The 49982-nt window shown below is 45.0% G+C and carries 47 protein-coding genes and 1 pseudogene; 12 read left to right on the top strand and 36 right to left on the bottom strand.

Going from position 1 to position 49982, the window contains the following annotated elements:
• The 4 genes from AC6I5A_RS08115 to AC6I5A_RS08130 all read left to right on the top strand — a co-directional run.
• Positions 1-374: DUF5673 domain-containing protein (locus AC6I5A_RS08115; RefSeq protein WP_034614249.1), on the top strand; the 374-nt coding region annotated here is incomplete at its 5' end.
• 132 nt (positions 375-506) lie between these two features.
• Positions 507-746 (top strand): DUF6199 family natural product biosynthesis protein, encoded by a 240-nt coding sequence (locus tag AC6I5A_RS08120; protein WP_052167971.1) that lies wholly within the window; start codon positions 507-509, stop codon positions 744-746.
• Positions 747-935: 189 nt separating this feature from the next.
• Entirely contained in the window at positions 936-1601 is a 666-nt protein-coding gene (locus AC6I5A_RS08125; protein ID WP_034614253.1) for a hypothetical protein, read from the top strand.
• A gap of 276 nt (positions 1602-1877) precedes the next feature.
• Entirely contained in the window at positions 1878-2648 is a 771-nt protein-coding gene (locus AC6I5A_RS08130) for a VanW family protein (RefSeq protein WP_052167974.1), read from the top strand.
• 263 nt (positions 2649-2911) lie between these two features.
• Here AC6I5A_RS08130 and smc read toward each other — a convergent pair whose 3' ends face one another.
• The 12 genes and pseudogenes from smc to rpmF all read right to left on the bottom strand — a co-directional run bounded on the left by smc (position 2912) and on the right by rpmF (position 15951).
• The gene (gene smc, locus AC6I5A_RS08135) at positions 2912-6505 is read right to left on the bottom strand and encodes a chromosome segregation protein SMC (protein WP_034614257.1); all 3594 of its coding nucleotides are present in this window, start codon (positions 6503-6505) and stop codon (positions 2912-2914) included.
• Positions 6498-7283 (bottom strand): ribonuclease III, encoded by a 786-nt coding sequence (gene rnc, locus AC6I5A_RS08140; protein ID WP_034614260.1) that lies wholly within the window; start codon positions 7281-7283, stop codon positions 6498-6500. Before rnc ends, smc begins: the two co-directional genes overlap by 8 nt.
• Positions 7284-7363: 80 nt before the next feature.
• Positions 7364-8605, bottom strand: a complete 1242-nt coding sequence (fabF, locus tag AC6I5A_RS08145) for a beta-ketoacyl-ACP synthase II (protein ID WP_034614262.1) — start codon at positions 8603-8605, stop codon at positions 7364-7366.
• Positions 8599-9558: an NAD(P)H-dependent flavin oxidoreductase gene (locus tag AC6I5A_RS08150; protein ID WP_034614265.1), complete on the bottom strand. Its 960-nt coding sequence runs from the start codon at positions 9556-9558 to the stop codon at positions 8599-8601. Before AC6I5A_RS08150 ends, fabF begins: the two co-directional genes overlap by 7 nt.
• 194 nt (positions 9559-9752) lie before the next feature.
• Entirely contained in the window at positions 9753-9980 is a 228-nt protein-coding gene (gene acpP / locus AC6I5A_RS08155) for an acyl carrier protein (protein WP_034614267.1), read from the bottom strand.
• Between the two features lie 36 nt (positions 9981-10016).
• Positions 10017-10757, bottom strand: a complete 741-nt coding sequence (gene fabG, locus AC6I5A_RS08160; RefSeq protein ID WP_034614270.1) for a 3-oxoacyl-[acyl-carrier-protein] reductase — start codon at positions 10755-10757, stop codon at positions 10017-10019.
• Between the two features lies 1 nt (position 10758).
• The gene (gene fabD, locus AC6I5A_RS08165) at positions 10759-11694 is read right to left on the bottom strand and encodes an ACP S-malonyltransferase (protein ID WP_034614272.1); all 936 of its coding nucleotides are present in this window, start codon (positions 11692-11694) and stop codon (positions 10759-10761) included.
• Between the two features lie 3 nt (positions 11695-11697).
• On the bottom strand, positions 11698-12654 hold the full coding sequence (fabK, locus tag AC6I5A_RS08170; RefSeq protein WP_034614275.1) for an enoyl-[acyl-carrier-protein] reductase FabK: 957 nt from the start codon (positions 12652-12654) through the stop codon (positions 11698-11700).
• Entirely contained in the window at positions 12647-13651 is a 1005-nt protein-coding gene (locus AC6I5A_RS08175; protein ID WP_034614277.1) for a beta-ketoacyl-ACP synthase III, read from the bottom strand. Before AC6I5A_RS08175 ends, fabK begins: the two co-directional genes overlap by 8 nt.
• A 164-nt stretch (positions 13652-13815) precedes the next feature.
• Positions 13816-14799, bottom strand: a complete 984-nt coding sequence (gene plsX / locus AC6I5A_RS08180) for a phosphate acyltransferase PlsX (RefSeq protein WP_034614279.1) — start codon at positions 14797-14799, stop codon at positions 13816-13818.
• Positions 14800-15384, bottom strand: a pseudogene (gene fapR, locus AC6I5A_RS08185) (transcription factor FapR).
• Positions 15385-15771: 387 nt separating this feature from the next.
• The gene (gene rpmF, locus AC6I5A_RS08190) at positions 15772-15951 is read right to left on the bottom strand and encodes a 50S ribosomal protein L32 (RefSeq protein WP_497900604.1); all 180 of its coding nucleotides are present in this window, start codon (positions 15949-15951) and stop codon (positions 15772-15774) included.
• 127 nt (positions 15952-16078) lie between these two features.
• Between rpmF and ylbJ the strand changes: the two genes are divergently transcribed.
• A complete protein-coding gene (ylbJ, locus tag AC6I5A_RS08195) occupies positions 16079-17233 on the top strand; it encodes a sporulation integral membrane protein YlbJ (protein ID WP_034614281.1) in 1155 nt (384 codons plus the stop codon).
• A gap of 64 nt (positions 17234-17297) precedes the next feature.
• Here ylbJ and AC6I5A_RS08200 read toward each other — a convergent pair whose 3' ends face one another.
• Positions 17298-17798, bottom strand: a complete 501-nt coding sequence (locus AC6I5A_RS08200; protein WP_034614283.1) for a hypothetical protein — start codon at positions 17796-17798, stop codon at positions 17298-17300.
• Positions 17799-17815: 17 nt separating this feature from the next.
• Positions 17816-18367, bottom strand: a complete 552-nt coding sequence (rsmD, locus tag AC6I5A_RS08205; RefSeq protein WP_034614285.1) for a 16S rRNA (guanine(966)-N(2))-methyltransferase RsmD — start codon at positions 18365-18367, stop codon at positions 17816-17818.
• Between the two features lie 290 nt (positions 18368-18657).
• Here rsmD and gpr point away from each other — a divergent pair, with 290 nt between their 5' ends.
• A complete protein-coding gene (gene gpr / locus AC6I5A_RS08210) occupies positions 18658-19644 on the top strand; it encodes a GPR endopeptidase (protein ID WP_034614287.1) in 987 nt (328 codons plus the stop codon).
• 403 nt (positions 19645-20047) lie between these two features.
• On the opposite strand, the gene AC6I5A_RS08215 is transcribed toward gpr, so the two are convergent.
• Positions 20048-20176, bottom strand: coding sequence for a small, acid-soluble spore protein, alpha/beta type (locus AC6I5A_RS08215; RefSeq protein ID WP_034614289.1), 129 nt, complete (start codon positions 20174-20176; stop codon positions 20048-20050).
• A gap of 210 nt (positions 20177-20386) precedes the next feature.
• Positions 20387-20974, bottom strand: a complete 588-nt coding sequence (locus AC6I5A_RS08220) for a Uma2 family endonuclease (protein ID WP_034614290.1) — start codon at positions 20972-20974, stop codon at positions 20387-20389.
• 191 nt (positions 20975-21165) lie between these two features.
• Here AC6I5A_RS08220 and AC6I5A_RS08225 point away from each other — a divergent pair, with 191 nt between their 5' ends.
• The gene (locus AC6I5A_RS08225) at positions 21166-22419 is read left to right on the top strand and encodes a DNA polymerase IV (protein ID WP_034614294.1); all 1254 of its coding nucleotides are present in this window, start codon (positions 21166-21168) and stop codon (positions 22417-22419) included.
• A 33-nt stretch (positions 22420-22452) separates the two neighbouring features.
• Here the strand turns inward: AC6I5A_RS08225 and AC6I5A_RS08230 are convergent, their stop codons facing one another.
• On the bottom strand, positions 22453-23163 hold the full coding sequence (locus AC6I5A_RS08230; RefSeq protein WP_052167972.1) for a YEATS-associated helix-containing protein: 711 nt from the start codon (positions 23161-23163) through the stop codon (positions 22453-22455).
• Between the two features lie 441 nt (positions 23164-23604).
• On the opposite strand from AC6I5A_RS08230, the gene AC6I5A_RS08235 reads away from it, so the two are divergent.
• Positions 23605-24846: an MFS transporter gene (locus AC6I5A_RS08235; protein ID WP_052167973.1), complete on the top strand. Its 1242-nt coding sequence runs from the start codon at positions 23605-23607 to the stop codon at positions 24844-24846.
• A 94-nt stretch (positions 24847-24940) separates the two neighbouring features.
• Positions 24941-25936, top strand: a complete 996-nt coding sequence (locus AC6I5A_RS08240; protein ID WP_034614300.1) for a polyprenyl synthetase family protein — start codon at positions 24941-24943, stop codon at positions 25934-25936.
• Here the strand turns inward: AC6I5A_RS08240 and AC6I5A_RS08245 are convergent.
• The gene (locus tag AC6I5A_RS08245) at positions 25933-27003 is read right to left on the bottom strand and encodes a tetraprenyl-beta-curcumene synthase family protein (protein ID WP_034614303.1); all 1071 of its coding nucleotides are present in this window, start codon (positions 27001-27003) and stop codon (positions 25933-25935) included. The two genes, AC6I5A_RS08240 and AC6I5A_RS08245, sit on opposite strands and share 4 nt — an antisense overlap.
• A 328-nt stretch (positions 27004-27331) precedes the next feature.
• Here AC6I5A_RS08245 and AC6I5A_RS08250 point away from each other — a divergent pair, with 328 nt between their 5' ends.
• On the top strand, positions 27332-27538 hold the full coding sequence (locus AC6I5A_RS08250; protein WP_034614306.1) for a hypothetical protein: 207 nt from the start codon (positions 27332-27334) through the stop codon (positions 27536-27538).
• Positions 27539-27561: 23 nt separating this feature from the next.
• The gene (locus tag AC6I5A_RS08255) at positions 27562-27831 is read left to right on the top strand and encodes a spore coat protein (RefSeq protein ID WP_497900605.1); all 270 of its coding nucleotides are present in this window, start codon (positions 27562-27564) and stop codon (positions 27829-27831) included.
• A gap of 262 nt (positions 27832-28093) precedes the next feature.
• Here the strand turns inward: AC6I5A_RS08255 and AC6I5A_RS08260 are convergent, their stop codons facing one another.
• The 17 genes from AC6I5A_RS08260 to AC6I5A_RS08340 form a co-directional block, all read right to left on the bottom strand.
• Complete coding sequence (locus AC6I5A_RS08260; protein WP_034614311.1) at positions 28094-29017, bottom strand: ketopantoate reductase family protein; 924 nt, start codon at positions 29015-29017, stop codon at positions 28094-28096.
• Between the two features lie 337 nt (positions 29018-29354).
• On the bottom strand, positions 29355-29546 hold the full coding sequence (gene tatA / locus AC6I5A_RS08265; RefSeq protein WP_034614314.1) for a twin-arginine translocase TatA/TatE family subunit: 192 nt from the start codon (positions 29544-29546) through the stop codon (positions 29355-29357).
• Positions 29547-29903: 357 nt separating this feature from the next.
• Positions 29904-30680 (bottom strand): SDH family Clp fold serine proteinase, encoded by a 777-nt coding sequence (locus AC6I5A_RS08270; protein ID WP_034614316.1) that lies wholly within the window; start codon positions 30678-30680, stop codon positions 29904-29906.
• A 231-nt stretch (positions 30681-30911) separates the two neighbouring features.
• On the bottom strand, positions 30912-32201 hold the full coding sequence (hemL, locus tag AC6I5A_RS08275; protein WP_034614319.1) for a glutamate-1-semialdehyde 2,1-aminomutase: 1290 nt from the start codon (positions 32199-32201) through the stop codon (positions 30912-30914).
• 15 nt (positions 32202-32216) lie between these two features.
• Entirely contained in the window at positions 32217-33254 is a 1038-nt protein-coding gene (ahbB, locus tag AC6I5A_RS08280) for a siroheme decarboxylase subunit beta (protein WP_034614321.1), read from the bottom strand.
• Between the two features lies 1 nt (position 33255).
• The gene (nirJ2, locus tag AC6I5A_RS08285) at positions 33256-34251 is read right to left on the bottom strand and encodes a putative heme d1 biosynthesis radical SAM protein NirJ2 (protein WP_034614326.1); all 996 of its coding nucleotides are present in this window, start codon (positions 34249-34251) and stop codon (positions 33256-33258) included.
• Positions 34248-35231: a porphobilinogen synthase gene (gene hemB / locus AC6I5A_RS08290; protein ID WP_034614329.1), complete on the bottom strand. Its 984-nt coding sequence runs from the start codon at positions 35229-35231 to the stop codon at positions 34248-34250. The genes nirJ2 and hemB overlap by 4 nt, the downstream gene beginning before the upstream one ends.
• A gap of 216 nt (positions 35232-35447) precedes the next feature.
• Positions 35448-36626 carry a putative heme d1 biosynthesis radical SAM protein NirJ1 gene (gene nirJ1 / locus AC6I5A_RS08295; RefSeq protein ID WP_034614331.1) on the bottom strand — a complete coding sequence of 393 codons (1179 nt, stop codon included), beginning with the start codon at positions 36624-36626 and terminating at the stop codon, positions 35448-35450.
• Positions 36619-38136: a uroporphyrinogen-III C-methyltransferase gene (cobA, locus tag AC6I5A_RS08300; RefSeq protein ID WP_034614332.1), complete on the bottom strand. Its 1518-nt coding sequence runs from the start codon at positions 38134-38136 to the stop codon at positions 36619-36621. The genes nirJ1 and cobA overlap by 8 nt, the downstream gene beginning before the upstream one ends.
• Positions 38137-38154: 18 nt before the next feature.
• A complete protein-coding gene (gene hemC / locus AC6I5A_RS08305) occupies positions 38155-39066 on the bottom strand; it encodes a hydroxymethylbilane synthase (protein WP_034614333.1) in 912 nt (303 codons plus the stop codon).
• A 6-nt stretch (positions 39067-39072) separates the two neighbouring features.
• Positions 39073-40407 (bottom strand): glutamyl-tRNA reductase, encoded by a 1335-nt coding sequence (gene hemA, locus AC6I5A_RS08310; protein ID WP_034614334.1) that lies wholly within the window; start codon positions 40405-40407, stop codon positions 39073-39075.
• Positions 40383-41021: a precorrin-2 dehydrogenase/sirohydrochlorin ferrochelatase family protein gene (locus AC6I5A_RS08315; protein WP_034614335.1), complete on the bottom strand. Its 639-nt coding sequence runs from the start codon at positions 41019-41021 to the stop codon at positions 40383-40385. Before AC6I5A_RS08315 ends, hemA begins: the two co-directional genes overlap by 25 nt.
• A gap of 253 nt (positions 41022-41274) precedes the next feature.
• Complete coding sequence (locus tag AC6I5A_RS08320) at positions 41275-43278, bottom strand: YgiQ family radical SAM protein (RefSeq protein ID WP_034614361.1); 2004 nt, start codon at positions 43276-43278, stop codon at positions 41275-41277.
• 144 nt (positions 43279-43422) lie between these two features.
• Entirely contained in the window at positions 43423-43914 is a 492-nt protein-coding gene (locus AC6I5A_RS08325) for a YajQ family cyclic di-GMP-binding protein (RefSeq protein WP_034614337.1), read from the bottom strand.
• Positions 43915-43938: 24 nt separating this feature from the next.
• Positions 43939-44697 carry a helix-turn-helix domain-containing protein gene (locus AC6I5A_RS08330; protein ID WP_034614338.1) on the bottom strand — a complete coding sequence of 253 codons (759 nt, stop codon included), beginning with the start codon at positions 44695-44697 and terminating at the stop codon, positions 43939-43941.
• Between the two features lie 24 nt (positions 44698-44721).
• Positions 44722-45774, bottom strand: a complete 1053-nt coding sequence (gene mnmH / locus AC6I5A_RS08335) for a tRNA 2-selenouridine(34) synthase MnmH (protein WP_034614340.1) — start codon at positions 45772-45774, stop codon at positions 44722-44724.
• A gap of 69 nt (positions 45775-45843) precedes the next feature.
• Positions 45844-48204 (bottom strand): DNA translocase FtsK, encoded by a 2361-nt coding sequence (locus tag AC6I5A_RS08340; RefSeq protein WP_497900606.1) that lies wholly within the window; start codon positions 48202-48204, stop codon positions 45844-45846.
• Positions 48205-48484: 280 nt separating this feature from the next.
• Between AC6I5A_RS08340 and AC6I5A_RS08345 the strand changes: the two genes are divergently transcribed.
• Positions 48485-48790 carry a hypothetical protein gene (locus tag AC6I5A_RS08345; RefSeq protein ID WP_034614342.1) on the top strand — a complete coding sequence of 102 codons (306 nt, stop codon included), beginning with the start codon at positions 48485-48487 and terminating at the stop codon, positions 48788-48790.
• A gap of 309 nt (positions 48791-49099) precedes the next feature.
• Here AC6I5A_RS08345 and AC6I5A_RS08350 read toward each other — a convergent pair whose 3' ends face one another.
• Positions 49100-49801 (bottom strand): ClpP family protease, encoded by a 702-nt coding sequence (locus AC6I5A_RS08350; protein WP_034614346.1) that lies wholly within the window; start codon positions 49799-49801, stop codon positions 49100-49102.
• Positions 49802-49982 lie beyond the last annotated feature (181 nt).

Below are 49982 nucleotides of genomic sequence, written 5' to 3' on the forward strand. Positions count from 1 at the left end.
GGGTAGCTGTAGGTTCATTATCCATATTTAACGTAATTAGATTTAAAAGCATAACAGCTATTGATGGTTCTTGGTTAATTGAGTTAGTGTTTTGGATATTAGCAGTAAGTATTGTTATATTTATTTCTTTACAAAGAAATAAAATAACTGAAGGTGGGATTCAATACAAAAATTACTTTTGGGTATGGGAAAAAATAGTATCGTACGAATGGACTAGCAAATATACACTTAAACTAAATGTGAAACCTCTATTATTTTTAATCAAACCAATAATAGTTATAGATTTATGGAAAAAGAAAGAACAAAAGGACATAGTAGAACAATTTATTCAAGAACATATTTCGGCTAACCTTAAAAACAATAATTATCTATAAGACTTAAGTATTTCCGTCCGCTACTTCGTCTAACCGGGTGTTACCGTAACTTTGCCAATATGGAAGTAGTATGACGCTACGGTAACACCCAAACGTTATCTAATCTGCTGGAGATAGAGGGGAGGAAAATCTATGAATCCTGTGAATGTTAGTCCGTTTAACGTAATCAATATATTTACAACACTATTCTTTTTGGTCTGGATTGCTATTGCCATGAGTAATGCAATCAATCCTAGGTTCATGTGGAAAATCACTGATAGTTGGAAGGCGACAAAAGAACCGCAAGATTCTTATTTTTTGATTAGACGAGTTGGCGGAGTCATCTTTTCGATAATAGGAATCGCCTTCTTTCTTTTTGTTTTCACCCGTTAACTATGAGCGTGTCTTATTTTGTTCGATGACATATGAAAAAGAAGTAAGTATTAGATGGGGAATAAATTATAGCGATTAGTAAAGCGGTGGAAATCATTTCTGCCTTAGCTAATGGAATCGATCCATATAACGGTTTAAGTTTTTGGAAAGATCCAGTATTTTCAAAAGTATTATTATCAGGAGAGATTGATGGACATACCAAAAAAGCTGATTATTGATATTGAAGACAAGGATAATGCAATAGGATATTTTTACACATCAGAAGATGGGGAAAAATCAGAAGCTGTATTAGCTGGAAAAAGAGTAATTCCAGTTCCTGAAAATGAACGTTCATGCGAAATTTACAAGCTACTGGGAGAGAACTGTGATGTAATCTTTTGCACTACACAAATACGGGACGATTTCCGGTTTTACCCTGTCCCTCAATTTTCAATTTTTGCAGTTGATACTAAAGGAAACTGCTTCGGAACGATTGGCGGCATTGGTGATATTAAAGATGATAATTACCCAGTTGGGTATGTTAACCGCAACGGAATGTTTGGCAAAATAACAGATAGTTTTAAAGAATTTTTAGAACTTGTGGCCTATTATCCGCATTGGCAAGAAGTCATTAGGTGTGAGCAAATGGGAGAATCCTATGATTTAAAAGCTATGGAAATAGGGGAAAGAGAGAATAATTCACAATACTTAGCACGCCAGCGTGAGATTCAAGAAATACTTAAGGTTTCAAAGAACCCAAAATCAATAGAATTACTTATAGCTAATATTCAAGGTAAAAAGGAATTTTTGGTGTATTCTTCAAAGGAAGAGGCTCAAAAGACAAATACATTTTTGGATATCTGTAGTTTTGATTAAATGAGAAGATTGTACAGAGCTATTTAATTTTCGGATATATGTTTACGGGGAGTTGAATGGATGCAGGACATCGAGCAGCTCTATAAAGAGTATGCCAAACAAGTATATAAATATTTGTTCAGTCTTTGTCAAAGCGAGCAAATGGCTGAAGAAAATTTGTAAATGGTCAATTTTTAGCAATCTATTTTCAGGGATAGAAAATATGGGGTGTGAAAAGTTTTGGGATTAAAATCCTTTTATCGATCAGAAAGGCCCGTGAACCGTTCTGAGCTTCGGATGTTTCTAGGAAGGCATTATTTTACATGGCGTCGTTACCTCCAATGGATTTTTGTCAGGTCAACACGCTATGCGGGAAATTTACAGACGTCACAACTCCCTTACAATGTGGCGGAGCATAGGACCCCACTCTATCGTCGCCTCCGAAACGTTGATATGTGGCTGCAGAAAAACAAAGTAACCAACTTGAAGTTGGCTACGGCAAAGATAAATGGCCTCGTTCTGGAACCAGGCGAGACATTTTCTTTTTGGCGTTTGGTAGGGAAGCCTACTAAAGCAAAAGGTTTCTCTGAAGGGATTATCCTAACCAATGGATCGTTTGTTCCCGGAGTCGGAGGAGGCTTATGCCAACTTTCAAATCTGATTTATTGGATGGCCTTACATACTCCATTAAAGGTTACAGAACGGTGGCGGCACACGCATGACGTATTTCCTGATGCCAACCGGACCCAACCATTCGGAAGTGGGGCCACAGTGGTTCACAATTATATAGATCTCCAAATCAAGAATGAGACTCCATATCGGTATCAACTTCTCGTAAGTGTAGGAGATTCGGACTTGGAAGGGGAATGGAGATGTGAACAACCTTCGCCTCAAAAATATGAGGTTTACGAAAGTGAACATTTAATTACACAGGAGTGGTGGGGAGGTTACATGCGCCATAACATAATAAGGCGAAAAGTGTTCGACCCCGGTAACAACCAAATAGGCGATGACTTCATTACAGAGAATCATGCAATTATGATGTACGAACCGATGCTGACTGAATAAACATAGCGGGACACTCTCCGTTCTCCGTTCATCGTTCCAAGCCCGGGACGCAGTGTGACACGAGCGCGGGGTCTTTTCGTAAGCAGAAAAGCGAACTCCGTGAAAGCTACCGACCCCAGATACGGGGCAGTGCACAAGGATGTGCACTGCTGCCATTGCGCCAAGGATGGCTCATTTGGCAGGCACCCCCTCCCCAGAGTAGGAGTTTGAACGGTTAGTTTGCTCTGCGTCGTAAGTACCAAGCGTTGTGTCACACAAATCCCTCACGCAAGTCTCTCATCCAATCGTTCGTCGAACTTGACGGAAAGCAGCTTGGATACACCGCTCTCCTCCATGGCAATGCCATACAAAACATCAGCCGATTCCATGGTTCCTTTGCGATGAGAAATAACAACGAACTGGGTTGAATCCGATAGACGTTGAATATATTGGGCAAATCTCCGGACATTAGAATCGTCCAAAGATGCTTCGATCTCATCCAGGATACAAAACGGACTCGGTTTAACCCGCAGCAGGGCGAACAAAATAGTTATGGCCGTTAAAGCCCGTTCTCCGCCGGACAAGAGGGAAAGGAGCTGAGGTTTTTTACCTGGGGGCTGAGCAATAATCTCGACACCTGTTTCTAATAAATGTTCGGGGTCTACTAAATGAAGTTCCGCGTTTCCGCCACAAAAGAGCTCTCGAAAGACTTCCTGAAAAGCCCCATTCACTGCATGAAAGCTTTCTATAAACCGTTCACTCATGGTCTTATCCAGTTCGGAAATCACTTGGCGCAAGGTCTGATTTGCTTCGACCAAATCATCCCGCTGGGCTAACATAAAAACCTGCCTGGTTTGCATTTTAGGATATTCTTCGATAGCTGCTTGGTTGATGGGGCCTAAATCTTCAATTTGTTGTTTAAGCGCTTGCACCCTTCGCCACAGGACTGTCCTTCCCTCCTCGGTCTGATAAGGCAGGGCCTCTTCCCAGGTTAGAGAAAACTCCTCAACTAAACGGGTTTCCCCTGCTTGACACTCCGTCTCGAAGCGGACAACGCGAAGTTCATTGGCATGGAGGCGCTGTTCCAGCGCATGCTCTAACTGACGCTGGGCATGTATCTCCTGTTCCAGTTCAAGTATACCGGCCGATAAAACCTCTCTCTCTTGTCCGCGTTGCCTTAAGGCGCAGCGCTGGGCCTCTTGGGCAAGTGAATGTTTCTCCAATTGCCGGTTCAACGCCCCTTGCTCCGCTTCAACCACCTGGCAGTTTTCTTGGAAACCAACCCGGTTCTGTTTTTTAAATTGAAGCGTTGCTTCATTTTCGCGATAGTTCTTTTGTTCCTGACCAAGTTGCTCCGTGCATTGATTTAATTCTTGTTCCAACTTGGCTAAGCGGATTTTCTCCTGGGTCAGTTGCTCCCGATACGATTCTTCCTCACTTATCGCGGCTTTTGCTTCAATCTCTCGCCGATTGTACTCTTCACGTAAATTGACCGATATTTTTTCTGCCATTTCCAAACGTTCGGTTAAACTTTTTATATAAAGGCAAAGTTCGTTTTTTTGGGCACTGTTTCCCTGGTTCCGAAGATCTAACCCCAATAAATCACTCTCTAGCCGCCCCAACTGACTCAACACATTCCCGTGCGCCGCCCTAAGCATGACCTGATGTTCGTTATCTTCCCGTTGTCTAAGAGTTAAATTATCCATACTTTCCTTAATTTCCCTCAGACGAAGATCAAGCTCGAAGTATTCCCGTTCTTCTTCAAGTAAATCTTTTTCTAACCGTACTAACGCGACTCGCAAGGAATCGATTTCACGGGAACGGGCAAGCAAATTTCCTCCTTTGAGCTGAACGCTCCCTCCACTCAGAGAACCTCCGGGATGGACTTGATCCCCCTCTAAAGTCACAATGCGCTGCCTATACCCGGATGCTTTAGCGATCCGGGTCGCAGCACTCATATCCTTGACTACGACAATGCGCCCCAGGAGAAACGCCATCGCCGGTTTGTATAACAAATCATAAGAAATAAGATCGACTGCAATCCCGATATAGCCGGAATCCCTCTCAACTACCTGGCTCACAGATATCCGTTTCCCCTGAATTATATCAAGCGGCAGGAAGGTTACCCGTCCGAATTGATGAACCTTTAAATAAGCAATGGCCTCTTTTGCAGCCTTCTCATTCTCCGCCACAACATTCTGCAAGCCCGCTCCCAGTGCGGTCTCCAAAGCCAGTTCATATTCTTCCTGCACGGCGATCAGATCAGCCACCGTCCCGCAGAGACCCATGCAATCCTTGATCCCCTTTTTTCTGGCCAGCATCACCTCGCGTACCCCACGTTGATACCCTTCAAAGGAATCTTCTAACGACAACAAAGCGTGCCTGCGCGCTCTGGCTTGATCTGTAAGGGCCTTATGCTTCTGAAGTTCGACCTTTTTTTCTTCGCGCAACGATTTTAGCCGATCCCACTCTGTCCTGAGCCTGAACATTTCTCCGTCTCCAGCCAGGATTTGTCGTTCCAGCTCAGCCAGTTCTTTTTCCTGCGCTTTACAAGTTTCACCCAAGGATTGACGTTCTTTTGTTTTTAGCCCTTGCTCCTGCACTATCTGAAGAACTTGTTGTTCAAGCGATACCAGAGTATGTTGAGCCCCGGTCAATTCATTGGCACAATTGGCTTGGTCTGACAGGGCTTGAAAAAGATCGGTCTTAATTCGGTCAATATCTTCTGCCAGTTTACTTTCTCGAACACACTTCAGTTTCTGTTCTCGGTCTGAGACCTTGCTTTGTGCTTCTTCAACCGTATACTTTAAAACCGCTAGCTTTGCCGCAAGGGTGCTCATCCGTTGATTCAAATTTTCAATTTTTCCCTCATCTGCCTGGATCTCATCGGTCAACCTGGCGATTTGCTCCGTAAAATATTTAAAACGCTCACCGCGAATGCTTAACTCATGTTTTAAAGCTTCGCTTGCCTGCCCCGCCTGAAACCCCTCTCCCTGCATCCGTTGCGAGTCATCCTCTATTTCTTTGAGCAGAACTTTATCTTTTAAATTTTTACTTTCTCTTAACCTCAATATTACTTGAGCCTCTATTAAACTGGCTTGCAGGGTTTCTGAATCCTTTAAAGCTAAAGCCAACTTATGCTTCCCTTCTGAGATGTCGAGAACAGTCAATTGGATTTCCAGGCGTCTAAGTTCGCCGGAGAGCGCAAGGCTTTGTTCGGCCACTTGAGCTTGGGCAGCCAGAGGAGTCAGTTGTCCCTCAATTTCTCGTACTAGATCCTCAAGACGTTGGAGATTCAAGATTGTTGCATCAAGACGCTTTAAGGCTTCGCGCTTTCTGAAACGAAACTTGGTAATTCCAGCCGCCTCTTCGATCAGCGAGCGACGTTCTTCCGATTTTAGGTTTAAGATTTCCTCAACCCGCCCCTGCTCAATGATCGAGAATCCTTCTTTGCCTGCTCCCGTATCCATAAATAGTTCCTGAATATCTTTGAGCCGGCAAGCTGCATTATTAATCAAATATTGCCCCTCACCATCACGATAGACCCGTCGGGTAATCGTGATTTCTCTAAAATCCAACGGTAAAATTCCTGTTAAGTTATCAAAAATCAGGGACACTTCCGCCATGCCGACAGGGCGACGCTGTGTGCTTCCGGCAAAAACCACATCTTCCATTTTAGCCCCGCGCAAGCTCTTGGCACTTTGTTCTCCCAGTACCCAGCGAACTGCATCGGCGACATTGCTTTTTCCACTCCCATTCGGACCAACAATTACAGTTAATCCATGGCCTAATTCCAATTTGACACGATCGGCGAACGACTTAAATCCCTGAATATGAATTCCCTTTAAGAACACCGGGAAATTCTCAGGTTTAGCCATCGTTCTCCCTCCCCCAATGTTCCAGCACCTGCCTTGCAGCATGTTGCTCCGCTTCTTTTTTGGTGCGGCCCACACCTTTGCCCATTAAGTTTCCTTGCAGAAAAACACCCGCCGTAAAGGATTTATTGTGATCAGGTCCTTCTTCCGCCAGGATCTGATAGTTTACTTCTATTTCTTCCCGTTGTGCTTTTTCCTGTAACACAGTTTTATAGTCCCCGTAATTCCCTTCGGCGACTTCGTAAATGGACGGTTTGAGCATCTCCAAAATAACCCGGCGGGCTTCTTGCAATCCATATTGCAAGTAAATCGCTCCAATAACTGATTCCCAGGCATCCGCCAAGATGGAGGGCCGTTCCCGTCCGCCGGATACCTGTTCGCCTTTACCCAACAAAAGCTCTTGCCCCAACCCGATTTCCTGCGCTTTGTGAGCCAGAGTCGTTTCATTCACGACAGCAGCCCGCATTTTTGTGAGTTCTCCTTCCGGCCGCTCAGGATAACTTAGATAAAGATACTCCGCAATCACAAAGTCCAAAATTGCATCACCCAAAAACTCAAGCCGTTGGTTTGTTTCTTTGCCAAACTGCGGATTTTCAAAGACATATGAAGGATGGGTCAAGGCCGTGCTAAACAGGCGATTCGGCGGAGTCTGAAGTCCCAATCGCTTTGCTAATTCAAGTCCCAGTTCTTGTTTCAGAGAAGTCACGACATATTTCTTTCGCCCTGATCTTCCCTCCGTCTTTATGAAATTCGGAGTCGCATTACGGCTCTTTTCAACCATTTAGTTTAGATCTCCTTACCTTAGGCACATTCAAGAAAATAACCGGTCAATCTTTGACTTGTTATTTTCTTTCATATGCCTTATGCAAATTTTTTTAAGACGATGGCGGCATTATGCCCGCCGAAACCTAAGGAATTGGACATTACCACCCTCACTTCTTGTTTGCGCGCTATATTAGGGACATAATCAAGATCACATTCCGGGTCCGGCTCTCCATAATTCGCCGTTGGCGGGATCGCTCCCCGTTTAATACTCAGCGCACAAATAATCGCCTCGATGGCTCCCGCAGCCCCCATCAAATGCCCGGTCATTGATTTGGTCGAACTAATCGCTAACTTCGACGCATAACTGCCAAACAAAGTTTTAATAGCGGAGGTTTCCACCGAATCGTTAGGCCCTGTGCTGGTTCCATGCGCATTGATATAGTCAACCTCTTCGACACTTAACCCCGCATCCTTTATGGCAAGCCGCATCGCTTGGACTGCACCGGCTCCGCCGGGCACCGGGCTCGTAATATGATAGGCATCTGATGTGCTTCCATAGCCGGCCAGTTCGGCATAAATGTGAGCACCCCGAGCCTCTGCATGTTCCAAGGATTCCAGGACCAAGACCCCTGCTCCTTCGCCCATAACAAAACCGCTCCGCCGCTTATCAAAGGGTCGCGACGCTTGTTCCGGGTTTTCCTTTTCAGTGGACATCGCCTTCGCAGCGCAAAAGCCGACAAAAGCCAACTTCGTAAGCGGCGCCTCGGTTCCTCCACTAAGCACGACATCGGCCTCCCCGCGTTGGATAATCCGTAACGCTTCTCCAATGGCGTTAGTGGCCGAAGCACAGGCTGTAACAACCGTCAGACTGGATCCCTTTAAACCAAACTCGATGGATAAATGTCCGGCTGCCATGTTGCCAATCAGCATTGGAACAAAAAACGGGGTAATCCGACCGCTCCCCTTACTCATGAGCACCTCTTTTTGTTCTTCAAACGTTATTACACCACCGATCCCACAACCCATAACGGTACCGGCACGTGCTTTGTCTACTTTCTCAAAATCAAGTCCCGAATCTTGCACCGCCAACTTGGCAGCTGCGATGGCAAATTGAACAAAGCGGTCCATGTGGCGACTTTCCTTTTTGTTAATCCATTCCGTCGGCTCGAAGTTTTTGACCTCAGCCGCAACCTTAGTCGGCAAATCGGCAGTATCAAAACGCGTTAATAGTCCGATTCCGGACTTTCCTCCGATTAAATTATTCCAGAATTCATCCAGATCGTTGCCGACGGGAGAGATGACACCCATTCCGGTAATTACTGCACGGTGTTTCAACATTCTTCCTCCTTAAAGCTGAGTATTCCGTTTTTGAGCTCCTCGAATATTTCATGCACGGACAAAATTTCTTTAATCTTATGGACATTAGCCCCAGAAAAGATAAGACCTTCCCGAATATCGCCCTGTTGAGCCTTAACTAAGCGACTGATAATACAAAAGTTACCCGCACACTGCTTAAGACAGCCTAGACATTTCTTCGGCTTGACATCCGCTTTTTCCTCGAGCAACTTGGTAAAGGGGTTCTTAATCCCCCGCGCCGGCATCCCCACCGGACTATGAATTAACAGCACGTCCTCTTTAGTAGCCTTGAGCATTGCCTCTTTCCAAGCGGGAGCTGCGCTGCACTCTTCGCTAAGCGCGAACCGGGTTCCCATTTGTACCCCATCTGCACCAAGTTTCAGGGTCTTGGCGACGTCTTCTCCATTGACGAAGCCTCCTGCACCTATGACAGGAATACTGACGGCTGCTATTACTTCCGGGAGGATATCGTGGATCGAACGAAGCGTCCCTAAATGCCCGCCGGCCTCCGCCCCTTCGACAACCACGGCGGCCGCCCCAAGTTTTTCAGATAATTTAGCAAGTTTAGCTGATGAAACAATGGGCACAACCGGGATGCCCTTTTCTTTACCCCAGGTAAACATATCCCTGGAAAAACCGGCTCCTGAAATTAAAAGATCAATTTTCTCATTGAACGCGGCGTGAACCAGCTGCGCAAATTCGCGAACAGCAAACATAATGTTGACCCCGATAATCCCTTTCGTACGATGACGTGCTTCACGGATTTCTGCAACAAATTCTTCCACCGGCAAACCACTGCCTGCAATTATTCCGATCCCTCCCTCCTCGGCAACAGCTGCTGCGAGAGGAGCCATAGATATCCTAACAGCCATTCCTCCTTGGATAACAGGAATTTTGGCCACCAAATCGGCAATACGAAGCTCGGGTATTTTCACAATTGTTCCTCCTGTCGACCTCTAATCTATCGAGACGCAAGGCGCGATGTTCGAGGCTCGAAAGTCAAATATCGTGCTTCTCGCCTCACGCAGTTTAATATCGCGCTTCTCTATGAGCGTAAAATTCATTTAGTATGGAGGGAGATAATCTCTTAAAAGAAAGTCCCGCAGCTGAGTACGGGACCTTTTTGAGGTTATTTGTTCTCCTTAATGTAGCTGACAGCTTCTCCGACTGTCTTAATTTTTTCGGCTTCCTCATCCGGAATATCCAAGTCGAATGCCTCTTCCAGAGCCATAATTAGTTCAACAATATCCAATGAATCCGCATCCAGCTCTTTAAAGGAGGTCTCCGGGGTAACAAGCTCCTCGTCTACCCCAAGTTGTTCGACGACGATAGCCTTCACTTTCTCGAAAACTTCCATGCCGCTTCTTCACCTCCTTTCGCAGATAACTAAAGCCTATATTTCCATACCCCCATCGACACACAAGGTCTGTCCTGTTATATAAGATGCCGCCGGGGACACAAGGAAGCGAACCACTTGAGCAATGTCCTCGGGCTTACCCAGGCGACCGAGTGGGATGGCACGCAAGACTTCAGTTTGCAGCCCTTCTCCTAAGGTTTCCGTCATATCTGTAGAAATATACCCCGGAGCAATCGCATTGACCCGAATTCCCCGCGAGGCAAATTCCTTGGCGATGGATTTGGAAAATCCGATAATCCCGGCCTTCGATGCCGCATAATTAGCTTGTCCGGCATTGCCCGAAAGGCCCACGACGGAGGAAATATTAACAATAACACCTGATCGTTGTTTGAGCATTCCTTTGCTGACCGCTTTAGTGCAGAGGAAAACTCCTTTGAGATTAATAGCCAAGACCGCATCCCAATCCGCTTCTTTCATACGAAGCAGCAACGAATCCCGTGTAATTCCGGCATTATTAATCAGAATGTTGATCTTGCCAAACTGATCTAACGCTGTTTTTATTAATCGGTCAACATCAGCAGCTTTAGTCACATCCGCTTGAACGGCTAAGCCTTCTCCGCCGGCTGCACGGATCAATTCAACAGTTTCCTCAGCTTTATCGGAATTCACATCATTAACAACAACTTGCACACCGGCTGCTGCCAACTCCAGAGCTATGGCGCGTCCAATCCCTTGCCCACTCCCTGTAACAATGGCCACACTATCATTTAGCATCATTTTAACGACTCTCCTTCATATATGCAAGTGACTTTTTTAAGGACACCATATCCTCTACGTGGAGAAGATTAGCACCGGGGGCAATTTTTTTTACCAAACCCGTCAGGACTTTGCCTGGACCGCACTCTACGAAGGTATCTACCCCTAAGTCCAGAAGATGACGAACAGATTGCTCCCATCGCACAGCAGCACTAACTTGCTTAACCAACGTGCTCACCGTACGTTCTGAAGTGGTAACCTCGGCGGCATCAATGTTCGCAATAACTGGGCAACGTGGCGTATTCCAGGACACACCCTCTAAAACCGGTTGTAGTTCTTCCCCCACTCTCTCCATGAGACGGGAATGAAATGGTCCGCTCACGACGAGCGGTATCGCCCGTTTTGCTCCCAACTCCTTGGCGACCTTGATAGCGTAGTCTACGGCCGATACTTCTCCGGAAATAACCACTTGTCCCGGACAATTGTAATTCGCGGGTCCGACCACGCCGTGTTCTGCTGCTCGATAGCAAGCTTCTTCGACCAGTTCACCGGTAAGCCCCATGATGGCAGCCATCCCCCCGCCGGTCGGAACAGCTGCCTGCATGAGTTCTCCACGCTTTCTAACCACACGCAGTGCTTCCGCCAAGTCCAGACTGCCGGCTGCTACATGCGCCGAATACTCGCCGAGACTGTGCCCGGCAACATAATCCGGTTCAATCCCAGCCTCAGCAAGGTGCTGCCAAGCCGCAACACTTACAAGTAATATCGCCGGTTGGGTCCAAGCTGTTTGTCGAAGTTCTTCTTCCGGTCCCTCCAACAACAACGTAATAAACTTACTTCCTAGAATCTCACGGGCAGTCTCCTGCGCCCTCCCTCCGCTGGGAGTCTGAAATAGTTCTTTTCCCATGCCGACATACTGAGATCCTTGGCCAGGGAAAATAAAGGCCAGTTTACCCATATTCTAAGTCCTCCCCTCACTAAACCGTGCCGAAAGACGCTCAATTTCCCGTTCTGCAGATTGCATAATGTCCTGAATAATATGCGCTACAGGTTCAATACGCTTAACTGCTCCAGCGATTTGACCTGCCATAATTGAACCGTTCTCCATATCCCCATCGACAAAAGCTAAGCGCAATCTCCCCACGCCCAGTTTATCAATTTCTGCAGCCGGCATCCCTTCCCGTTCATATCGTGCAAATTCCCGGGTGAAGCGATTATCCAAACAACGCACCGGATGACCCGTTGACTGTCCCGTAATAACCGTAGCACGATCCTTGGCTTTAATAATTCTCTCTTTGATATGAGTCGGAATAGTACATTCTTCGGCACACATAAAACGTGTCCCCATTTGTACTCCTTCAGCCCCCAGGGCTAAAGCCGCAACTAAGCCTCGGCCATCCATGATACCACCTGCCGCAACGACCGGTATTTTCACGGCATCGACCACCTGGGGAACCAGAGGGAAGGTTCCAATTTCCCCGATATGTCCCCCGGACTCCATTCCTTCGGCAATGAGCGCATCCACCCCTACCTTCTCCAGTCGTCTAGCCAACGCAACGGAAGCAACCACGGGAATCACCTTCGTCCCTACTTCTTTAAGTTTAGGCACATACTTTCCAGGATTCCCTGCGCCTGTCGTAATCACTGGGACACGCTCTTCTAAAATCACCTGCATGACTTCATCCAAAAACGGGGACATAAGCATGACATTTACTCCATACGGCTTTTTCGTAATGGCTTTCACTTTTCGAACTTCCTGACGCAGCCAGTCTGCAGGGGCCTGTCCAGAACCAATAATACCTAAGCCGCCACTTTCCGAAACTGCGGCAACTAATTCTCCAGTGGAAACCCAAGCCATTCCGCCTTGAAAAATCGGGTATTCAATCCCGATCAGATCACCAATCCTTGTTTTAATCATTCTTTAACCCTGCTTTCGTCCATCTCAATACACACGCTCCCCAGGTCAGGCCTGCACCAAATCCTACCATAACAATGGTATCTCCCTCTGAAATGCGTCCCTCCTTAAAAGACTCATCTAAGGCTACGGGAATAGATGCGGCGGACATATTACCATACTTGTATAAATTTATGATTACTTTATGTGGGGAAATTCCCAAGCGCTTAACCGCCGCATCAATAATCCGTATATTGGCTTGATGGGGGATAAAAAGGTCCACTTCGTCTCTTCTTAAACCTACCTTCTCCAAGACCTTCAGCGTAACATCCCCAATAATCCGGACGGCGAATTTATAAACTCCTCTGCCCTCCATCTGAAGGGTATGTAAATTGTTCTTAACTGTTTCCAGACTCGCCGGGCATTGAGACCCCCCGGCCGGTTGACTGAGTAATTTACCTCCGGATCCGTCCGAACCTAATTCAAAACTCAAAAAGCCAAATCCCTCTTTAACCGGTTGTAACACCGCTGCTCCCGCACCATCACCAAAGAGAATACACGTTGAACGGTCTTCCCAGTTAAGTATTTTGCTCATCGTTTCCCCGCCGATAACGAGCACTGTTTTGTACATTCCTGTGGCCACAAACTGGCTGGCCGCCGCCGCCGCATAGATAAATCCAGTGCATGCCGTTTCCAGATCAAAAGCCGCTGCATTTTTTGTTCCTAACCGAGCGGCAACGAGACAGGCTGTCGCCGGAAATGCATAGTCAGGCGTCATCGTTGCTACGATAACGAGGTCAACCTCTTCCGGTGCAATCTGAGCATCCTCTATTGCCCTTAATCCCGCCTGGTAACACAGTTCCGAGACAGGTATATCCTTCGGGGCCATATGACGTTCCCTGATCCCTGTGCGTGAGGAAATCCATTCATCGTTTGTATCCACCATTTTTTCTAAGTCCACGTTGGTTATAACCTTTTCAGGAACATATGACCCCGTCCCCACAATTCCAACACTAAACATAGTCGCATGTCCTCTTTTCTCTTTTCTCTTTATCAAGTTTTCAAGACCCCCACTTCTATAAGTGGGAGTGTGGTTCTTCGTAACTTCAGGTGGGGTAGAGTCCCCATCTGAAGCCTCGATGTTCAGCTTTAGCGTAAGCGAGTTCACTCACTAACCTTCATACTTTACTGTGGGAGATCTTCTCGAATCTGTTTAATCAAACGCACTTGAACACATTCCTGGGCCACCCGTATAGCATTAAAGATCGCCTTTGCTTTCGAACTTCCGTGGCAGATAATGCTAATCCCATTAACACCCAACAAAGGAGCACCACCATACTCAGCATAGTCCATCATCTGAGCGAACTCATTTAAACCCGGTTTTACAACCAACGCACCAAGCTTACGGAGCATGGTTGAAGTAATTCTTTCCTTAATAAGCTGAACAAATACCCCAACCAATCCTTCAGCTGTTTTAAGCAAAACATTCCCGACAAACCCGTCACAGACAACCACATCAGCCCGCCCATAGGGTACATCCCGGCCCTCAATATTCCCAAGGAAATTAATCGGAGCCACTTTAAGCAAAGAATACGTTTTCTGGGTCAGTTCGTTTCCTTTTCCTTCTTCACTCCCTATATTCAGTAATCCAACGCGCGGATTTGGAATTCCTAAGATTTTTTTCGCGTAGATGCTACCCATCACTGCATATTGACAAAGGTGCTCCGGTGACGCATCCAGATTGGCTCCTACATCGAGAATAAGTGTTCCCCCTTCTGCAGTCGAGAAGATCGTTCCAATGGCCGGTCGCTCGATCCCCTTGATCCGCCCTAAGCCCAATAGGGCAGCAGCCATTTGAGCACCGGTATTCCCTGCACCAACGACGGCATCAGCCTCGCCAAGCTTAACCAATCTGGTCGCAACTACTATCGAGGCATCCTTCTTCTTTCGAACAGCATTCGCCGGGTGTTCGTCCATCCCAATCTCCTCGGACGCTTCAACAGATGATACATTAGCAGGTTTTGTACCTGAGAAAAAAGGTAGCATTCGCTCATGTTGCCCGACCAGGATAAGATGCAGATCAGGCCATGTTTCTGCGGCCATCAGCACCCCTTTTATTAACTCCTCCGGGGCATAATCCCCCCCCATCGCATCCACAGCAATTCTCATCTATTCCAGCTCCGTTTCCCGTACATCCAAGCGATCTATTGCAAATAGTATCCAATCCCCACGAAGCACTTCCTCCGTACCAACGCGAGCGGATACCTGGACCCAATAAATATTTTGCTTTCGTTTTTGTACCCTTCCCACAGCCACAACAACGTCCCCCAGCTGAACTGGCCGTATGAATTTCAACTTGACACTGCCGGTCAAGGCTATAGGCGCATCTACTAAGGCAATGGCCAGAGAATTAGCCTGGGCAAATAAAAAATGCCCCCGTGCAACCCTTGCCTTAGCCAAAACCATGCTCTCCTCAATCATCAACTCTGAACAGGCTCTCTCGCCAATAACAAGTTCCCGCAGTTACCCGATCAGTTCCTGGTCATCTAACGACTTTAACGTTGAATACGCTTCCTGTGCTACTGCCCGGGTTCGTTCCCGAAGTTCAGGGATCCCTAATTCTCCACGATCCAAACGAATGGTTGAGACGCTCACCTTAAATCTTTCCGCAAGCTCTTCATCGGTAAAGAAAGGATGTTTGGAGAGCTCTTCCCCTAATACCTTACGGCGTTCTTCTTTACTGTTACGGCCCATCTATATCACCATTTCTTACCCTACACGTAATTTCGAAGCTCGAGGCTCGATACGCGATGCCCGAATTGTAATTCGATTCTCCAACAAATTCGAGGCACGAGGTTCGATACCCGATGCCCGAACTGTGAATTCGATTCTGCGAACCGAGGTACGAATTAAATTTGAAACATTAATCATTCTACTCACTCTGTTCGCTTCGTGTCTCGCGCCTCGTATCTCGTATCTCGTATCTCGCGCCTCGAATTTAGTACCTGGTCGCAATTATAAACTATCTGAGTACACCTTTCAAGAAATAACCCTGTCGATTGTTGGCAACTTTTTATCACTTTTGAAATAAAAAACAAAGGAATCTTTTTAAAAAGAATCCTTTGTTATTATTAATAAACCTTATTCTCCGACTACAATAACTGCCTTGGAATTATAATACCCACAATTAGGGCATATATAATGCGGCATTTTTGGTTTATGGCATTGGGGGCATTCGATGTGGTTTGGTGCAGTTATTTTCCACATAGCCCGACGTTTGCGTACTCTGGATTTTGATTGGCGATGTTGCGGAACACCCATAAGATTACACCCCCTTTAGGTTCAACATTCATTATTATAGTTGGCACATTTTCCTTTGTCAAGGGAAACTCTAACTTCTAGGTCCCAGTATTCTTCCATATAAATTATGAAGGAAGGTGATATATTCATGTACACCATAGCCCAGGTCCTTGCCTTAAGTCTCCTGGCCCTTGGCATGTTTATCTATCCCCAGGAAGTTCTTAGCTCGGCGGGTGAAGGGTTGGCCTTATGGTGGCGTTTTGTCCTCCCTGCTTTGCTCCCTTTCTTTATTCTATCCGAGCTCCTAATGGCGGCAGGATTTGTTCATTTCCTGGGAATTCTTCTGGAATCGTTCATGCGCCCAGTTTTTCGCCTTCCCGGCAAGGCAGCCTTTGTTGTGGCTATGGGCTACACGTCCGGCTTTCCTATGGGTGCCGTACTAACCGCTCGACTTCGTCAAGCCGGAGAGATTACACGTGTAGAAGGGGAACGCCTCTTAGCCTTTACCAATAACCCCAGTCCAGGATTTATGTTTGGTGCTGTCGCCTCCGGCATGTTAGGTAAACCTACACTCGGTATAATCCTTTCAAGTTCTATTTATCTCGCCAATTTGTTGGTCGGTTTCCTCTTTCGTTTTTACCGTGTTACACCTTCTCCCCGACACCTGATCCTTTTCCCTTCGTTCAAGCGGGCATGGCAAGAGATGAAAGACACTCAATCCAAAGACAACCGTGCTTTCGGGCTAGTTCTTAGTGGCGCCATCAAACAGAGTATAACCACCGTGCTTATGGTCGCAGGCTTTATGGCCTTTTTTTCAGTGATCATCCGACTATTAAACATCTGGCATGTTACAGCCTATTTAGCAACCCTGCTCCATATCGTTATCAAGGTAATTCCGGTTCCTGTTCTGCAATCTTTTTTTAATGGTCTTTTTGAGATGACCTTAGGATGTCAGGGGACAATCCAAGCTTTTTCCGAGCTTAATCAGCAAGTGGCGCTTTTAGCCCTCCTCATGGGTTGGAGTGGTCTTTCAGTGTTTGCCCAAGTTGCCGGTTTTATCAGCGAAACCGATTTACGTTTCTTTCCATTCGTGGTTGCTCGAGCACTTCAAGGAATCATTGCCCTGGGACTAAGCCAATTCTTCCTCCTGTTTGCGAAGGTGCCCGCTTCGGCCCTTGCCCTTCAAGTTCCAAGTCCGTCAGTTCTTTTCTGGAATACTTGGCAAGCAAGTTCCTTTGTGTTTATAGGTATCATGACCCTTATTACTATACTCGTGTCAGTACGCCAACCCAGATCCAGGTGATAAAGAACACTGAAAGGTCCTGTAAAGTCGGGGTAATTGTTGACAATTATCATCTAAAGAGAGGTTACTCGCCTTTTTCTTTTTCAGACTTACCTGTTATTTCCTGATCCTCTTTGGCTAACCGCTTTAATTCCTCCCGATTTTTACGCAGGGATTGAAGCGTTTCGTGCAAACCCTGTTCGACATGCTCAAGCATTTCATCAGCATATTGAACGGCCCCAATTTTTACATCATGAGCAAATGTTTGCGCCTGCCTGACAATGTCTTCTCCATAGATCTGGGCCTGCTTAACTACTTCATTTTCTACGGCCATCTTATCGACGTAAGTTTTTCCTTGATCCACGAGTTTCTGAGCTTCCACTTGTGCTTCGTCCAAAATTCGTTGTCGTTCTTTCAAAACCCATTTAGCATTGGTTATTTCCTCAGGCATGGCTGCACGTACGCGATCCAGTAATTCAAAGATCACAGTATCATCAACCAATACTTTCCCCGTCATCGGGATCTTAGTCCCGTGATCGATAATTTCTTCCACTTCATTGAGCAAACCCGCAATATCTTTTTCCACTTATATCCTTCCTCTCCTCATACATCCATTCTCTGTAAATACCACACTTTAGTGTCACCATATTCCCCCGTTTTGCGAATTTCGAACGGATAAATATCACCATCCAGATCCTCGCCTTTAGCTGTTTCAACGACAATAACGCCGTCTGATGCTAAACAAGAGTGTTCCTTTAAAGTCGAGATAACCTTTAACGCAAGTCCCTCACGATAAGGAGGATCAAGAAAAATAAGGTCAAAAATTTCATCAGGGTATCTGTTTATATACTTAATAGCATCCAACAATAAAAGTTTGGTCTTATGGCTAACTCCCATTTGTTCAATGTTTTTCCGGATCACCTGATGTGCTTCACGACTCTTTTCGACCAGCACCGCATCATGCGAGCCACGAGAAAGTGCTTCGATCGCCAAGTTTCCGGTTCCGGCAAAAAGGTCTAATACGCGCGCATCCAAGACCTTATCCCCTAAAACATTAAAAATAGCACCCTTAACTTTATCCGAGGTCGGGCGCGTCTGCATTCCTTCTACCGTCTTTAGTTGACGGCCCCGCATCTTACCTGCAATAATCCGCATAAACCCTCCATGCTACATTATAGCAGAGCTTATTATGCTGTACAGCACAATAATTGAATAATTATCATATAATACCTATAAGTATACCACAACAATTAAAAAATCCCCCCTAAATTTTCCCTGTATATCATTTTTGTTTTAGCCAATACTAATTTTGCAACCGATGAACATAATATGAATCATCGAATGCCCTTCCCCCATCCAACTCTTCCTTTCGTTTCTCCTCTCTAATCACTGGAGCTTTTATTAGCACCAGTGACTTTTTAAATGCATTCAAAGGAGTAGAAAACATGAAAAAATCAGAACTATATCGCCACCTCAATGTTCAACTTGATCTGGCAGTTGAAGCCCATGAGCTTCTGCGTGGGGAAAGCGGGGAAGAAATTCCCGGCGTCCTAATGGATGAACAAATATGCGAACATGCTAAAGTCACCATAATTACCGTCCAAACTGATCAAGGAGCTGAAGCAATCAATAAACCCAAAGGCCAATACATTACCATTGATGCGCCTGAAATACGAACAAATAATCATATCGTCCATGACGATATTACCAACGTATTAGCAGACAAATTAATTGAACTTATGAATCTTAAAGAAGATGCCGGCATTTTAATAATCGGATTGGGCAATTGGAATGCTACACCCGATGCCTTAGGTCCGCAAGTCATAAATAAAACTATGGTAACCCGTCATCTTTTTCAACTCACCCCCGATGAATTAAAAGGTAATATGCGCAAAATAAGCGCCCTTGCCCCAGGCGTTTTAGGAATCACAGGAATTGAAACCGCTGAAATCATACGTGGTATCGTCGAACATGTTAAGCCGGATTTGGTCATTGCCATTGATGCCCTTGCAGCAGGTTCACTCGAACGTGTTGGGACAAGTATTCAACTCGCTGATACCGGTATTCATCCTGGTTCGGGCGTAGGAAATTCACGGGTCGGCATTAACGAAGAAACGGTGGGCTGTAAAGTGATTGCCATCGGACTCCCCACTGTTGTCAATGCATCCGTGATTGCCCATGATGTGGTCGAAGGGGTTTTTCAACAATTCATAACCAGCCCGTCGTTATATAAACTTTATAAGGGCATTAAACCGGAAACATTTAGTAAAATTATCGATGATGTGCTTTCCCCTTTCCAAGGAAACCTGATGGTTACCCCAAAAGAAATCGATGATCTCATCAAGACATCAGCTAAAATTATTGCCGGCGCCTTGGCAATCAGCCTACACCCTGGAATTGATCGTAAAGATTATGAACATTATTTGCAATAGACGGCTGGGAACGGAATGAATGCACATGAAATTGCACGGTCACCAAAGCTTTCAAGGTGTGATTCTTTGGGGTTGGCTTAAACGGTTCCCTTTGCAATTTCATTTCATTCATTGGTTGGGCTGCGCTTTGGCTTGATTTACGACGAGGTAGGAACGAAATGAATGCGAGTGAACTCGTTCAGCTAAAGCTGAACATCGAGGCTTCAGATGGGGACTCTACCCCACCTGAAGTACCCACCCGCACTTATAGAAGTGGGGTCTCATTGAAACGAAGTAGGTACGACGAGGTAAGAAACGCTGAAGACGGCACAGGGATGTTCTAGTAAACGCTGAAGACAGCATAGGGATGTTCTGATTACGAACAGAAGTGGGTCAGGTTAAACCTGACCCACTTCCGTATAGATTATTGTTGCGGCGAGTTGGGGAAGCCTTTGTGTTTTCGATTAGCAATCCCAATCTCTTGAGCTACCTCATACTTGAATTTTTCTAATTCTGGTGTAAGTTGGACCATTGGTTTTGTTGTCTTAGCCAAAGCTTAAACCTCCTTAGAGATTATTTTGTAAAGACAGCAGACCTGCTTCGCCGCTGTCGGCATAAGATTTTATTACGCTTCAATCTGGTAATATTATTCGATCTTTTGCGCACAAGCATACCCTGCAAATCCTGCCAGAGAAATCACTATTTGGGTCTCAATAATTCCACTGCAAAAAATAATCAAAGTACGATAAGCCTTATGCTTTTGTTAATCCGTTAGAACTTGGAAAATTTCGATGAGATTTATGATCAGGCCGGGTAGAACTTTTACGGGAAGCTGGTCGTTAGAGGTATAGACATTAGGACGTCCGTATTTGCCATCTGAACCTAGGGCATAAACAACGATCGTTTTTCCCTCAGGATGAACGATCCAATATTCTTTAACCCCAGCCATTTCATAACAATGAAATTTTATTTTCAGATCTATCTGCATCGTGGAGGGTGAGGTAACTTCGATGACTAGGTCAGGGCAGCCTTTGCAGCCATGTTGATCAATCAAGTGCTTATTACAGATTAGAGAAAGATCAGGTTGTACTACAGTCCTAGCGAGATGTTCATCCTCGCCTTGATAAGGGAGACGAACATCAAAGGGTGCTGGGAAAATCTCGCATGTTTTTCCTTTCAGGAAGTTATTAAAGCTTGTGGCAAGTTCCCTAACAATCCTCTGATGGTTCGACGATGGAGCGGGTGTCATGTTGTAAGCAATGCCGTCAATTATTTCCCATCGTTCATTTGAAGGCCAACTTAAGTAGTCTTGATAGGTGTAAAGAAAATTAAAAGGTAGGATATTTTCCATAAGCCACCCCCCTTTTCCTTATGGTTTTCCCAAAATATGTTACAAATTAATAATATCATACCTGATTCTGTCTTACAACCGGAAGGTGTTGACACGCTGCCCACAGTATGACAAACGCAAATATATTCTATTTACACAGAACACATGTTCTGGTAAAATCAGAGTACACTATCTCCGGGCGGTGAAAAATCATGGCTAAACGATACATTTTTCATATTGATGCAAATACTGCTTTCCTCTCTTGGGAAGCTGTATACCGGCTCCAACATGGCGATCCACTCGATTTGCGGACCGTTCCGTCGGTTGTCGGCGGTGATCCAACCACACGGCATGGTATAGTGCTGACGAAATCAATCCCTGCTAAGAAATTTAAAATAGTGACAGGCGAAACACTTTACTCGGCATGCCAAAAGTGTCCCAGCCTTATAATTGTTCACCCGCATTATGATCTTTATCGTCAGTGCAGCGATGCCATGGTTGAGATTATTAAGGAATATAGCCCATCTGTTCAACGTTTTTCCGTTGATGAGTGTTTTCTGGACTTTTCTGGAATGGAGTTGCTTTCAAACGATCCAGGTAAAACTGCCCACGAGATAAAAGAGCGCATAAAAGATGAACTGGGCTTTACTGTGAATATTGGAATCTCAACGAATAAACTATTAGCCAAAATGGCTGGAGAGCTTAAAAAACCAGATATGGTACATACTATCTTTCCTGAAGAAATACCGGCAAAAATGTGGCCCCTACCTATTGAGGAACTTTTTATGGTCGGAAGGGCAACCTCTAAAAAGCTGAGATCCAGAGGTATTAAAACGATTGGAGAACTCGCAAATTTTAACTTAAAGATAATTAAACTATTTTTAAAATCACATGGCGTGTTAGTCTGGAACTATGCCAACGGCATAGACTATTCTCCGGTTCGACCCGGTGGCACCATTGAAGTAAAGGGTATGGGGAATTCTACGACCATGCCCTTTGACGTGGAGGATCGCAATAATGCCCACCTCGTACTGCTTTCCCTCGTCGAATCTGTAGGTACCCGGCTGCGTCAGGCTAATGTGTTAGCTCGTTTAGTATCCGTCTCCTTTCGAACGAATGAATTTCACGATTGCTCCCACCAAAGAAAGCTCTTTAACTCGACTGATTGTACGGATGAAATTTGGGAAATCGCCTGTGAGCTATTCGATGAACTCTGGCAGGGTCAACCGCTAAGACATATGGGACTGCGCGTATCTGAACTCTGCCGGAATGATTTCTTTCAAACCTCTCTCTTTGGTAAGGACTACGATAAACGACGTAAGGTTGACAGTGCAGTCGATATAATTCGGGAAAAGTACGGTTCTTCGGCTATTTTTAGATCGGCGTTTCTTAATAGCGGTCTCCATTCTATTACCGGCGGTCTTGTCGAAAACGAAGATTATCCAATGATGACTAGCCTACTGTAATCTTTTAAGAACAACTGATTAATTTGGACTACTTTATTTTACATGCCCGCTCAAAGTTGAGATAAGTTTCCTACCTTGCGCAGATAAATAAAAAAGCGACCTATTGTTTTTGTTCAATTGACCTACATAACCTAATGATTCCAATTCCGTCAATAATTTGAGAGTAGATGGTGAACTCATTCCTATAGCTTGACTTAAGCCGGCAAGGGTTCTGTAAGTATATTTCCCTTCATTAAATACATGAAGAACAGCTTTTTCCTGTTCACCTATAGCTTCAATATCAGGTAATTCATCTTTTAGTGATTCAATACTAAATAATCCAATTTCATCAGTAGTCTGCTCTCCAGCATAATCCTGCTCAGTTTCTTTATTTGCAATAGGATCGACAATTTCTTTAACTTTTTGGATTTGCTCCTTTGCCTCTATAGCTTTGTTTTCGGCTTGCTTGGCTACCTCCATTACCTTATCAGAAATAGTTCCGATAAATGCTTTTGAAGAAATTGCTGCTATCAAGCAAAATCCCATAAAGATAAAGATTTTATACGGATCTTCCTTACTATCTACTAACAAGGAACTAGATATCATGTTAAGAAACAGCGGAACTAAAAATGAAGCCCCTAAGCCCAAGATTACCGACTTCCATATAGTCGCCTTTTCATCATTACTATAAAAATAATTTACTAGCCCCCCAAAACATCCGGCCGCAATCATAACGGCTATAAGGTTCAATAGGTGCCAATCCATACCCCTCTGACTCCTCTCTAATTCATTTCATGTTAGGCTTATATCCGATAATCCATTATTAATACAACGCAGCCATATTATCTCACAACTCCCCAGCGAAATAAGGGGAAATTTGTCTTATAAAAATATAAAGGCCCCTGCTACAAGACTCTGGACCTTAGCTTTATCCCAGCAACTTTTCAATCGACACCCCGAGCCCCGCTGCTATCCGCGCAAGGACAGTAGCTGGGATACCTTCTTTAGGATCCTCCATAAAGGAGAATTGAGATTATTGTTGAATTATACTCTATTGGGTGAGGTAATTTTGATGAATTACAAAATGCCGTTAGATGCAGATACTTTAAAACCCTGGGGCCATTGGTACAGGCGTGTAATGGCTTACCGTTTTCAGTTACTCCTTTTATCACGCCTTATTTCCTTTCAATGAAATAGAGGTTAATAATGAAAATCTACAAAATTTCTACAACAGCGCTTAGCACTAATTTCCCAGCCTTAACCCATAAGAATTTCAGAATTTATTGGTTGGGACAATGCGTTTCTTTGATCGGAACATGGGCGCAGAGTATAGGACAAGCATGGCTCGTGCTTTCTCTAACTGGCTCGCCACTCCTCTTAGGCATTTTAGGAGCAACTCAATTTTTACCGATTACCATTTTCTCATTATTCGCCGGTGTTATTGTTGACAGATACCCAAAGAAACAAATAGTCTTAATTTCTCAATTTACTTCAATGATTTTAGCATTTACCTTATCCGCACTTGTTTTCACTAACACGGTTAGCTATGCATATATTCTTATCCTAGCGTTAATCTTAGGTTTCTCGAATACCCTTGATATACCTTCAAGGCAAGCTTTTACAATAGAATTGGCCGGCAAAAAAGATTTGATGAACGCTATTGCCTTGAATTCGGCCACATTTAATTTAGCCCGCATAATAGGGCCTGCTATAGGCGCCTTAATAATGGCCTCTTTTGGCGCTGCTTGGTGCTTCTTATTAAATGGATTGAGTTTTATGGCCGTAATCGCTAGTTTGCTTAAAGTTGAAGTGCCGCCCCATGTAAAAAAGAACGTCTCCGATAATAATATGCTCAAAGAAATAAAGGACGGCTTAAAATATATGGTCGGGGAACCTGCCCTTCTCCAAACAATTTTGATGGTTTTTATTATTGGGATTTTTGTCTTTAATTTTAATATCTTAATTCCGGTTTTTACTAAAAATATACTTCATCAAGAGGCACAAATATACGGTTTTTTAATGTCAGCTTTAGGAGTAGGATCATTAGTCGGAGCATTAATGGTTTCAGTAAAAAGCAAATCCGGTCCTAATATGAAAATTCTATTAAGAAGTTCCATAATGGTTTCCTTAATGTTAATCCTAATTAGTTTTACAAGAACCTATTATTATACGGCAATTTTGTTAGTTATTACCGGAGTATTCAATCTCTGGTTTACCACAACTGCAAATTCAACCTTACAGATTACTACAAAAAATGAATACCGGGGCAGAGTCATGAGCGTATATTCCTTAGTCTTCGTAGGAGCAACTCCAATTGGAAACCTGTTTGCGGGTTTAACAACGGATATGTTTGGAGCTAACACATCTTTTTTACTAAGCGGTGTTTCGACCATTGTTTTAATTACTTTATTAAGGTTATTTTTCAAGCTGCGACAAGCTCCGGGTTAAACCACAACTTTATTCAACTTGAGGTATCCTATCTTCCCCTTTATGGCATAATACAAAAAGCTTATTATTTTGATAGGGGGTAGAGGCTGATACTATGAGTATACAACAACTTTATAACACCAAGGACACGTCAATTCCTACGCTTCAATTTCCCGAGCTGCTATTTGTTGAGGATAAGCTGCAAATCGTACTCAGTAAAGCCGATGGTCTTATTCAACAAACCTGCGTTGGTTTTTTACAATCTGGCGGTAAAAGGATTCGTCCCCTCCTTACTCTTTATAGTGGTATGTGTTTTGCCCCCTTAAATCCGCCAATGATCCAAACAGCCGTTGCAGCTGAACTTATTCACATGGCCTCCCTTATTCATGACGATGTGATCGACGAATCAGCTACCCGGCGTGGAAAACCAACCGTAAACTCCCTCTATGGGAATCATGCGGCCATTCTGACAGGAGATTACCTCTTTGCCGAAGCCTTCAATATTCTTTCTACACATCAATTACTTTCCAGTATGACCTACCTTGTCGAAGCAATCCAAGCCATGTGTGAGGGAGAAGTCAATCAAGCGAATGAGCAATTCTCAAGTTCGATCAGCCTACAGCATTATTTTCAACGAATTACCAAGAAAACAGGAAAGCTTCTGGCTGCCTGCTGTCAATCAGGGGCTTACCTGGCTGGGGCCTCTTCAGAAGAATTGTTGACCCAGCTGCGAGAATACGGACTAAACATTGGTTACGCCTATCAAATCACCGATGACATTTTGGATATCAGTGGAAATGCAGACTCTCTCGGCAAACCGGTTGGCACAGATCTCCTTAATGGCAACCTAACACTTCCGTTCCTTTATCTCATGGATAACCCCATCTATGGAAAGTGTCTTACGGAAATCATTAAAACCCGTAAGGTTACACGTCAAGGCCTTCAAAGCATCCAAGAAGCCCTTGTTTCCTCAGGGTGCATCGCTCAAGCTTATGCAACAGCCACTGAATGTATCTGCAAAGCAAAAGCTAGCCTAGCTAAAATCCCTGGAAGTCCTTATCGAACTACCCTTGTTGATTTGGCGGATTCCATCTTACTGCGTACAACTTAAAGAACCTTCATCCTTCGCAATTGGCAGCACAACCGGTAGAGGAGCTTAACTCCCGGACCGCTACCCCCTAACAGTTTCTGCGTGACGGACCGAATATCGCTGTCCCTGCTCTTTTCATCGGACAGATACATAGCCAGAAGCCCTTGGACAACCGCTCGATGGAATTTGGGATAATCCAACTGCAGCGTTTTTTCTAAAGAATTCTTCACAAACAGTAGGAGACGTTCACTAATCATCTCAGTATCTTCATAATACCCCACAAAATTCAGTTGCTTCGTCTCTCTATCTTCACGTAAATCAATGAAATAGTCCAATAAAATATGGCAGCCGCAGATCCACGGAAAATAAGCCTGCCTAATCTTTTGCCCTTGCCAATACGTCAATTGGGGATCGAAAGCAACAGCATAAAGACAGAAAATTCCCAAGGTTGACCCTGTCGCAGCGGCAAATTCCCAGGCAGTTATCTCCGGATAATCCCTTAAGTATGGGTTAAGCCAGTTTAACATTTTCGCTTCCCGTTCTTCCGCTGCCAAGTGTTTGTAGGTTTGCAGGTGGGAATAGAGTTTGGCTAATTTAATAGCCTCTTCTTGAACCATTTTGTAAGCCGACAGCTTGTTAAGACCTTCCTGGCAGGTTGTGACCAACCTTTCCAGATATCCTCCATCTTCCCGATAAGGATAATACATATAGTAATCCGATCTGGCGGCGTTAGGATCCAAGGCTTCTTGCATAGCCAAATGCAACTGAGAAAACGCTAATTCATCCTGAACCTCAAGGCTATCGACCAGATTATCAAGATAATCGCTCATGGTTTGATAAGCGACGATAAAGCGAACTGCATCAACTCGACTCACACCAGGATAAAGTGCATAGATACTGCCTCCTTGGCAGTGAAAAGCTTTTGTTCGAATACTCTCAGCAGCTTGCCGGCGCAGACGGGGATCAGGAGATCGCGCTGCTATCTGCTGCCAGCCATTAAGTTCTTGTTTGACAATTGGAAAAATAGTGGATACAAACTGATAAATTAGCCTGACGCGATTCATTGGCTTCACAACCGATGTATTCATTAACTTTTTCTCCTTCATAATAAAAGTGAACTCGTTCAACTAAAGTTGAACATCGAGTCTTCGGTGGGGGACTCTACCCCCACCGAAGCAGAATAAGGTATACCAATCCCACTTGTAGAAGTGGGAGTCTTACGATTTGGATAAAGGGTTTTTATGCTTATAAAATAGTGTTGCCAATTAGCACTTTGCTTCAACCCATTATATTACTTACTTTAAATCTTACTCAATGGGTAAGATTATTTTAGATAATTGAACATCCAACATACATATTTCTCCGTATTTTGTGCATTCTATATATGTGTTAAATAGCACCGAAAGGAGAATTATCATGAACACATCTAAATCTGAATTAACTGCCAGGAATTTGGCCATTTTGAATGACCAACTCGGATCGGAAGCTTTGCTGGTCCACAAGTTCGCTCAAGCAGCGCAATCGATCCAAGATCAAAAAATCAGCTCCGAACTTTCAGCTATTTCTAACCTGCATCGTAAGCATTATGATACCCTACTTAATTATTTAAATTCACATCAATAAATAAAGAAAGGACGGGATGAAGATTGAATACGCAAAATATAATGACTGAACAGGAAATTGTAACTGATTTACTGGCCAGTGAAAAACATGTTACTTCCGCAGTGAATACGTTCATTACCGAATCGACTTGTGTTAATTTAAGACAGAACCTGAAAACTATTCTCGACGAAGAACATAGTATTCATGAAAACCTTTATAATATTATGAACTCAAAGGGCTGGTATCCGACTAGCGATGCACCAGCTCAAGAAGTTCAAAAAGCCAAGGACAAATTTAATCCTTTACAAGTTTAAGTAAGGTTCACCAATTAATTTACCCGCTTCAAAAAAAATACAGGGCCGAAGGCATAGTTTAATAGGGAAACTTATTAAACCATACTCCAAACCGATACGAAAAAGCAAAAGAGAGGTATTATCCCGCAAGGGATAGTGCCTCTCTTTTAAAAAAGCCAGAGTGTTCAGATGAACTGCTGAATACGCTGACCGTTATTTGACCACAAACTCTGAAAGAACTTAGTAGTCGTTAAATATTCCTTGTGGTTGGTGGCTGACCTGGTCAATTTGAGTTAGGCCCTCCTTCGAAGGGCTTTAGTAACCCATAAAGGGTGCGCACCGTCGGAACGTCCAAACCATGTTTGGCACTAAGCCGAAGAGCTGCACCTTGGAGACTTTCAACCTCCAGAGGCAGACCTTTACAAAAATCCTGATGCATCGAGGATGTGGAACCTGCAGGGTATTTCGGAATGCTCCGAACATTTTGTTGCACAAAATCATCAGGCAGCAAAACTCCGCTTTCTCTGGCCAATGTCCACATTTCTTGCAGCGAACGTGAAAAGACTTCCTTCGTAGCCTCATACTTGGCAATCTGGTCAATCGACAAACGACTTGCTGTTGTAGTCCCTGAATATGCTGTGATAAAAGCGTACTTCAACCATATATCAACCTTTATGTTATTGCTAAGTATGATCTTGAGCATAGAATTTCCAAGAGCTTGCTTCACTCTCAGACAGAAATCGGCCTGGGAGGGTTGCAGTGCCCCTAAGGTAATTTCGTGTAGCTTGCCGGTATGGTGGATTACTCCTTCGGTGTCGACAGTTGAGATTATTCTGCATAAACCGCCCAGAATATTGTCGGGACCAAATTCATTAGCCAGAAGCTCAAAATGTTCAACCCCGTTTAATAAGGGCAATACCTTGGCTCCTAAATTAACCAGCGGCCTTATTTGGGGCAGGGCCTCTACTAATTGATAGTTTTTTACGCTGAGAATGACTAAATCACAGTCTTTGATTTCCTGGACATCCTGAACTATTGGGGGCGGGATAGTCAAATCTCCACAAAGACTTTTAATTATCAGACCGGAATTGGTCAACTGCCTGGCCCTATTCGCCCGTACTAAAAAACTTACGTCCAAGCCGGCCTCGGCTAATCTCCCGCCAAAATACCCGCCGACAGCCCCTGCTCCTACTACAGTAATTTTCATTCAGTGATCACTCCTTCATTTATTTTAGCATAGTAACCCATAGATCGGCACGACTTCCCGTTTGGGATCGTATCAAACATATGTTCGTTGCGCAACATGTGTTCTTAATATTTTTCTGACCATATAGTTGTCTGTATATGTATTTCAGTTATCTGTCAGCTTTTTGGGGCATAAAACAAGGACAGATTTATTTACAGAAGAAGCGGCTAAAAATAACCGGTTAACGGCAAAGGCAAACAGCCAAATCTGCTGTCTGCCTTCCCAAACAATCCATAGTTCAAATCATGTCCCTATGGGTACGAACCTAACCGGCCCCGTATCCTCCTTATTTCCATTACTATTTTTCTACTTTTTCAACCTTAACTTCTTCCTTTTTCTCTTCTCCCTCAGTAGCAGATTTAAATTCTTTTATCCCTCTACCCAATGATTTTCCTAATTCGGGCAACTTTCCTGGTCCAAAAATAACCAAAGCAACGACAAGAATTATACCTGCTGTCATAGGCGTAATAAATCCAAACGTTGTTAGCATGATTGTCCACCTCCATTATTATAACTACCTATTTTATTAGCTAATGTATTATAGATAGTAAAACATGCACAGACTTATCCTACCGTATTATGGGACAACACGCAATATATTTTTATTGGAAATAAAGAAAACTTGGCTGGCGCCCACACACGAAGACACTGTCTTCGTACGAATTAGCCCTTCTTGCAGACACTGTCTTCGCACGTATTATTCATTCTGTCAGCCTCAGCGAAGGCGACCGCCTAGTTGCGCTTTTACTACAGAAAGTATTATCTGAAAGTTATGCTTTCTCGTAAGTACCAAAAAGACTGCTTAGAGGCGAGTCTTTTTTGAGTGCCTCCAGTAAACCTCTGGAGTTTATTCACTTGCTTCCTCTTGCTTTTTCTTAAATAGTTCTTCGTAAACCAGATATAATTTCCAGATTAATTCCCATAACTCTCCATGCGCTTCAGTCACTATAAGCCCTAAGTCTTTGGCCTCCCGGCGACCAATCGGGTACCCATGTGAAAAGTACCCCTCAGTTAAGACCTGTGTTACGTTCGGAACCCGTTCTGGGTTATTTTTTAACATGTAGCGCGATAATAACGTTTCGGCATATTGCTGAGAAGCCTTGATGGTTTTTTCGTAGTCCCCGATAAGCCACGGGTCAAGCTTGTCGAGTAAAGGAGTTACCATAAAGGAGGCAACTTCGGGATCTGAACTATTGATAATGGACCGTTGCAAGTAATCTAAACAATGCCATACTGCTTGAACAGGTACTAAGATGTCTTTATAAACCGGATGCTTGACCAGAGGATCGATGGGGCCAAGTTCGGAGATTGGTCCCATGACAACTTCATCCGCACCGAGGACAAGCATCGAAGCAGCTGATTTGGCAACAAAAGGAACTATAACGGCAAATTCTTCGCAAAACTCACGGATCAGCATCACAACTTTATAAGGTGTATCCACCGCTCCCCCATAACTGTGCAAAACCAGATCAATCTTTTTAGTGTGACCAATTTCCTTCAATTCTCTGTAGAGAGGAACTAAGATAGTGTCGTCAAGAGGTGTATAAGAAAAATAAACCAGTACTTTGGAATTCCTCAATTGTTCTAAACGCTCAATTATGCTTGCCCGTTCATCTGCTTTCAAACCGAGTTCCCCCCAGTCTAATCCTTACATCCCATAATATTCCAGTTTTACTATCATGGTGAGTACTGGGAGACCTTTTTCTTACAAGGTTTTTTATATAACCAGAGGGGTATCCCTTTGGAATTACGGTTTTCCGCTGTTCCGATCTAGGAGAACAGATAAAATACTGCCTTTACATTGTTTTCGTCTGAAAACATACAAATTCGAGCATCGAACCTGCTTCGAACTTCGCTAAAGGGTCCTCAGGACCATTCGAGCCTGTTCCAACGCTTGGTCAATGTCTGCTTCCGTATGTGCCGTTGATAAAAAAACTGCTTCATATTGGCTGGGGGCTAAATAAATGCCCCGTTCTAACATTCCTCGATAATACTTGGCAAACCTTTCCACATCCGACGTACAAGCACCGGTATAATCCTTAACCGGAACGTCAGTGAAAAATGCCGAAAACATCGCTCCGATGGCATTAACCCAAATGGCCAGCCCAGCTTCTAAGGCAAGTTGCTTGAGGCCTTCCGCCAGACGAGTTGTCATACCTGCTAAAACCTCATACGTTCCTGGTTGTTGTAACAATTTTATGGTGATTAACCCGGCGTTCATCGCCAACGGATTGCCGGAGAGGGTTCCTGCCTGATAAATCGGACCACTGGGAGCAATTTGTTCCATAAAACGACGTTTTCCGCCGTACGCCCCTACCGGAAGTCCCCCGCCAATCACTTTGCCCAGGCAGGTCAAATCCGGATCAATCCCATAAAAGCCCTGGGCACCTCCATAACTAACCCTAAATCCGGTCATCACTTCGTCAAAGATCAGTAAGGCCCCGTACTCCTCCGTTAAACGGCGAATCCCTTGTAAAAACCCATCCTCGGGTAAGACCACCCCCATATTTCCCGCGACAGGTTCGAGAATCACACAGGCAATCTCCTCCCCTTCGCGCTGAAAAATTTCTCTTAACTCTGCCAAATCATTAAAACGTGCGGAAATAGCGGCGGCCGCAACTTGAGCCGGAACACCCGGAGATGTTGGCACACCAAACGTCAGCGCTCCGCTCCCCGCCTTAATCAGGAGTTGGTCTGCATGCCCATGGTAGCAGCCCTCAAACTTAACAATTTTTGTCCTGCCTGTGACGCCGCGCGCTAAACGTAAAGCACTCATCGTGGCTTCCGTGCCGGAGTTCACCATGCGGATCATCTCCATAGAGGGATACGCCTTGAGAACTTCTTCGGCTAAGACTGTTTCAACTTCGGTTGGTGCGCCGTAACTGGTTCCTCGCTCGGCCACTCGTTTAAGCACGGCAACCACGTCCGGGTGAGCATGTCCGACAATCAATGGGCCCCAGGAACCGACAAAGTCCAGGTAACGGTTACCATCAATATCCCAGATATGGGCACCTTCACCCCTGTCTATGAAGACTGGGTCACGCCCAACAGACTTAAAGGCTCTTACTGGCGAATTTACACCGCCAGGAATGAATTTTTGGGCCTTGGCAAAGGCCAGACGGCTTTTTTCATCCACGAAATTCAACCGGATTTCCCCTTTCTAGTTTGTCTCTTCTTCCAGAAAATATTGCATGCTGGTCTTTTTTAATTCAGCGGTACTAAAGAGCATGGCATACGTTTGTACTCCGGTTGCCAAAGATATTCTTTTCATGACATCTCCGCAATCCTGGGCAGTTCGGCCATGGATCATGGTAAAGAGGGAATACGGCCAATCGGGTAAGGTTGGTCTTTGGTAACAGTGGCTGACTTCCTTGAAGCGGGCCATTACTTTCCCGATCCCTGCCGCCTTTTCAGGCTCAACCTGCCAAACCCCCATAGCATTGGCCGCAAAACCTGCTTTCTGATGTCGCAGAACCGCCCCAAAACGGCGCATGACTTTTTCCTCCAAGAGACGATTGGCGCTGAAAATAAGATCATTAACCTGCCAATGAAGATTTTCGGCAAGGACGTTATAGGGAGTGATGGAGTCCGGCAGGTTTCCCTGAAGTACTCGAATAAGTGCTATATCTTCGCTGTTTAATTCATAAGGAGAACTATCTTTCGGTTTTGGCCTATCCAAATCAGTGTCCTCCAGGGAAGCGTCCACAACGGAGGCTTTTTCAACGTCTTGGGACCTGTCTTTATCCAACAAATCAAAATCCAAATTTACATTTATCTTAAAAAGTCGAATCGCCGGCAAACTATAGATTTCCGGCACTGCCAAGCCGACACGAATATTTTGCAGTATGCTCTCCGCAACTGCCTGTGAGCGAGCAATCAACGTGAACCAAACATTATATTCATGGTTGCGAATATAGTTATGGGTAACACCGGGAATTCCCTCTAATAGTTTAGCCAAGGTTGGGATCTTATTTTCTGGAACCTTGGCTGTACACAAGGTACTATAGTACCCTAAACGCCGGGAATCAAAGACCCCGCCTAAGCGACGAATAATACCTTCTTGCCGGAAACGTTGAATCCGTCGGAAAACATCTTCCTCCGTCGTTCCCACAGCCTTCCCAAGGATCTGATAAGGATGAACCGCGATTGGAAAATGGTTTTGGATAGCATTCAGCAGGGCTCGATCAGTTGAATCCATACTAAGTCCCTTTCCTGCCATGGTATAAGCACCACGGCTCCTCCGCCATGTAATCCCCTTCATTATAATAGGCGGCGCGTGCCCGGCAACCGCCACAAACGCGCTTGAACTCACAAGAGCCGCATTCCCCTTTATAATCGAGGGTCCGTAAATTCTTCAGCACTTCATGCTGTCGCCAGATTTCGTCAAACGGAGTTTCCCGCACATCCCCTAACGGGATATTGAGATAAGCACAGGGTTGAACTTGACCCTTCGGACCGATGATGCAATATGCTGTTCCCGCCAAACAACCACGGCTAAAGCGCATATCAACGCCCATTTGTTTAGCTATCCGCATAAACTGCGGGGCACAGGTTGGCTTGAGTTCTATATTGACGGTTTGCTGTTTCTTCATAATTCGCGTGAGGATTTCCTCATAGGCCTCCGCCTTGAGGGACTCTTCTTCAATCGAAACTGCACGGCCTGTTGGAACCAGAAAAAAGAAATGGTGGGCAACTGCGCCCAGCTCGACTGCAAAATCTGTAATCGCCTCCACTTCATGCGCATTCCAATCCATGATCGTCGTGTGAATTTGGAACGGAAGCCCCACTTCTTTACAGATTTTCATTCCCCGGACCGCCCCATCCCAGGCACCCGGAAATTTGCGGAATTCATCGTGTTTATGCTTGTCCAGAGAGTCCAGCGAAATACCCATACCCATAGCACCGGCACTTTTCAGCTGCTGGGCTAATTCACGGGTTATGAGAGTACCGTTAGTCCCAAACACCGGACGCAATCCCAGGGACTTTGCATAAGCCACTAATTCTACGATATCCGTCCTCATCAGGGGCTCTCCCCCACTAAAAATCATGATCTTAAAACCTGCTTTAGCAATCTGTTCCAGCAAGGTCCTTGCTTCAGAGGTACTGAGTTCATCTTCCGCTTTACAGCCGGCATCACGGTAGCAATGGTCACAGTACATGTTGCAGGCGTTGGTCGTATTCCAGGAAACTATCATGCCGGTCCCTCCTCTCTAAGCCAACTCGCCACGTCTAAGGCATGATAGGTGATTATCAAATCTGCTCCCGCCCGTTTCATGCCGACCAAGGCCTCCAGGACAATTCGTTTCTCCTCAATCCAGCCGTTCGCTGCCGCCGCTTTGACCATCGCATACTCCCCGCTGACGTTATAGGCGGCAACCGGCACGCCAAATCTCTCTTTGGTACGATAAATAATATCTCCGTAGGCCAAAGCGGGCTTCACAATAATTAAATCTGCACCCTCTTCAAGATCCAGAGCTGTTTCCAGCATGGCTTCATTGCCATTCGGAGGATCCATCTGATACGTTCGGCGATCTCCAAACTGAGGTGCCGATCCCGCAGCATCACGGAAGGGTCCATAAAACCCCGAGGCAAACTTAGCTGCATAGGCCATAATTGGGATGTGCGAAAATCCTTCACGATCCAACACTTCCCGAATAGCCCCAACCCGCCCATCCATCATATCCGACGGGGCAACCATATCCGCGCCGGCACGCGCCTGAGATAGAGCGGTCTGGGCAAGCAGGTGGAGGGTAGGGTCGTTAAGGACTTGTCCATCCTCAATCAAGCCGCAATGCCCGTGATCGGTATATTCGCACAGGCATACATCGGTGATGACGTATAGTTTTGGGAAATTCTTTTTGGCTAAGCGGACAGCTTCCTGAACAATCCCCTGCTCATGGTAAGCTCCCGACCCCACGCTATCTTTGCTCTCCGGAATCCCGAATAACAAGACTGCAGGGATCCCCAGCTTCACAACCTCCCCAAGTGCTAAGACAAACTCATCAAGCGAATAATTATATACGCCGGGCATGGAGGAAATCCCGACTTTTTTGTTCTCTCCCGGCATGACAAACATGGGGTAAATCAAATCCTCAACCCGGATATGGTGTTCCCGCACCATGCAACGTATCGCTTCATTAGCCCGTAAACGGCGCGGGCGACTTTTAAGTTCCATAATAAGTAGCCTCCTCTACCCATTTTCTCCTCGTCGTAACCAAGCCCATGAATGAAATTATATTGCAAAGAGAACCATCAAGCGGGAGGAGCGTGTCGAGTGCAGTTGGCGAAGCGTTAAGACGCACATCGGCCGCACATTCAGATAATCCCAAGGGTTATGTGCGTTAGCTTCGAAGACAAACGAGCCGCTCCGGAGCTTTGGTGAACGTGCAATTCATTTCCGTTCACTAATCTCTTCGTCCGTCAAATAGCAAGCCGGATCAGACTCCCAGAAATCTCCGGTGACGGCTTCCGCACGTGTCCGGAAATTACCGTTACACATGTCCAGGTATTGACAAGCCGCGCACCGTCCTTTGAGCAAGGGTTTGCGGTCTTTTAGTCCGGCCATAATGGGGTGTGAAACATCTGTCCAGATCTCCCCGATTTTACGTTCCCGGATATTTCCAAACGAGATATGCTGGGTAAACTGATCAGGGTGCACATTTCCTTGCGGATCAACTTCTCCAAAGGCAATACCCGAACGGTTTCCCCCATTGAATCCGATAAGACCCTTGATCTTCTCAGCCCTGGCCGGATCTTCTTTTAAAGCTTGGATATACATGTACACTCCATCGCAATGGTTATCGACGGTCAGGATTTCCTTTTTCAAGCCGCGCGCTTCAAAATCCCGGGTTCGGCGAATAATCGTATCCATCGCCAGCCGTGATTCTTCCAACGTCACATCTTCAGCAATCATGCGGTTACCCCGGCCCGAATAGACCAGATGGTAAAAGCAAACGCGATCAATATCCTCTGTTTCGATGAAATCAAATATCCTGTCCAGTTCTTGAATATTATGGTGATTAATTGTAAAACGCAGTCCTACCCGTTGGTCTACGGCTATACAGTTTTGAATTCCTTTCATGGCCGCCTTAAAGGCTCCCTTTTTACCCCGGAACTTGTCATTGACATCTTCCAGCCCATCAAGTGAGATCCCGACATAGGAGATCCCCATGTCTTTTATGCGCCTGGCAACTTCAGGCGTAATCAGTGTACCATTGGTCGAAAGCGTGACCCGTAGCCCTTTCGAAATTGAATACTCGGCAAGTTCAAAAAAGTCGGGTCGCATCAGCGGCTCGCCTCCGGAGAAAAGAAGAACCGGTGATTTAAACTCCGCCAGGTCATCGATAAAACGCTTCGCTTCCTCCGTGGTCATTTCCCCTTGATATTTTTGAGAGTCTGACTCCATATAACAGTGGACACATTTTAAGTTACACGTCTTGGTCGAATTCCAGACGACAACAGGACCTGAATCTATAGTCGTTCCGTTCCGTGCACCGTGAGAGTGTTTGTTATAGCGCAAAGAGTCTCCGAAATATTCGGTATCAAATAAAAGCTTGGTGACACTAATCATGATTATTTCCCTCCAGTAAGGCTTCGACCAATCCACTGATTGTGTACTCTGCTGCTTCTTTGAAAATCTGCAGACCAAGTTCCCGGGCTGTCGCACTGGTGATCGGTCCGATAGAATAGAGCAGGACACCCTCCAGCAAGGAAAGATCTCCATCCAAGAGCGTGACAAAATTGCGCACGGTTGAAGAACTGGTAAAGGTAACCGCATGGATCTCCTTAGCGCGCAGCATATGCTGCAATTCTTCACGGTTAGCTCCGCCGGTTACCGTCTTATAAACCGGCACATCCCAAACTTCCACACCCATAGCCTTTAGGGATTCCGGCAAAATATTTCTTGCCTCTTCAGCCCTTGCCAGCAATACTCTTTGCCCAGATACCACCCGCTTTGCTAAACCTTCAACAATTTTTTCCGCGCGGTATTCTTCCGGCATATAGCCAATATGTATCCCTCTTTTTTCCAGGGCAGCTTGTGTTGCCGGACCAATCGCAACAATTTCTGCGCCCACCAGATCGCGGACATCCAGTTCTTGCTTCTTAAGTTCGGCGAAAAACGCTTCCACCCCATTAACGCTCGTGAAGATAAGCCATTGAAAAACTGGCAGGTTATAAATCGCATTCAATAAATTAGAGCTATCCGTTGGAGGAGCAATTTCAATGGTTGGAAATTCCCAGGCTTCTCCTCCCAACGCTTCAATCGCCTGAGACAACTCACTCGCCTGATGGCGTGCGCGTGTCACTACTATCCGCTGCCCAAACAGTGGTTTCTTTTCAAACCACCGGAGTTTTTCCCGCAAAGAGACTACTTCCCCCACGATAATTATGGCTGGATTCGAAAATCCCTGTTCCTGAACCTCTCTGGCAATAGTATCCAGTTGACCGACAAGCGTAGATTGTTCCGGCCTGGTGCCCCACTGAATTATGGCCACCGGGGTCGCAGGCTTTTGCCCATTTTCCAGCAGCTTTTGCGCAATTAGGGGAAGGTTTTGCATACCCATAAGGAAAACCAGCGTCCCTTGCAATTGCGCGAGATGGTCCCAGTGAATGGTTGATTCATTTTTTTGGGGATCTTCATGTCCCGTGATCACCGCAAACGAAGTTGTTAAATCCCGATGCGTCACCGGGATACCGGCGTAGGCTGGAACGGCTATCGCTGAGCTGATGCCCGGTACAACTTCAAACTGAACGCCTGCTTCCACTAATGCCTCCGCTTCCTCGCCTCCCCGACCAAAAACAAAAGGATCCCCGCCCTTGAGGCGGGTAACGATTTTTCCTTCCAGGCCTTTAGCCACAAGTAATTGGTTGATTTCTTCTTGTCGAAGCGTGTGGCGATCCGGTGATTTTCCCACATAGATCAGTTCACACTCCGGGCGGGCTAACATTAAGAGGCGCCGTGAAACTAAACGATCATAGACTAGAACATCCGCTTTCGCAATACACTCTGACCCTTTAATGGTTATCAACTTCGGGTCTCCCGGACCGGCACCCACTAAATATACATATCCCTTAATCAAACCGAACACTCCTATCAATCATCTGATCTCAGCTAATATCTCGGCAGCCCCAAGCTCAACCAGCCGATTGGCAAGCTCGCTGCCCACCGCTTCAGGATCAGTACCTACGGCTTCTGCTTTAATCAAGCGAACCCCATCTAAACTCGCTACCATCCCTCGAAGAATAATCTGTCCCTTTACCACTTGGGCTAAAGCACCAATGGGGACCTGACAGCCGCCTTCAAGTTGGCGCATGAGAGCACGTTCCGCACGCACCGCTTGTTCAGTCTCCAAATGATTTAGCTGAGATAATAACTCCTGAATATCCGTTCGCTGCGCAACTATTTCAATAGCAATCGACCCCTGGCCAACTGCCGAAAGCATCAAATTTTCTGACAGAATTTGAGTGATTCGATCCTCCCACCCCAGCCGTTTCACACCGGCAGCAGCAAGTACAATCCCATCCATATTGGACTCAGTTAACTTCTTCCAGCGCGTTTGAAGATTCCCACGCAAATCCATAAAGTCAAAATCCGGGCGATAATGTTTAAGCTGTGATTTGCGACGTAGACTACTTGTGCCTATGATCGCCCCGGCGGGCAATTCTTCAAGAGGAATTCCATTTTTACTGAGAAAGACATCCCTTGGCTCCTCCCTTTGACAATAGGAGCTAATCGTCAACCCACTTGGTAACAAGGTTGGCATATCCTTGAGACTATGGACTGCCATATCAAGCTCATGCGATAAAAGTCCCTGTTCTAATTCCTTCGTAAATAATCCTTTGTCCCCAATCTTAGAAAGGGGAACATCCATAATTTTATCCCCTTTAGTTTTTATCGGAACAAGTTTAAATTCAAGGTTAGGGTATAACAAATGAAGTTGAGTTTTTACCCACTTAGCTTGCCACATCGCCAATTGACTGTCACGAGTTCCAATCCTGATGGTCCTCATTTTTACTTATGCCCTCCCGTGATGCACGTATCCCAAATGCTGGTCTAATATTTTAGCCGGTCGCTTAGTTTCTTCTTCAACATCCAAATCAAAAAGGTTTTGCAAGATTTCAGTATAAAGATGTCCTTGGGTCGTCGTAGCATACTCCTTAAGATTTGTGATGGGTATGTACAAGAGCTGATTGACGATGGAATTGGCCATAGAACGGACGATCTTTTCCTGTTTTGGAGTTAACCCCTTTAAATGTTCTAACGCTCGCTCAAGTTGCAACTCTTTAATTTTTTGCCCTTGTTGCTGTAAAGCCAGAATCGTTGGCACAACAAACAAGGAATTATGCCATTTAAGGAAAATCAGCATTTCCTCTTCAATAATTTTTTCCGCGTTTACTGCTGCTATTTCTCGTTCTTGATGATGGCGGTCAACTACTCCACGCAAATCATCAATGTCAAATAGGGTTATAAAAGGTATTTTACCTGCATCAGGGTGAATATCGCGCGGCACCGCAATATCAATTAGAAGCATAGGGCGTTCCTTACGTGTTTTCATTATCTCCTGTATGCGTTCCGGCCTTAACATAAAATGAGGCGAAGCCGTTGCAGAAATAACTATATCCACTTCTTGAAGGTACTGATCCAGATCATCAAAACGTACCGCTTGCCCGGAACATTCCTTGGCCAGGAGTGCAGCTTTTTCATAGGAGCGATTCGACACCAAAACGGTGTTAGCTCCTGCGGCAACTAAGTGTTTGACAGTGAGGGTGCTCATCTCTCCGGCACCCATAATTAAAATCCTTTTACCTTGGAGTTCTCCAAATTGTTGTTTGGCAAGTTCTACTGCCGTATAACTGATGGAAACCGGGTGCTGATCAATCCGGGTATCGGTGCGTACACGTTTTCCCACAGCTAAAGCGTTCTGGAAAAGTATATTCATCGCTTTGTTCGTCACCTCCGCCTCACACGCTTGTTGATAAGCGTTAGCAACCTGTCCAAGAATTTCAGTCTCTCCCAGCACCATCGAGTCCAACCCTGAGGCGACACGATACAAGTGGCGCACTGCGTCATACAAGGTGTGCGCATACAGGTATTGTTCAAGAACGTTTTCCTCGATTCCATGGTGGCTGGCTAAAAATTTCTTGATGGAATATATTCCAATTTCCACATCTGTTGTTGCCGCATAGACCTCCGTACGATTGCAGGTACTGAGAACTACAACCCCTTGAAGTCCGGGATAGCTTTTGAGTTTTCTTAAAACCTCCGGCATTCGGGAGGGATGACAGCTCATTATTTCGCGTATTTCAACTGGCGCGCTTCGATGATTTAGTCCAATAGCGACTGGAAACACTTTTCAATCACTCCTTCCGCTTCGGTTAACCGCTGAGCTTTAATGAGTTCCCTCACTTCGCCATCCGTGACCCGTCGCCAAAAGATACTCCGTTTTTCGGACGGTAAACTGCGCTTAACAAGGCTTCGCCAGGTTTTAAGTAGGGTAAGATACTCAGCCATCTCCTGACCGTACAGAGCTTGCAACTCTACGCGGACCTGCCGCGCTACGATGGGGCTGCTTCCTCCTGTCGACACAGCTATTTTCAAATCCCCCCGTTCCATAATTGACGGAACAATAAAACTGCATTTTTCCGGGTCATCCACGACATTTACCGGTCGATGCTGAGCGTTGGCATCATTAGCAACTTGAACATTAACTTCCTCTTTTTCAGTGCATGAAAACACAAGAATTGCCTCTTGTATATCTTCTGTCGAATAGTCTTTCTTTAACCAAAAACATGTCTTATCGTCAATCAATTCTTTAAGCTCAGGAACCAGCCGGGGGGAGACAACACGCACATAAGCGCCATGCTGCAGGAGGGTTTGAACTTTGCGTAAAGCCACGGTCCCTCCTCCGACTACCAGAACCGGCTGGGCTGTTAAGTCTATAAATATTGGATAATACTGCGCCATTGTCTTATATTTTCCTTTCCAGTCGTACATCAACCTGGCAGCAAATAACCTGCATAAATAATCAGATAATCAATGATCATGTTTCTTCCAGGGTCCCATGATCAATAAGTGCCCAAGTATAATTTGTTCATATTGCCTGCATGACCATTATAGCACAACTCAAATTGTTTGGATGAAACGAAATAAAACAACACACGGGGCAATAACCCTCATTTACAGGAAATCGATCTTACCTTAATGTTTTCTTTAGCCCTTATGGAGTTTTATCGCGGCCACTCCCGTATCGTCTTTTTTCCTTTTTTGGAGCACTCTTGCCCTGTGCCCCATTATTCTGTACATCCGTATACGCCGCATCTTTGCTCCGTACGCCTATATTCTGCGCCTCTTTGCCGACGATACCCCTGCTCTTTATGCCTGATCTTCTCACTCGTCCCTTACTTGGCTTACTTTCCTTTTCTAACGGGTCTGCGCGCACATATTTTCTCGGTCGAATAAGACATTTAGGCCCATACCCAATTAGATCCTCACGATGAGCTAAACGTAAGGCTTCTTCCACTAACTCATGATTTCCAGGACTCCGGTACTGAATTAACGCCCTCTGCATAGTCTTCTCACGTATGCTGCGTGGAATATAGACCGGCTTCATGGTCCGGGGGTCTAAACCGGTGTAATACATACAGGTCGAGAGTGTTCCCGGCGTTGGGATAAAATCCTGGACTTGTTTTGGATTAACACCCATGTCTCGAACATATTCCGCCAACTCAACGGCTTCTTTCATAGTACTGCCAGGGTGAGAAGACATCAAATAGGGGACGAGATATTGTTCTTTCCCCAGTTCTTCATTGGCCGCACGGAACTGCCGCACAAATTTTTCGTACACGGCTTTCCCGGGTTTGCCCATGAGACGCAGAACTTTCTCACTGACATGTTCCGGAGCGACTTTCAATTGGCCGCTGACATGGTGCTCACAGAGCTCACGTATAAAACCAGACTTGCGGTCCGCTAATACGGTATCATAACGGATACCGGAACGAACGAACACCTTCTTTACCTTCGGCAAACTACGCAAACGGCGTAAAAGATCCAGGTATTCCTCAAGATCATTTTCAAGTTGATCACACGGCTTAGGAAAAAGACATTGTTTATGTGAACAAGCTCCCCTAGTTAATTGCTCCTTGCACGCCGGTCGACGAAAATTGGCTGTGGGACCCCCTACATCGTGAATATATCCTTTGAAACGATCATTCCCAGTCATCTTCTTAGCTTCCCGAATAATCGATTCGGCACTTCGGCTTTGCACAATTCGCCCCTGATGAAATGTTAATGCACAAAATGAGCATGCTCCATAACATCCTCTGACGCTGGTAAGGCTAAATTCCACTTCTTCAATAGCAGGGACTCCTCCTTGGGCTTCATAAAACGGATGATACGTTCCCACGAAAGGCAGGGCATAAACTGTATCCATTTCCGCGTGTGTTAAAGGAAGAGCAGGCCGGTTTTGCAACACACCTTTGCGCCCGTGTGCTTGATACATGGCCCTGCCATGAATAGCGTCCTGCTGCTGATATTGCACCCAAAAAGCCTGCGCATATTTTCCCTTATCTGAAACAACGTCCTCATAGCTTGGCAGAATAAGCGTATCTTGCGGCACACTTTCCCCAGTCAAAGGCACCATAGTCCCCCTGACATCTGTGATCTGCTCTATCGCTTCCCCGTTATTCAGACGTTCGGCGACCTCAACAATCGCCTTTTCTCCCATCCCAAAGACAAGTAAGTCTGCTTGACTATCGAGTAGAATGGAGCGCCTAACGTCATTACTCCAGTAATCATAATGGGCAAAACGCCTCAAGGAAGCCTCAATTCCCCCGATAATTACAGGAACACCCGGCAGCGCTTCCCGTACGCGGTTTGAATAAACTATTGTTGTTCGGTCAGGACGAAGCCCTGGCTTTCCTCCAGGAGAATAGGCGTCCTTATGCCGCTTCTTTTTGGTCGCCGTATAGTGATTAACCATGGAATCGAGATTCCCTCCGGATATCAAACACGCCAGACGAGGTTTCCCCATGACTCGAAAAGCCCGGAGATCCTTCCAAACGGGCTGAGCCAAAATCCCCACCCGGAAACCATGTTTTTCCAGGACACGAGCAATAATGGCTATGCCAAAGCTCGGATGATCTACATAGGCGTCGCCGGTAATTAGGAGAAAATCCAGTTCATCCCATCCTCGCGCCTCCATATCCGTTCGATTTATGGGCATATATTTCGCGAACGCAGATTCCAATATTCTCACCTTTCTGTTTAAACACAACGCGAATCTTATCCGCCGGCTAACCGCCACTAAGAGTCCTCTTCTATAAGTGAGGGATAAGTGGGGATAAGCGAAAAGAGGGGCAACCCCTCTTTATCGATAGTTGATAAATTGTAGTTCGATACCGAAGTCTTCCTTCCGAAGTAAGGTAATAACCGCTTGAAGGTCATCTTTGTTTTTACCGGTCACCCGAATCTCATCGCCTTGTATGGAACTAACTACTTTTATTTTACTGTCTTTAAGGACCTTGATCATCAACTTTGACTTTTCTTGGGTAATCCCCTGCAGCAGTTTAATTTCCTGCTTAACTGTGTCCCCTGCCGCCTTTTGTGCCTTTCCGTACTCCAAAGCTCTCAAGGAAACCCCGCGCTTAACCAGTTTACCTTCCAGAATGTCGACAACGTTACTCAATTTGAAGTCGTCATCGGAGATTAGAACTATCTTATCTGCCTCAAGCTTAATGGATGATTTGCTGTTCTTAAAATCGAACCGATTGGCGACTTCTTTCTGAGCCTGCTGAACGGCATTATTTACTTCCGGCATATCAACCTTGGAAACAATATCAAATGAACTATCTTTAGCCAAAATAAACGCTCCTTTATATAAAACTTATTGCGTCTTTATAGTATCATGAGTTAGAACAATATTATTAACAACTTTACCCCCGTCCTGAAAACTTGATAGTATCTGGCCGTTTAATGTTACCGAAAGGCCTGCTGCGTTTCCTATTCGAACAAATTCGATTTTGTTTGTACCTTTGAGTTCTTTAGTTGCACCGGCACGGAACAGTTCCTGAAAAGGAAGCTGCTCGTCTATTCTGATCTCCATCCAACAATCTTGGGTGAAAACCAACTGTGCGGTTAAGCCATCCAATGTCGGGTCTGCAACGTTTTCTGGTTCTGGGGCAGCAACTGCCGGGACACTTGGTGATGGCGTATTCTCCTCAGTTTGCGGTGCACTTGGCAAAGCTGGCGGAGCGTACGGATCTACGGGATTGTTCCCAGACTTGCTTAAAGCAAAAGCGATTACCAACACAATAATCAAAACCGCCATACTCCCCAGGAATGCCGGCTTGACCCAAAGAGGACGAACCTTTACCAGTGTATTAGGTGATTCAAAAACAGGGACAGGCTCAGGCGTCGCTGAAGAGTTATAGAGTGCGATAATTTCATCCGGATTTAAGCCCAATTGTTTTGCATAGGTTCGTAAATACCCCCTGGCATAAGTTGTTCCGGGGAGTATTTCATATTTTTCCTCTTCAAGGGCCTGAATATAACGCACACGGATCTTAGTTATTTCCTCAGTATCCGTAAAACTCCATTGTTTTTCTTCTCTAGCGGCCTGGAGTATTTTTCCTTCTCCTGCCATTGATAAGACCCCCTTTTCTCACCATCAGCTCAAACCAAATACCCTGAAACTCATGGAATCAAGATAGCCTCCCAACTCCCTTAATGCCTTCTCCGGTTCCAGATAATTCAAATAAAACGCATAATCTGAACTTGGTTCATTTGAATAGGCATATAGTTTGTCATAATACTCGACAAGTAATCGCTCGGTAAAGAAGTCCAAACAGCCTGTTTCCAACAAGGTACGTAATTCTCGAACTTTCACATGGCCCAACGTTCTAATCAGTCTCTCCAACGCAACCCCGATCTCATGAAGTGCATTGGGCACTGAGGTATACTCCGTTAACAAGCGTTGGATGCGATTTTCCAAAGAATCATATTGGAGGACTTGTTTTCCCTCTTGCATAGCTGTATTTAAATTAATGGGTAGGGTTACTCTACCAATTCTTTTACTCTCACATTCTAAAATAATATACGAAAATTTGCTTAACGCTATAAGTTCCTCATATAATAATCCTTCGAATTTTTTTTGGGACGGGGGATTTCCCAGTCCAATTTCGCCAAAGACGGACCCGCGATTATTGGCGAGTTTCTCAAGGTCAATCGCAGGATATCCTTCTCTCCGCAGCTTTCCCAAAAGTTCGGTTTTTCCCACTCCTGTATTTCCACAAAGTACCACAACCTGAAAGGGAAGTTTAGTTTGAAAATACTCAAGTACTTGCTTGCGATATGCTTTATACCCCCCCAGCAAACGGTATACTGGGATGCCCATTAAGTCAACAACCGTCGCCAGCGACTTACTTCGCGTTCCGCCTCGCCAACAGAAAAGTACAAGAGGCCCACTTTTCGATAGCTTCTCCAGCTTTTTGACTAATTGCGGAAGTTTTGGGCTAATTATCCTTAAGCCCAGTTCACGGGCCAAACCAGGTGTAGTTTGTGTATATGTTGTGCCAATTTGAGCACGTTCCAGGTTATCAAACAAAGGAAGATTGACCGCACCCGGAAGTGTTGCTTCGGCAAATTCCCCCTCTGAGCGCACATCGACAAGAATCGGGTGATCCAGGGTCTTCAGGTCTTGAACATTAATCTCCTTTATCATGCTAAATTCCTTCCAAATTTGACAACATTCTGCCTATCTAATCATAAATGCTAACGCCGTATAATGCAACTAGTGTGCAAGTTCATCTCTCCATTGGCCAAACTTCAACTCGAACTGTCCTCTTGTCATGAGAACCTCCCGCGGTTTTGAGCCTTCATATCCCCCGACAACCCCTTTCTCCTCGAGAAAGTCCATTAAGCGAGCCGCCCGCGTATACCCAATACGTAAACGGCGCTGTAAAAGAGAGACCGAAGCGGTTCCGCCTTCTATAAAAAGCTGCGCCGCCTGATAAAAGAGTTCATCTTCCGGATCTTCTGTTTTAGCATTCCCTATATCCATGTTAGGGATTTCCTGATACTCAGGTTTAGCCTGATTTTGTAAAAATGTAACAACATTTTCCACTTCTTTATCGCCCAAATAACATCCCTGTACGCGCAGCGGCTTACTCGCGCCCATGGGATAATAGAGCATATCTCCACGACCTAATAGTTTTTCTGCGCCGTTCATATCCAGAATGGTCCTTGAATCCGTTTGAGACGAAACCCCAAAGGCAATTCGGGAAGGTATGTTTGCTTTAATTATCCCTGTGATCACGTCAACTGAAGGGCGCTGCGTCGCAATAATCAGATGAATCCCTGCAGCACGAGCCATTTGAGCCAAGCGGCATATCGCATCCTCGACATCACCGGGTGCAACCATCATTAAATCAGCTAACTCATCAATGATCACCACTACATATGGTAACGGGGGATGCTCCTCCTTCTTATCCTGAGAACGCAGGAAGTTGTAACGGACGATGTCTCTAACTGCGGCAGCTGCAAACAGTTCATAACGAGTCTCCATTTCAGTCACGATCCACTTTAATGCCCCGGCTGCTTTCCTGGGATCCGTCACAACAGGTGCTATCAGATGAGGAATCCCGTTATAGTTAGCCAATTCAACCCTTTTAGGATCAACCAATAAAAACTTTACTTCATCCGGGCGAGCCTTAAATAGGATACTGTGAATTAGAGTATTAATACACACAGATTTTCCGGAGCCTGTAGCCCCCGCAATCAAAAGATGGGGCATTCTCGTTAAATCTACAATTACTGGCGTCCCCGTAATATCTTTACCTAAACACAACGCCAACTTACTCGTAGCACCTAGATATTCCGGTGTTTCCAGGACTTCTCGAAAATGAACCATAGCTATTTCTATATTAGGCACCTCAATACCTACGACTGATTTCCCGGGAATGGGTGCTTCAATACGTACATCAGCAGATGCTAAGCTTAGCGCAATATCATCGGCCAGATTTGTTATTCTACTAACTTTTATACCCGGAGCAGGTTGTGCTTCATACCGTGTAATGGTAGGTCCTTGCGTAACCTGGGTCACTTTTATCTTCACACCGAAGCTCCCCAGCGTTTCTTCCAGGATTTTCACATTATCGGCTAAGTCCTTATTAAGTCTGGGATTTTTAACTTTTAAAGCTTTATCTAATAACGTGGCCTGAGGAAGCTGAAAATTCCCATCTTCACGTGTCTGGCGAGAAATAGGTGTACTAGTCACCTTCCCGGGTGGAATAATCGTATCGTGCACTCCTCTGTGCATTTTTTCAAACCCTAACTGTCCCTTCGGTACGTTAGGATCGATAGGAAGATCATCTTGGTCTTCAAGAGTTTTGATGACAAGTGGTCGATCGACAACATCAGGGTCCAGAGCAAGTGTTAGTTGCTTTGGCGGAGTCCCTTTTTTCTTTGGCGTTTTATCCTCTGCTTCCAGATTAACCTGCGAAACAGAATCCTTGTCTCCGGAATTCTCGCCTCCAGAATTCTTCACCACGTTAATAAAATCGTGCATTTGGTGTTTCATCCATAGCCCTAATTCTTTTCCCACTTGATTAACTTCCTGTACTCCGCGGATCAAAGAGCGGTTTGTGATCAGTAGAGCCCCCATAAAAGCACCCATAATTAAAACGACGTAACCCCCGGGTATACCGATCGATGTAATTAACAGGGCCGTAACCCCGGCGCCGACAATCCCGCCACCGTGTCCACGCTTCCCTTCATTAATAAGATCAGTCCTGGAAAATGCCTCTATGCCCTGTAACTGCAGGTGAAGGAGCCCAAGAAAAACAAGCCATAGAAGGATTGCCCCTACGACTTTGGCTCCCAAACGGGGAATACGCTGGTTCATATAAGCAAGACCCCAGGCTCCCACCATTATGGGAATCCAGACCCGTCCGCCCCCAGCCAGAACTTTTAGAAGCTGTTCAATTTCTCTACCGACCACGCCGCTCCTTTCGGAGAATAGCGCGACAAGTCCTAAGCAAGCCATTCCAACCACAAAAACTCCAATGACTTCATTGCGTATTGTCTCTTTTAAGGTGCTTGCTCTCGTGTTCACCAGCGTATTCTTATTGCGGCGTTTTTTTGTGATCGCCACAGTACAATCCTCCAAACTTGTTTATTTGTTACACTCACACTGTATGAATTCCACAAAGGAAAACGTTTTCCTTTTTTTTCATGATATATACTTAACTAGGGCCAGTCCATAGTAAACATTCGAAACCCTTTCACATACTTGTGTATTATGCGGTCAAAAACTCGGGTCATGCAAAATTTGTCGCAAAACCATTATTATTGGAATCGAAAGGGATTGAAGGATAAGTATAGAAGGCTACTTCATTACTACATTTTTTAAGAGAGGAGGTTTTATCTGGGAATTGACAAGTGATATTCCATGTACCCAAGGTAATAATCAAATGGACAATGATAGATTTTTCATAATAGCAAGAAATATAACCGTATTTATAGTAATAGGTCTAGTCATAGCAGGCGTAATATTGAATAGTTCAATACTACGAACAATGTCTATTTCCGCATTAGGATTAGCACAAGTCTTTGGGTCTCGCGTGGACTCAGAGGAAATTAGTAAACTAAATAGAAAAATAGGTCCTTGGCTAGGTGGGCTATTAAGTGTACTTGGAATATGTTATATAATATTTCAAATAAGTAGAGGGCATCAGTGAACTCGCTTACGCTAAAGCTGAACATCGAGGCTTCAGATGGGGACTCTACCCCACCTGAAGTTACGAAGAACCCACCCACTTATAGAAGTGGGGGTCTTGAAACTTAATAAACTATAAATGATAAACTAAATTTAGGAAACCTCCAAAGTGCTGGTATTATCGGGTTTGTTGCTATTTCTACTATACCATTTTTGGCGGTTTTCTTGTTGTTTAAAGCCTCATTTTCTGTGATTTACTGTGGTTTTATTCCCTAAAAAGACACCCATGCCGCCCGGCGGCACCATCAAAGGATGAAAATAGATTGTATTTTCAGGATAGAGGCTGGGAAAGTTGAGTTATTAAGTTGTTGAGTTCTTTAAATGCTTCCTTCACTCCTCCTACAGCCTGAATTAATCCAGAATCAACGGCTTCTTGTCCTATTAGAATTGTTCCAATATCTTGGGCTAATTCGCCAGTGTTGAACATAAAATGTTCTAATTTTTCTTTGCTTATTTGCGAATGTGAATAAATAAATTGATCAATCCGTTGTTGCATTTTTTGCAAATAATCAAACTGCTGATGCCCGTTAATTACTAAACCAGTATACCGAATCGGGTGAATAGTCATTGTTCCGGTTGGCGCTATAAAGCTTTTTGTACAACTGACTGCAATAGGGATTCCAATACTGTGACCGCCACCAAGAACTAGTGAAACAGAAGGTTTATTTAAACTACAGAGCATTTCAGCAATCGCCAATCCTGCCTCGACATCGCCACCTGCCGTATTCAAAATGACAAATATCCCTTCAACCTTAGGATTTTGCTCAACCGCCAACAACTGGGGGATAACATGCTCATATTTAGTAGTCTTGGATTGGGCAGGCAGAATTAGATGGCCTTCGATTTGTCCAATGATAGTCAAACAAAAAATCCTTTCATCCACACCAGGCATTTTAATTTGTCCTATGTCTTTTAGATTAGATAAAGAACCATTATTATTTTCCTCAGGGGAAGTCGTTTCATCAGAACGCACCGGCTAAACCTCCTTTATAATAAGCCAAGAACCCCAATCCGTTAACCTTTTCCTCAAAAGGTCAACTCTGAATTTGAATATATGAGAGGTTCTCTTTTAATATGGATGTTTAGCACAGAAAACATACGAACAATGATCACAACGGCTATAATTAAACACAGTCACAGTATCCCTAACACAA

This window comes from Desulfosporosinus sp. Tol-M2 (assembly GCF_059735615.1).

Excerpts from the sequence above, each read along its gene's own strand:
- AC6I5A_RS08120 (WP_052167971.1), top strand. The coding sequence starts at position 507 with ATGAATCCTGTGAATGTTAGTCCGTTTAACGTAATCAATATATTTACA.
- AC6I5A_RS08125 (WP_034614253.1), top strand. The coding sequence starts at position 936 with ATGGACATACCAAAAAAGCTGATTATTGATATTGAAGACAAGGATAAT.
- AC6I5A_RS08130 (WP_052167974.1), top strand. The coding sequence starts at position 1,878 with ATGTTTCTAGGAAGGCATTATTTTACATGGCGTCGTTACCTCCAATGG.
- smc (WP_034614257.1), bottom strand. The coding sequence starts at position 6,505 with ATGGCTAAACCTGAGAATTTCCCGGTGTTCTTAAAGGGAATTCATATT.
- rnc (WP_034614260.1), bottom strand. The coding sequence starts at position 7,283 with ATGGTTGAAAAGAGCCGTAATGCGACTCCGAATTTCATAAAGACGGAG.
- fabF (WP_034614262.1), bottom strand. The coding sequence starts at position 8,605 with ATGTTGAAACACCGTGCAGTAATTACCGGAATGGGTGTCATCTCTCCC.
- acpP (WP_034614267.1), bottom strand. The coding sequence starts at position 9,980 with ATGGAAGTTTTCGAGAAAGTGAAGGCTATCGTCGTCGAACAACTTGGG.
- fabG (WP_034614270.1), bottom strand. The coding sequence starts at position 10,757 with ATGATGCTAAATGATAGTGTGGCCATTGTTACAGGGAGTGGGCAAGGG.
- fabD (WP_034614272.1), bottom strand. The coding sequence starts at position 11,694 with ATGGGTAAACTGGCCTTTATTTTCCCTGGCCAAGGATCTCAGTATGTC.
- fabK (WP_034614275.1), bottom strand. The coding sequence starts at position 12,654 with ATGATTAAAACAAGGATTGGTGATCTGATCGGGATTGAATACCCGATT.
- AC6I5A_RS08175 (WP_034614277.1), bottom strand. The coding sequence starts at position 13,651 with ATGTTTAGTGTTGGAATTGTGGGGACGGGGTCATATGTTCCTGAAAAG.
- plsX (WP_034614279.1), bottom strand. The coding sequence starts at position 14,799 with ATGAGAATTGCTGTGGATGCGATGGGGGGGGATTATGCCCCGGAGGAG.
- rpmF (WP_497900604.1), bottom strand. The coding sequence starts at position 15,951 with ATGGGTGTTCCGCAACATCGCCAATCAAAATCCAGAGTACGCAAACGT.
- ylbJ (WP_034614281.1), top strand. The coding sequence starts at position 16,079 with ATGTACACCATAGCCCAGGTCCTTGCCTTAAGTCTCCTGGCCCTTGGC.
- rsmD (WP_034614285.1), bottom strand. The coding sequence starts at position 18,367 with ATGCGGATTATTGCAGGTAAGATGCGGGGCCGTCAACTAAAGACGGTA.
- gpr (WP_034614287.1), top strand. The coding sequence starts at position 18,658 with ATGAAAAAATCAGAACTATATCGCCACCTCAATGTTCAACTTGATCTG.
- AC6I5A_RS08220 (WP_034614290.1), bottom strand. The coding sequence starts at position 20,974 with ATGGAAAATATCCTACCTTTTAATTTTCTTTACACCTATCAAGACTAC.
- AC6I5A_RS08225 (WP_034614294.1), top strand. The coding sequence starts at position 21,166 with ATGGCTAAACGATACATTTTTCATATTGATGCAAATACTGCTTTCCTC.
- AC6I5A_RS08230 (WP_052167972.1), bottom strand. The coding sequence starts at position 23,163 with ATGGATTGGCACCTATTGAACCTTATAGCCGTTATGATTGCGGCCGGA.
- AC6I5A_RS08235 (WP_052167973.1), top strand. The coding sequence starts at position 23,605 with ATGAAAATCTACAAAATTTCTACAACAGCGCTTAGCACTAATTTCCCA.
- AC6I5A_RS08240 (WP_034614300.1), top strand. The coding sequence starts at position 24,941 with ATGAGTATACAACAACTTTATAACACCAAGGACACGTCAATTCCTACG.
- AC6I5A_RS08245 (WP_034614303.1), bottom strand. The coding sequence starts at position 27,003 with ATGAATACATCGGTTGTGAAGCCAATGAATCGCGTCAGGCTAATTTAT.
- AC6I5A_RS08250 (WP_034614306.1), top strand. The coding sequence starts at position 27,332 with ATGAACACATCTAAATCTGAATTAACTGCCAGGAATTTGGCCATTTTG.
- AC6I5A_RS08260 (WP_034614311.1), bottom strand. The coding sequence starts at position 29,017 with ATGAAAATTACTGTAGTAGGAGCAGGGGCTGTCGGCGGGTATTTTGGC.
- tatA (WP_034614314.1), bottom strand. The coding sequence starts at position 29,546 with ATGCTAACAACGTTTGGATTTATTACGCCTATGACAGCAGGTATAATT.
- ahbB (WP_034614321.1), bottom strand. The coding sequence starts at position 33,254 with ATGGATTCAACTGATCGAGCCCTGCTGAATGCTATCCAAAACCATTTT.
- nirJ2 (WP_034614326.1), bottom strand. The coding sequence starts at position 34,251 with ATGATAGTTTCCTGGAATACGACCAACGCCTGCAACATGTACTGTGAC.
- hemB (WP_034614329.1), bottom strand. The coding sequence starts at position 35,231 with ATGGAACTTAAAAGTCGCCCGCGCCGTTTACGGGCTAATGAAGCGATA.
- nirJ1 (WP_034614331.1), bottom strand. The coding sequence starts at position 36,626 with ATGATTAGTGTCACCAAGCTTTTATTTGATACCGAATATTTCGGAGAC.
- hemC (WP_034614333.1), bottom strand. The coding sequence starts at position 39,066 with ATGAGGACCATCAGGATTGGAACTCGTGACAGTCAATTGGCGATGTGG.
- AC6I5A_RS08315 (WP_034614335.1), bottom strand. The coding sequence starts at position 41,021 with ATGGCGCAGTATTATCCAATATTTATAGACTTAACAGCCCAGCCGGTT.
- AC6I5A_RS08320 (WP_034614361.1), bottom strand. The coding sequence starts at position 43,278 with ATGCCCATAAATCGAACGGATATGGAGGCGCGAGGATGGGATGAACTG.
- AC6I5A_RS08330 (WP_034614338.1), bottom strand. The coding sequence starts at position 44,697 with ATGGCAGGAGAAGGAAAAATACTCCAGGCCGCTAGAGAAGAAAAACAA.
- mnmH (WP_034614340.1), bottom strand. The coding sequence starts at position 45,774 with ATGATAAAGGAGATTAATGTTCAAGACCTGAAGACCCTGGATCACCCG.